Below are 57,671 nucleotides of genomic sequence, written 5' to 3' on the forward strand. Positions count from 1 at the left end.
CTCAATGATGCCGACTTTGTTGGTGGGTGACTTTATCTTGGTAGAAAAATACGCCTATGGCTTGAAAGATCCGGTATGGCGCACGCAGTTAGTTGAAACAGGTAAACCTGAGCGTGGTGATATCGTGGTATTCAAATACCCGCCACAACCAAGTGTGGATTACATTAAGCGTGTTGTTGGTTTGCCTGGTGATATCGTGCGTTATTCAAGTGATAAGCAGCTTTGCGTGCAAAGCCAAGGTGAATCGGCGTGTAAACCAGTTAAACTGAGCAATGTTGAAGAAAGTCAGTTTAGCTCGAACGGTATTCCAATGATCCAACTGGATGAAAAATTGGGTAACGTGGAGCACAATATTTTGGTTAACCCTCTTGTTCGTAACCGTGTGGAGCAATACTTCCCACGTAGCGGCACGACAGAGTGGGTTGTACCACAAGGTCAGTACTTTGTGATGGGTGATAACCGTGACAACAGTGCTGACAGCCGTTACTGGGGCTTCGTTCCTGAAGCAAACTTAGTCGGCAAAGCTGTCGCCATTTGGATCAGCTTCGAGTTTGATCGTGGCGCAGATAGCGTTCTACCTTCATGGATTCCAACTGGTGTGCGTTTTAACCGCATCGGTGGTATTCACTAACCATTTTATATCGAGAGAGTATGAATTCTCCAATTGATAAACTAGAGAGAAAGCTCGGCTACCAGTTTCAAGATGCCGGGCTTATCAACTTGGCGCTGACTCACCGCAGCGCCAACAGTAAGCATAATGAACGTCTTGAGTTTCTGGGCGATTCAATTTTAAGTTTTGTCATCGCTGATGATCTGTACCATCGTTTCCCGAAAGTGAACGAGGGTGACATGAGCCGTATGCGTGCTACTTTGGTTCGCGGACATACATTGGCGGAACTGGGTCGTGAATTCGATCTAGGAGATTATTTAAAATTAGGTCCAGGTGAATTGAAGAGTGGCGGTTTCCGCCGAGACTCTATTTTAGCCGATGCGGTTGAAGCCATTATTGGCGCAATTTACCTAGACAGCGATCTTGAAGTCGTGCGAGGCATTGTATTGAGTTGGTACAACTCACGCCTTGAAGCCATTAAACCTGGCGTCTCACAAAAAGATCCGAAAACTCGCCTACAAGAGTTCCTACAAGGCAGAAGAAAACCGCTGCCTGTGTACACAGTGACTAATATTAAAGGTGAAGCGCACAACCAAGAGTTTACGGTTGAGTGTGAAGTAGCAGGTGTGGACAAGCCTGTAATCGGGAAAGGCACCAGCCGCCGCAAGGCAGAACAAGCGGCTGCTGAAACAGCACTTGAGCAATTAACAAATGGCTGATAACGAATTCGATATCGATGCGTTTTTCGCATCACAAGGTGAGCCAAGCTCGCCAGAAAACCAGCACTGTGGCTTCATTGCTATTGTTGGTCGCCCAAACGTAGGTAAGTCGACACTTCTGAACAAAATCTTGGGTCAGAAGATTTCGATCACCTCACGTAAGCCACAAACAACACGCCACCGCATTATGGGCGTGGACACGGACGGCGATTACCAAGCGATTTACGTTGACACGCCAGGACTTCACATCGAAGAAAAGCGTGCGATTAACCGCTTGATGAACCGTGCGGCTAACTCATCTCTAAGTGATGTAAACCTAGTGTTCTTCTTAGTCGATGGTACGCATTGGACTAAAGACGATGAGATGGTGCTAACTAAGCTTCAAAAATCGAACTTCCCAGTTGTGCTTTGTGTCAATAAAGTCGACAACGTGCAAGATCGTAACGAAGTGATGCTACACATGGCTGAGATGTCTAAGAAGATGGACTTCGTTGACGTTGTGCCAATCTCTGCGAAGCAAGGGAAGAACATTGATGTACTGCGTAAGCATGTGCGTAATCACTTACCTAAAGCAACGCACCACTTCCCAGAAGAATACGTGACTGATCGCTCCCAGCGTTTTATGGCATCTGAAATTGTGCGTGAAAAGTTAATGCGTTTCACGGGTGAAGAATTGCCATACTCGGTAACGGTCGAGATTGAACGTTTTGATTACAACCCAGAAACCGACGGTTTCCATATCAATGCCTTGATTCTTGTTGAGCGTAATGGCCAGAAGAAAATGGTGATTGGTAAAGGTGGCGAGAAGATCAAGACCATTGGTCGTGAAGCGCGTTTAGATATGGAAGAGTTGTTCGGTCGTAAGGTTTACCTAGAAACCTGGGTAAAAGTGAAATCTGGCTGGGCAGACGACGAACGAGCACTGCGCTCGTTGGGTTATATCGACGACTTATAATCTTGGCTGCGAAGATGCTTCGCTCCAACATCGATGAAAAATTAGTATCGATTAAAATAAGGAGCCGCTCGGCTCCTTATTTTTTATTTCACACTTTTTAGGCACAATGACTTAGATGAGTAATCTGTCTTCCGAAGGTTTACAGCGCTGTTTTGTTTTACATCGCCGCCCTTACAGTGAATCGAGCTTAATCCTTGATGTATTTAGTGAGGAATATGGCCGAATGACTTTAATGGCCAAAGGCGCGCGCAGTAAGCGTTCGAACTTAAAAGGCGCATTGCAACCTTTTACTCCGCTGTTACTTAAATGGTCGGGAAAAGGTTCAATGAAGACTTTGCGTCAAGCTGAGCCGATAAGCCTAGGTTTACCGTTAACGGGCATTAATCTCTACTCTGCCATGTACGTCAATGAACTGATTGGCCGTATCTTGATGGCTGAAGTGCCGATGCCAGCGCTATTTCATGATTATTTGCATGCGCTAACAGAGTTGGCACACAACGAGAACCCTGAGCCAGCACTGCGTCGTTTTGAGTTAGCATTGCTATCTGCGATGGGGTATGGCGTAGATTTCTTGCACTGTGCAGGTACTGGCGAGCCCGTCGACCCAGAGATGACGTATCGTTACCGGGAACAAAAAGGCTTCATAGCTTCGGTTAGGCGCGATAACCTCACGTTTTTAGGGAATGAACTGATTGCTATCAGTGAGCGGCGGTTCGTCACTAAAGAGCAGCTAAAAGCGGCAAAACGCTTTACACGTATAGCCTTAAAGCCGTATCTTGGCGGCAAACCTTTAAAAAGTCGTGAATTTTTCATTCAGACCCCCAGAGCACGGAGTAACGGAAAATGAGCTCAATTTATTTAGGCGTCAATATCGACCATATTGCCACTCTACGCAATGCACGTGGTACAAAATACCCGGATCCTGTTCACGCTGCAGAAATTGCTGAGCGTGCAGGCGCGGATGGTATCACAATTCACTTACGTGAAGACCGTCGCCATATTTTGGATCGTGATGTACGTATTCTGCGTGAAACCATTCAAACGCGTATGAATCTAGAGATGGCAGTGACAGACGAAATGGTTGAGATTGCGCTGCAAACTCAACCAGAGTTTGTGTGCTTAGTGCCTGAAAAACGTGAAGAACTGACGACGGAAGGTGGCTTGGACGTTGTGGGGCAGCTTGAAAAAATTAAAGCTGCGACGAAAAAGCTGACAGATGCAGGCATTAAAGTTTCACTCTTTATTGATGCTGACCGTCAACAGATTGAAGCTGCGAAAAAGTGTGGTGCTCCGTTTATTGAGCTACACACGGGTCATTATGCTGATGCGACGACAGAAGACGAACAACAAGCTGAACTGAAGAAGATTGCCGCTGGTGCGAGTTATGCTCATGACCTAGGTATTATTGTTAATGCCGGGCATGGCCTGACTTATCACAATGTCGCGCCAATTGCTGCATTACCAGAAATTTACGAACTCAACATTGGTCACTCAATCATTGGTCGCGCGGTATTTGATGGTTTGAATAAAGCGGTTGCGGACATGAAAGCACTGATGATTGAGGCACGCCAGTAATAGGGCTATCTAGATGGCGATTATAGGGTTAGGGACCGACATTGCAGAAATTGAGCGTATTGAAAAAGCGTTAGCTCGTAGTGGTGAGCCTTTTGCTCAGCGTATTCTTTCAGAAGAAGAAATGGCTAAATTTTCACAGCTTAAGCTGCAAGGCCGTTATCTTGCTAAGCGCTTTGCGGTCAAAGAAGCGGCCTCAAAAGCATTGGGGACAGGGATCGCAAAAGGGGTCACGTTTCACGATTTTTCCATCTCGAACGATGCGCTTGGAAAACCAGTGCTCGCATTGACGGGCACAGCAAAGCAAATAGCGGATGCGATGGGCGTTAACCACATTCACCTGTCCATTTCCGATGAGCGTCATTACGCTGTGGCGACGGTCATTTTTGAATCCTAGCTTGTAAGTCTTAAACAAAATACTAAAAAGCCAGAGCAGATGCTCTGGCTTTCTTGTCTCTCGAGCAGATTACTGTTCAAGGTATAATTTTGCAGTCGTTGTGACTTTAATCATTTCATCTTGCAGCTCGAACATTTCAGGCTCAACCTCCTCAAGACTGATCCCTGAGCGCAGTGCTTGCTCAAGCGTCGCACAGAGTGATTTCAGCCTAGGCACTCCGCAATATGAGCTACTGCCGTGCAGCTTATGGATGACATGAATTAGGTCATCACGGGAGATATCTTCTTGCTCCAGAGCTTGGTCAACGACTGCTTCTACTTCAGGGATGAACTCAATCAACATGCGCAGCATGTCTTTGGCGAGATCCTCTTTATTCGCGCTCTGTTTTAAGGCAGCTTGCCAATCAATAATCACATCCTGTTGAGGCGAAGAAACGGATTGTGGCGCGCTCCCTTCAGGCTCATCAACGTATGAAGGGGCGACTTTGCCAATGCTCTCTATACAAGCATTTGGGTTCCAGTGAACCAAAACCTGTTGTAGCACATGCTCTTCAATAGGTTTGGTCAAGTAGTCATCCATTCCTGCCGAGAGCAAGCGATCTCTTTCACCCGCCATGGCATGCGCAGTTACCGCAATCACTGGCGTGTCTTTATTTAACTCCAACTCTTTAATGTGCTGACAAGCGGTCACACCATCCATTTGTGGCATTTGGATATCCATGAAGATTAAGTCGTACTTTTTCTCTGTCGCTAGGTTCACCGCTTGCTGGCCATTGCTACAGGCGGTGACGGTTTCTACTCGTTCGCGGAGCAGAGCGGAAATCAGCTTCAAGTTCGCTGGGTTATCATCCACCGCTAACACCGTCAGAGGTAAACGCTCCCCTTCGCTTGGCGTAATTGGAGCACTCAATGTTGGTGGTGATTCGACATGTTCGCTAATCAGGCTTTGTAGCAGTTTACGACGAGACAACGGCTTCGTCAGGCATTGGACGTGATGCTCAGTCATAATTTGGTCGGCAAGCGCCAGTTCGGTACTCGGTGTTCCTAGGATCACACTCGGAGCCATGCGTTTCGCTTGTTCTATCCAAGGTGTAATGACGTCTGCATCATGCGTTTGATTCGCCGCTAAATTCAGTAATACATAGTCATATTGTTCTTCATTTTTTGGTAGTGAAGAACGGTAGGTCACTAAGATACCTTCTTGACTTAGAATCTGCTGGGTAACGGATGCGGCTTGCATGTTTGGTTCAATCAACAGCAACTGCTTGCCCGTTAGAAGTTCCACTTCAATCAGTTCGCTCATTGGCATCTCGGTTGAGTGCAAGCGCACCGTAAACCAGAAGGTTGAACCTTGGTGTAGGCGGCTGGTTAAGCTGATCTCGCCACCCATCTGGCTTACCAATTTCTGCGTGATAACCAAACCTAACCCAGTGCCGCCGTAGCGACGTGAAATGCTGGCATCCGCTTGGCTAAATGCTTGGAATAATTGCGCTTGCTGACGTTCAGAAATACCAATGCCGGTATCACGCACCATGAATTGCAGTTCGACGGAGTCCCCAGATTGAGAGCGCATTTCAACGCTAACATCAATGTTGCCTCGCTCGGTAAACTTGATGGAGTTACCGACTAAGTTCGTCAAAATTTGCTGGATACGTAGTGGGTCCCCAACTAAACCCGGTGGAATTTTAGGGTCCACTTTTAGGGTGATTTCTAACCCTTTCTCATGTGCACTTGTGGCTTGTAGGTTAATCACTTCTTCTAAACTTTCTCGGAAATCAAACGGAATGTTTTCCAGCGCCAGCTTACCCGCCTCAAGTTTCGAGAAGTCGAGAATGTCATTGATGATGTTCAGTAGATTGTTCGCCGACTTCTCAATCGTCTGTAGGTAATCAGTTTGGCTGTTAGAAAGCTGTGTTTTAAGCATTTGACGAGTAAAGCCAATAACCCCATTGAGCGGAGTACGCAGTTCGTGCGACATGTTCGCCAAGAACTCAGATTTAACCCTGGCCGCTTCTTGCGCGCGTTTCTTCGCGATATCTAACTCAACGTTCTGAATCTCTAGCTGCTCAAGCGTTTCACGCAAGTCTGATGTGGCTTGGTCTATACTGTGCTGCATCTCCACGTGATATTCCGATAGCGATACCGCCATGGCGTTAATACCGTTTTTCAGTTGGTCTAACTCACCGTGCATTTTACCTTCGATACGCACGTCTAGGTGACCACGGCGAATGCGGTCAACGACATTCTTCATGTGGGTGATAGGCTGGGTAACATCGTGCATCAGACGTGAAGCAAACACACTTGCCAAGCCAAGACCGAGTATAAGAACTAAAAAAGCAGAGAACACTTCTTGATACTGTTGCAGCCTTAAAGAGGAGAGATCTAACTCAACGGCAATATAACCAATTGCTTTAGTTCCTTGGCTTTCGTTCGACAGCTCAGCTAAATAGTGACCCTCGGACAAAATAGGTACGCGCAATATCAGTGAGTTTTCGTAGATTTCCGAATTGCCCAGTTGCGGGATCGGTTTATCTTTAGGGAACATCAAGGCTTCGAAATTAGGGTGAAAGTTAGATGTCACGAAGAGCTCATGATGTTCATCAAACACCGCGATACTACGAACCAGTTTAGAGTTTTTGCGATGGGCGTAGCTTATCAAGCGACGTACCGCCTCTCGGCTTTCTGATAGTAGATGAGTTTCACTGGCAATTGCTAACGGCTCAATGATGCTGTTACCAGTGGTGATAACTTGTTTCTCAAGATCTTGGTAGCGGTTGAAAGAGAAAAAACCGCTCAGTAATAAACCAATGATGAGAGTGGGAGCGAGAGTCAGTGTAATTACACGTGCTCGTAAGCCATATCTGGTCATGTTATCTAATTACATCGGAGTCTGGATATGGGAAAATAACGCATTATTTCTCAAGCGCACGATAAGGCGTTGAGCAAAGAAGTGACGTCACCTAATAAACGGTAAGCATAATCAAGTCACTCGAATCACACAACGGCTGCAATCAAGAATAGTGAAGCCGAAGAGCAATTAGACATAAATCAGGCATAGAGCATGGCACGCATCTTTCAACCGAAAAAGAAAACCCAACTCAATACTCGTCATCAAGCGGTGCAAGTGGAGCGTTTAGATCACCACGGCGCAGGTATTGCTTACCTAAAGAAAAAACCGCTGTTTATTGATGGCGCAGTGCCGGGAGAAGAAGTCGTCACACAATTAGTGGAAGAAAAAAGTAAATTTGCTCGCGGTAAACTGATTAAGATTCTCAAGCCGAGTGACACTCGCGTGGAGCCATTTTGTCCGCATTACCACGAGTGTGGTGGCTGTGATTTGCAACATCTAGATTATGACCAACAATTGACGTACAAACAGCAAACACTGCGTCAGCTGATGCGAAAATTTTCAGGCAATGATATCGAGCTTGATGCGCCATTATTAGGGGATTCACTGGCCTATCGTCGTCGTGCGCGAGTGAGCTTATTTGTCGATAAAAAAACACGTCAGCTACATTTTGGTTTCCGTAAAAAGCAGAGTAAGCAAATCGCGCAAGTGACCGACTGCCCAGTGCTGGCGCCGGAACTGAACGTTCTGCTTCCAGAGATTTATTCAGCACTAAAAGCGTTTAAAAAGCCGGAGCAATTGGGCCATGTAGAGCTGGTTCTTGGTGATAATGGGCCGTGTATTACGTTGCGTCACTTGAGTGCTCTGACAGCGAGTGAAACTCAATCTCTAACGGAGCTGGCAAAACGTCGTAATGCATCGCTGTACTTAATGCCAGCAACAGATCAGCTAAACCTTGTTGAAGGCGATATGCCTTTTTATCAAGAAGTTGGCGTGAAAATTCCTTTTGCGCCAAATAATTTCATTCAAGTGAACCAAGCCGTAAACCAAAAAATGGTCAAGCAAGCGGTTGAGTGGTTAGACCCGCAAAAGAGTGACCGAGTGTTAGATTTGTTCTGCGGCGTAGGCAACTTCAGTTTACCGATTGCGAAGTTAGCTAAGCACGTGGTTGGGGTTGAAGGTGTTGCAGAGATGGTCGAAAAAGCCACAAATAATGCATCCTTGAACCAAATCAATAATGCGCAATTTTATCACGCTAACCTTGAGCAAGATTTTGAAGGGCAGGTCTGGTCGGCAGAACGGTTTGATAAAGTGCTGTTAGACCCAGCACGCGCGGGGGCAAGTGGGATCATCGATCAAGTTTCTGAGCTTGGCGCACAGCGTGTAGTTTATGTTTCTTGTAATCCTGCTACCCTTGCTAGGGACAGCCAAAGCTTGATGGAGCAAGGCTATAAATTAACTAAATTAGGTATGCTGGACATGTTCCCTCATACCAGTCATCTAGAATCGATGGCATTGTTTGAAAAGTCCTAACTTTAGGACTTTGGCCCCTTATTTGTGGTGGGTGGTCATAAAGCCAGCGTTTACGCGCAGGTAAAAGAACTAACCTGGACGGTGTTAGTCAAACCACACGAATATAATAATTAGGATGATGAGATGGTTGCGGTAAGAAGCGCGCATTTAAACCAAGATGAACAGTTTGAACTCGAAAACTGGGTGGCTAGCCTAGGACAAGAGAAAAACACAGCCTCACGCTTAATCGAAGTATATCGAGATTGCCAGACGGTATTAGCCGATAACGAGCAAGCGGAACTGTTGTTGTGGCGTGGACGAGAAATGATCGAAATTTTGATCACCTTGTCTATGGATCAGGCCACCTTAGTGGCTGCACAACTGTTTCCTTTGGTTTCAAGTGGTGCTTTTAACAGAGAAATTCTGGAAGAGAAATACAGCAAAGAAATCATAAAATTAATTGATGGCGTTGAAGAGATGGCGGCTATTGGCCAACTCAATGTCAACATGGAAGGCAGTGCAGCGTCATCTCAGGTAGATAACGTACGCCGTATGCTGCTTGCCATGGTGGATGACTTCCGCTGCGTGGTTATCAAGCTCGCGGAACGAATTTGTAATCTTATTGAAGTTAAAAAAGCGCCTGATGAGGTTCGACGTGCGGCGGCAAAAGAGTGTGCCAACATCTATGCGCCGCTAGCAAACCGATTAGGCATCGGTCAGCTGAAATGGGAAATTGAAGATTACGCTTTCCGCTACCAACAGCCGGAAACTTACAAACAAATTGCCAAGCAGCTTTCTGAGCGACGCATCGTTCGTGAACAGTACATCAAAGACTTTGTTGAAGACCTCACGCACGAAATGGAAGTGTCAGGTATTAACGCCGAAGTGAGTGGTCGACCTAAGCACATCTACAGCATTTGGCGAAAAATGCAGAAGAAGAGTTTGGCATTCGATGAGCTGTTTGATGTTCGAGCAGTACGTATCATCGCAGACAAACTGCAAGACTGTTACGCGGCTTTGGGTGTAGTTCACACCAAATACAAGCACCTACCGAGCGAGTTTGATGACTACGTTGCTAACCCTAAACCAAACGGTTATCAATCGATCCACACCGTAATTCTAGGGCCAGAAGGCAAAACCATCGAGATCCAGATTCGTACCAAGCAAATGCATGAAGAGTCGGAGCTGGGTGTTGCCGCGCACTGGAAATATAAAGAAGGGGCAAGCAGCCGAAGCGGTTATGATGAGAAGATCACGTGGCTGCGTAAGCTACTGGATTGGCAAGAAGAAATGTCAGATTCTGGCGAAATGCTTGATGAGCTACGTAGCCAAGTCTTTGATGACCGTGTTTATGCCTTTACACCACGTGGTGATGTTGTCGATTTGCCAATGGGGGCAACGCCGCTAGATTTTGCCTATCACATTCACTCCGAAGTGGGACACCGTTGTATTGGCGCCAAAGTCGGAGGCCGCATAGTACCGTTTACTCATAAACTACATATGGGTGATCAGGTTGAGATTATCACTCAGAAAGAGCCTAACCCATCGCGAGACTGGTTAAACCCATCATTAGGCTTCGTTCATTCTGGCCGCGCGCGTGCCAAAATTAACGCCTGGTTCCGAAAGCAAAGCCGTGAGAAGAACCTCGAAGCGGGTCGTGAAATTCTTGAACATGAGTTAGCAAAAATTGGCGCAACGTTAAAAGATGCTGAGCATTACGCTCTCAAACGGTTTAACGTCAAAACACCAGATGAGCTTTACGTTGGTGTTGGTAGCGGTGATTTGCGTATCAACCAAATCATTAACCATATTAATGCGCTCGTTAACAAGCCAACGGCAGAAGAAGAAGACCAGCAAGCACTGGAAAAACTGCAAGAAGCAGAGCACAAATCACCAGCGCAAAGCCGACCGAAAAAAGACGCCGTCGTTGTAGAAGGCGTTGATAACCTAATGACGCACCTAGCGCGTTGCTGTCAGCCGATTCCAGGTGATGATATCTGTGGTTACATAACGCAAGGGCGCGGGATTTCAGTACACCGCAGTGACTGTGAGCAGTTAGAAGAACTGCGCCATCATGCGCCAGAGCGTATCATTGATACTGTCTGGGGCAGCGGCTTCGTCGGGTCATACATCCTCACCGTCCGTGTTGAAGCGATGGAGCGAGGTGGTCTACTCAAAGACATTACGACACTGTTCGCCAACGAAAAGATCAAAGTGACCAGTATGAAGAACCGAGTCGATTACAGACGTCAACTTGCCATCATGGACTTTGACCTAGAAGTCACCAATATTGAGGTGCTTTCTCGTGTTTCGAAGCGTGTTGAGCAGATTAAGGATGTGATGACGGTGAAACGCCTCGGCTAACTTTCACGTCGTACTTGTCACTTTTACTGCGTTAACTGCGTTTTCTTGCTCCATCACATAGGCGAGCTATGCTCAGGAGTCGCGAAAACTTGTTGCCTTGTCAAAGTAACAATTACTTAGTGAAAGCTGCTGAGAAAATATAATGTAGAAGGTGAGTGGTTTTGGCTGCTCACCTTTTTCTTTAGTAGAAAGGTTTAAAGGAACAAAAAATGAGTCATCCAATTGAACAATTAGAACAAATCATGGCGAAGTTGCGTGACCCAGAAAACGGTTGCCCTTGGGACTTAAAACAAACCTTTGACACCATCGTTCCGCATACAATAGAAGAAACCTACGAAGTGGTGGACGCGATTCAAAATCGAGATTGGCCGAATCTAAAAGAAGAGCTAGGGGATTTGTTGTTTCAGGTGATTTTTTACAGCCAGCTAGCGAAAGAGCAAGAGCTGTTCGAATTTTCGGATGTTGTCGAAACTGTGAATGAAAAACTGACTCGCCGTCATCCGCATGTTTTTTCAGATGTTGAGTTTGAATCGGACGAGGAAATCAACGCCAACTGGGAAGCCGAAAAAGCAAAAGAAAAAGCGCAGGTAGGCAAAGCGGAAGAAAGTATCCTAGACTCAATACCAAACTCTTTGCCGGCACTTTCTCGTGCTACAAAGATACAGAAAAAATGTGCGAAATATGGATTTGACTGGGACTCTCTTGGCCCGGTCGTCGATAAGGTGCGAGAAGAAATTGATGAAGTCATGGAAGAAGCGCTACAAGTCCAGCCTGATGAAGAAAAAGTGGAGTTGGAACTTGGTGATTTGCTATTTGCGACCGTCAATTTGGCACGCCATCTTGATAAAAATCCAGAAGTCGCACTAGGTAAAGCAAACTTAAAGTTTGCGAGACGTTTTAAGCAAGTTGAAGTAAAGGTCCAGCAGTCAGGCAAAGCGCTTACAGATTGTTCTTTATCAGAGCTCGACGATTTCTGGGATGAAGTAAAGCGAGAAGAGTCGAGATAGGGGGGAAATAAGCGGAATATACAATATGAGGCCAGTTTGCCTCTTAACACGAAAACGGACTTTGGTTTGTCTTTGCTCACTTTGATTTGAAGCAAAAAATAAAAAATTACGGTGTGATAGATTTCACGTTGTGGCGGTAAGGAGCTTCTGGTATATTTATCTCCCGTCCAGAAGCACTCCATTTCCCTCATTCAACCAATTTCAGGTTAAACATGACGACAAATTACATTTTTGTTACTGGCGGGGTTGTATCCTCTCTAGGTAAAGGTATTGCAGCAGCATCTCTTGCGGCTATTCTAGAAGCTCGTGGTCTTAAAGTGACTATGATGAAGCTTGACCCTTACATCAACGTTGACCCGGGCACAATGAGCCCTACTCAGCACGGTGAAGTGTTCGTTACAGAAGATGGCGCAGAGACTGACCTTGACCTTGGTCACTACGAGCGTTTCATCCGTACCAAGATGACCAAGCGTAACAACTTCACTGCAGGTCGTGTTTATGCCGACGTACTTCGTAAAGAACGTCGTGGTGACTACCTAGGCGCAACTATTCAAGTTATCCCTCACATCACTAACGCGATCAAAGACCGTGTAATTGCTGGCTCTGAAGGCCATGATGTGGCTATCGTTGAAGTTGGCGGTACCGTTGGTGATATCGAATCACTACCATTTATGGAAGCGATTCGTCAGCTAGCCGTTGAACTAGGCCGTGAGCGCGCAATGTTCATGCACCTAACACTTGTTCCTTACCTAGCGGCAGCGGGCGAAGTGAAAACTAAGCCAACTCAACACTCTGTAAAAGAACTTCTATCTATCGGTATTCAGCCAGATATCCTGGTTTGCCGTAGCGACCGCGTTATTCCAGCGAATGAACGTAAGAAAATCGCACTATTCTGTAATGTTCCAGAAAAAGCAGTAATTTCAATGAAGGACGTAGATTCTATCTACAAGATTCCTCAATTGATCAAGTCTCAAGGTCTAGATGATCTTGTGTGTGCTCGCTTTGGCATCACAGCTCCTGAAGCTGATCTTTCTGAGTGGGAACAGGTTATTTACGAAGAAGCAAATCCTACTGGTGAAGTAACCATCGGTATGGTTGGTAAATACACTGAATTGCCAGATGCATACAAGTCTGTGAACGAAGCGCTTAAACACGCTGGCTTGAAAAACCGTCTAAGTGTCACAATTAAGTATGTAGACTCACAAGATATCGAAACAAAAGGCGTTGAGCTGCTAGAAGGCTTAGACGCGATCCTAGTTCCAGGTGGCTTCGGCGATCGTGGTATTGAAGGCAAGATCCGTGCGGCTCAATATGCACGTGAAAACAATGTGCCTTACCTAGGTATTTGTTTGGGTATGCAAGTTGCACTAATTGAATACGCGCGTAACGTTGCGGGTATGGAAGGTGCACATTCAACAGAATTTAACAAAGAGACTAAGTACCCTGTGGTAGGTTTGATCACAGAGTGGGTAGACGAGTCAGGTAACGTAGAAGAGCGTACTGAAAAGTCTGACCTAGGTGGTACGATGCGTCTTGGTTCACAGCTATGTCACCTAGAGAAAGGGACGAAAGCTCGTGAACTTTACGGTAGCGCGACGATCCATGAACGTCACCGTCACCGTTACGAAGTGAATAATGTGCTTCGTCCGCAAATCGAAAAAGCAGGTCTGAAAGTTTCTGGCCTATCAGCGGACAAGAAGTTAGTGGAAATGATTGAGAACCCAGCTCACCCATGGTTTGTAGCGGCTCAGTTCCACCCAGAATTCACATCGACTCCTCGCGATGGCCACCCATTGTTTGCAGGTTTCGTTAAGGCTGCGGGCCAAAACGCACGCGGCGAATTCGAGAAGTAAAAGGATACGGGCGGCGGCGAAGGTTGTGCTGCTGCCCTTTAAAATTGACATTTATATTTGAAACGAGAGGAAACATTAATGTCTAAGATCGTTAAAGTTCTAGGTCGTGAAATCATCGACTCACGTGGTAACCCAACTGTAGAAGCTGAAGTACACCTAGAAGGCGGTTTCGTAGGTATGGCGGCAGCTCCATCTGGCGCATCTACTGGTTCTCGCGAAGCTCTTGAGCTACGTGACGGTGACAAAGCACGTTTCCTAGGTAAAGGTGTTCTTAAAGCAGTTGAAGCTGTAAACGGCCCAATCGCTGAAGCTCTAGTTGGCAAAGACGCTAAAGACCAAGCTGCAATCGACGCAGTAATGATCGAACTAGACGGCACTGAAAACAAATCTAAATTCGGTGCTAACGCTATCCTAGCTGTTTCTCTAGCAAACGCTAAAGCTGCTGCTGCAGCTAAAGGCATGCCTCTATACGAGCACATCGCTGAACTAAACGGTACAGCTGGTCAGTTCTCTATGCCTCTACCAATGATGAACATCATCAACGGTGGTGAGCACGCAGACAACAACGTTGACATCCAAGAGTTCATGATCCAACCAGTTGGCGCTAAGACTCTTAAAGAAGGTCTACGTATCGGTGCTGAAGTATTCCACAACCTAGCTAAAGTTCTTAAGTCTAAAGGCTACAGCACTGCAGTTGGTGACGAAGGTGGTTTCGCTCCTAACCTTAAATCTAACGCTGAAGCTCTAGAAGTTATCGCAGAAGCTGTTGCAGCTGCTGGTTACGAACTAGGTAAAGACGTTACTCTAGCTATGGACTGTGCAGCATCTGAGTTCTTCGACAAAGAAGCTGGCATCTACAACATGAAAGGCGAAGGTAAAACTTTCACTTCTGAAGAGTTCAACCACTACCTAGCTGAGCTAGCTAACCAATTCCCAATCGTTTCTATCGAAGACGGTCTAGACGAGTCTGACTGGGATGGCTTCAAGCACCAAACTGAACTACTAGGTGACAAACTTCAACTAGTAGGTGACGACCTATTCGTTACTAACACTAAGATCCTTGCTGAAGGTATCGAGAAAGGCGTAGCTAACTCTATCCTTATCAAGTTCAACCAAATCGGTTCTCTAACTGAGACTCTAGCTGCAATCAAGATGGCTAAAGACGCAGGTTACACAGCAGTAATCTCTCACCGTTCTGGCGAAACTGAAGATGCAACTATCGCTGACCTAGCGGTAGGTACTGCTGCAGGTCAAATCAAAACTGGTTCTATGAGCCGTTCTGACCGTGTTGCTAAGTACAACCAACTAATCCGTATCGAGGAAGCTCTAGGTGAGCGCGCTCCTTTCAACGGTCTTAAAGAAGTTAAAGGTCAAGCTTAATTCTTAATTGAATAAGTTTAGCTAAATAGCTTTCTAGAAACGCTCCACTTCGGTGGGGCGTTTTTTATTTAAGAGCGATGAGCCGTTCTGGCCGTGTTGCTTGTCATACCTAAAGAAAGCAACCCATTTATCTGCATCGAGGAAGCTCTAGATGAGCACGCTCCTCCATGTTTCAAAGAAGCGGTCTTAAAGAAGTTCAAGCTTAGTTCTTCATTGGATTAACCGCTTAGATTGAAGCTTTGAAATACCCTGATTTTGCGGGGTGTTTTTGTATCTATAGGCTTGTATTTCTTGGTTTTACTTTGGTGAGTGCTAAGAATAGCTTCATATGTCTTTGTTTCATTTTGCTGCTTATTTCTTGTAAGGAGCGTGTGAGTCTCCCTTTCTCCCCTAGAGGCAACCTCGCATTTATGCTATATATGTCACCTTATCTAATTCCTTCCGGTACAGAATGTTAGCAGCGATATGCGAATCTTTGTTATAGCCCTTACGCTACTGTTTGGCTTGCTTCAATACACTCTATGGTTTGGTAAAAACGGAGTGTCTGACTACTACACAGTAAAAGATGAAATTGAAGTTCAGCAACAAGTGAACAGCAAGCTACAAGCTCGCAATAATGAAATGTTTGCTGAGATTGATGACTTAAGGCAAGGTCTTGATGCGATTGAAGAACGTGCGCGTCATGAGCTTGGTTTAGTTAAAGATGGCGAGACTTTCTACCGCATTATAGGTGAGGAAAATCATTAAAATGTTGGATGTGAACTCATCGCATGTCGCAATTGTTCCTGCTGCCGGTGTCGGTAGTCGAATGAAGGCTGACCGCCCTAAGCAATATTTATTGATCGACGGAAAAGCGGTGCTGGAACACACTGTAGAAAAGTTGCTGTCGCACCCACGAATTTCGAAAGTGGTTGTCGCCATTACCGAAGGTGACCCTTATTTTCCTGAGTTAACCATCGCGAACCATCCCGATGTAATTCAAGTCGCGGGTGGCAAAGAGCGCGCTGATTCCGTACTTTCAGGGCTAAACTATGTCAATGAACATCTGGAAAGCGAGTGGGTATTGGTCCACGACGCTGCAAGGCCATGTGTATTAACATCCGACATTGACCGTTTGATTGATGTTTGCTGCGCTCACCCAACGGGTGGCATCCTCGCATCTCCAGTGAGAGACACAATGAAGCGAGCAAATGCAGCACAAGATATCGGTCATACGGTAGAGAGAGAAGCATTGTGGCATGCATTAACTCCACAAATGTTTAAAACTCAACAACTAACTCGAGCACTGGCTGACGCATTAGAACAAGGCGTAGCCATCACGGATGAAGCATCGGCTTTAGAGTGGTTGGGCGAAACGCCTGCTTTAGTCCAGGGTAATGCGAACAACATAAAAATTACTCAGCCAGAAGATCTCGCGTTAGCCGAGTTTTATCTGAGCCGTGAGCGCGGCTAAAAAAGAAAGGATAAAAAATGATTCGAATTGGTCACGGTTTTGACGTGCATAAATTTGGTGGTGAAGGCCCGGTCATTATCGGTGGTGTTGCTATCCCTTACGAGCAGGGCTTAGTAGCCCACTCAGATGGTGATGTTGCTCTTCATGCTTTGACTGATGCGCTGCTTGGCGCGATTGCTGCGGGTGATATTGGTCGTCACTTCCCAGACACGGATGACAAATGGAAAGGCGCAGATAGCCGCGAATTGTTGAAAGACGTTTATCGTCGTGTCAAAGAGCAAGGCTACCGCCTTGGTAATGCCGATGTCACCATCATGGCACAAGCACCTAAGATGGCACCTCATATTGACGCGATGTGTGTGGCGATTGCGGAAGACCTAGAAACCGATATTAGTAACATTAACGTAAAAGCGACGACGACAGAGCGTCTCGGTTTTACTGGACGCAAAGAAGGCATTGCAACGGAAGCCGTGGTGCTTCTGTTCAAGCAATAATTAACCAACTTGCTCCTTAATGCTGTGTAAACAGCGGAAAAACATCATGTCAGATATTTTATCTTCATTGGCTTATCTAACGGGTAAGCCTGTTGCATCGGCAAAAATCAAAGCGCAACCAGAACATTTTCAGGTTCGTGAGGATTTAGGTTTTGCCTTTACGGGCGAAGGCGAGCACCTAATGGTGCGTATTCGAAAAACTGGAGAAAATACCAGTTTTGTTGCGAATGAGTTGGCGAAAGCTTGTGGAGTAAAGTCGAAAGACGTTAGCTGGGCAGGCCTTAAAGACCGCCATGCCGTGACGGAACAGTGGCTGAGTGTCCATTTACCGAAAGGGGAAACGCCGGACTTCTCGGCATTCCTAGCTCAATATCCGAGTATTGAAATCGTAGCGACTGATCGACACAACAAAAAACTGCGTCCTGGAGACTTAATAGGGAACGAGTTTGTTGTCACTTTGTCTGAAGTGACTGACGTTGAAGATGTAGAGCAACGCCTTGAAAAAGTGAAACAAGTTGGTGTGCCAAACTACTTTGGTAGTCAGCGTTTTGGCAATGATGGCAACAACCTTGAAGAAGCACGTCGATGGGGACGCGAAAACGTTCGTACCCGTAATCAAAATAAGCGCAGCATGTATTTATCAGCGGCGCGTTCGTGGATCTTCAACCGTATCGTTTCTGCTCGTCTAGAAAGTGGTGTGTTTGATAAATTTATCGATGGTGATATTGCACAGACAAGTTCTGGCACTCAGTTGATTGATGCAAGCAATATCGCAGATCTACAAGCACAATTTGCTGCTGGTGAAGTGGCAATTACCGCTGCGCTTGCTGGCGATAATGCGCTTCCAACTCAAGCGGATGCGCTTACTTTAGAACAACCGTTCTTAGATGAAGAGCCTGATCTCATGGCGCTGATTCGTGGTAATCGCATGCGCCACGACCGTCGCGATATTGCGCTGAAGCCAAAAGATTTAGCTTGGACGGTTGAAGGTAACAACATTACGCTGACTTTCTCATTGGATGCGGGATCTTTTGCAACCTCTATCGTTCGTGAGTTAGTTAATGAGGTTGAAGTAGAAAGAGAATACTAATGGAACAGGATTCACTAAACGCGAAGCCCCTAAGAGTCTTAATCAGCAACGACGATGGCGTACATGCGCAAGGGATTCATGCACTTGCTGATGAGTTGCGAGATATCGCTGAAGTGACCATTGTCGCACCCGACCGAAATCGTTCAGGTGCTTCGAATTCACTGACACTAGAGCAACCATTGCGTGTAACTGAAATTGCCCCAAGTATCTATTCAGTGCAAGGCACGCCTACAGATTGTGTACATTTCGCGCTGAATGAGCTGATGAAAGATGATTTGCCCGATCTTGTTTTATCAGGCATCAACCATGGTGCAAATTTGGGTGATGATGTTCTTTACTCAGGAACGGTAGCAGCAGCAATGGAAGGGCATTTCCTTGGTGTTCAGTCAGTTGCTTTTTCGCTGGTGGGTAAGCGTCATTTCGAATCTGCCGCAAAAATTGCACGTCAAATTGTGCAACAGCATTTAGCGTCTCCGATTCCAACGAATCGGTTATTGAACGTAAACGTGCCTGACTTACCAGCAGAAAACCTGGGCGAAATCGAAGTCACGCGTTTAGGTGCGCGTCATCACGCAGAGAATATGATTAAGCAGAAAGATCCGAGAGGTCATGATATTTATTGGCTAGGGCCTCCAGGAAAAGAGCAAGATGCGGGGGAGGGCACCGACTTTTATGCGATTGAACATGGTCGAGTTTCAATGACGCCTCTACAAGTTGATCTCACTGCTCATGAGTCGCTGCGTGCAATGGATAGTTGGTTAAAGGAAGAGAAGTAATGAGTAACCCACATGCTGACAGGTTGATAGCGTTTCTTATCTCCAGTGGCATCAAAGACCAAAGAGTTCTGGATGCTATCCAACGCTTACCACGAGAAAGCTTTGTCTCTCAAGCGATGATGCACCAAGCCTACGATAACAATGCGTTACCGATTGGTCAGGGACAAACTATTTCTCAACCTTATATTGTTGCTCGTATGACCGAGTTACTCGAACTAGAGCCAACGAGTCACGTACTGGAAATCGGAACGGGTTCCGGTTATCAAACCGCAGTACTGGCGAAAATTGTTGACCATGTATACTCCGTTGAGCGAATTAAATCGTTGCAATGGGAAGCAAAACGCCGTCTGAAACAATTGGATATCTACAATGTTTCAACCAAGCATGCTGATGGGTGGCAAGGCTGGGAAGCTCGTGGTCCTTTCGATGCCATCATTGTTACCGCAGCTGCAGAAGTGATCCCCCAAGCACTTCTCGCACAATTAAAAGATGGCGGTAAGATGGTGATTCCTGTTGGAGACACGGAGCAACAGTTACTAAAAATTGAACGTAAGGGAGATGAATATCTCTCTACTGTTGTGGAAATGGTTCGATTTGTACCTCTGGTTGCGGGTGATTTAGCTTAAGGGTTAGGGATAGGTGAGTAAGTTATTACGTCATATTGGTATTAGCTTTGTGTTTGCTGCAGGACTAGTTGGTTGTGCAGCGCATTCTCCTGCACCTGTCTCTAGCTTAAAGAAAGACTATTCAAGCCTTGAAAGAGGAAGTTACAGAGGGAGTTATTATGAGGTAAAAAAAGGCGATACACTTTACTTCATAGCTTATGTCACAGATAAAGATGTAAATGATCTTGTCCGTTACAATGAGTTAACTCAGCCTTACACCATCTACCCTGGACAGAGGCTAAAACTTTGGGCTCCGAAATATGTCGCCCCTAAATATGGCCAAAAAGTTGAACCCGTTGTGGTTCCTGTTGTTACGACGCCACCAGCCCCAGTGACGAAAACATCAACAGCCTCTAAACCGAAAAATTCAAGTAAAAACTCTAGTCAAAAACCTACAGAGACTAAGCCTAAAGTCGTACAAAAACAGCCTCCAAAGAAGGTTGAACAATCGAAAACAAAGGAGTATGTTGGTTCAAAAGATAACCAAAAAGTGAAGCAAAAAGCGCCAGTTACCACGGCGAAGAGTGATAAAGTTTCTAAGTGGTTGTGGCCAACAAAAGGGAGAGTAATCAAGAACTTTTCGGCGGGAGAACAGGGAAATAAAGGTATCGACATCGCAGGACAGCGTGGTCAACCTATCGTTTCAACCGCAGCCGGCACCGTTGTTTATTCAGGCAATGCGCTACGAGGTTATGGCAACTTAATTATAGTAAAGCATAACGACAATTATTTAAGCGCCTATGCACATAATGACAAACTGCTGGTATCAGAAGGACAAAGTGTAAAAAGCGGACAGAAAATCGCCACCATGGGTAGTTCAGGTGCAAAATCAGTCAAGCTACACTTTGAAATTCGCTATCAAGGTAAATCGGTGAATCCAAAACGCTATTTGCCTTAAAACTTTGAAAAACAACTTGCGACATCATTTAGCGACATATTGAGTTGTCATGTCTTGCTAACTCGCCAGGGGGAGGCGTTATGAGTATCAGCAACACAGTAACCAAAGTTGAAGAGTTTGCATTTGACAATGCGTCAGTGAAGACCATTGATAACGAACTCGAAAAATCATCATCCACAGAAAGCAAAACGGCTGCGCGTGAAGAATTTGACGCGAGCAGTAAAAGCTTAGACGCAACTCAGTTGTATCTAGGTGAAATTGGCTTCTCACCTCTACTTACTGCCGAAGAAGAAGTGCTTTATGCTCGACGAGCTCTGCGTGGCGACGAAGCGGCACGTAAACGTATGATCGAAAGTAACCTACGTTTGGTGGTCAAGATCTCTCGTCGATATAGTAATCGCGGCCTAGCACTACTCGATCTGATTGAAGAAGGTAACCTTGGTTTGATCCGTGCGGTCGAGAAGTTCGATCCAGAGCGTGGTTTCCGCTTCTCTACTTATGCGACCTGGTGGATCCGACAAACGATCGAACGTGCGTTGATGAACCAAACTCGTACGATCCGTCTACCTATTCATGTCGTGAAAGAGCTAAACATTTATCTGCGTACTGCGCGTGAACTTTCTCAGAAGCTCGATCACGAACCTACCGCAGAAGAAATTGCTGCTCAGTTAGATATTCCAGTCGAAGATGTAAGCAAAATGCTACGTCTCAATGAGCGTATCAGTTCTGTCGACACGCCAATCGGTGGTGACGGTGAAAAAGCGCTGTTGGATATTATTCCCGACGCAAACAACTCCGATCCAGAAGTCTCGACTCAAGATGACGATATCAAATCATCGCTGATTCATTGGTTAGAAGAGTTGAATCCAAAACAAAAAGAAGTACTTGCACGACGTTTTGGTCTTCTAGGCTATGAGCCTTCGACGCTTGAAGAAGTTGGTCGAGAGATTGGTTTGACACGTGAGCGTGTACGTCAAATCCAAGTAGAAGGTTTACGTCGTCTTCGTGAGGTTTTAATCAAGCAAGGTTTGAATATGGAAAACTTATTTAACGTCGAAGATGATTAAATAATCCGTACTTCAGTAGATATGCAAAAGGCTATGGTTATCCATAGCCTTTTTTCTTTTGTGCTCGCTTAAGTGAATCGATTTAAAGCATCTTCTTCAAACGATACAACTCTTCAAGTGCTTGGCGTGGAGTCAAATCATCAGGATCAATACCAGATAAGGCTTGTTCGATCTCGCTAGGTTCTGGAATTAGACTCAATTGGTTAGCCACATCTACTGCACTTGGACGTGGTGCGTCACTGTTTTGCCCTAGTTGCTCTAGCTGAGATAGTTTGTTACGCGCATTTTTGATGACCGTTTTGGGTACGCCGGCTAAGCCCGCAACAGCTAGGCCGTAAGACTTACTTGCCGCACCTTCTTGAACTGCGTGCATAAAGGCAATGCTGTCACCATGTTCTACGGCATCCAAGTGAACGTTCGCTAAGTTTGGCAGTTGGTTTGGCAACTCTGTCAATTCGAAGTAGTGAGTTGCAAATAGTGTCATCGCACCAATTTGTGTTGCGAGCCATTCCGCACTTGCCCAAGCTAAAGATAGGCCATCGTAAGTACTGGTACCGCGACCGATTTCATCCATTAGCACTAAACTGTTTTTAGTTGCATTGTGCAGAATATTAGCGGTTTCCGTCATTTCTACCATGAAGGTCGAACGACCAGATGCAAGATCATCTGACGCTCCAATACGAGTAAATATACGATCTAAAGAACCAATTTGTGCAGATTCTGCAGGTACATAAGAGCCGATATGTGCCATCAATGCAATCAGCGCAGTTTGACGCATGTAAGTGGATTTACCACCCATGTTTGGACCGGTGATGATTAACATTTTACGTGCTGGGTTAAGCTCTATTGGGTTCGCGATGAACGGTTCTGTTGTTACTTGCTCTACGACTGGGTGACGACCCGCTTGAATGTGAATGCCAGCGTCTTTCACAAGCGTTGGTCGGCAGTAATCCAACGAATCTGCACGCTCTGCTAGGTTTTGTAGTACATCGAGTTGAGACAGAGCAGAAGCTAAATTCTGCAGCTTCTCCAGATTTGGCATCAATAGATCAAACAGTTCTTCCCACAGCTGCTTTTCAAGTGCCAGCGCTTTCGATTTCGAGTTAAGTACTTTGTCTTCGTGCTCTTTAAGCTCTGGGATGATATAGCGTTCGGCATTTTTTAGTGTTTGGCGACGTACATAGTGCGGTGGAACCAAATGGCTCTGGCCACGGCTCACTTGAATAAAGAAGCCATGTACGTTGTTGTAGCCGACTTTAAGCGTATCGATGCCGTGTCGTTCACGCTCATCTCGCTCAAGCTGCTCAAGGTATTCTGTTGCACCGTCTGCTAATTTGCGCCATTCATCGAGCTCGGCATTATAGCCTTCAGCGATCACACCACCATCACGAATAACAACTGGCGGATTTTCTTTAATTGCACGCTCTAACAGATCACATACTTCGTCAATCGGAGCTGCGTATTGCGCCAGTTTTGCTAGATATGGATGGGTCAAAGAAGCGGTTACAGATTCTAGCTCTGGTAGCTGCTGCATGGCATTGCGAAGTCTAGCCATATCGCGAGGGCGAGCAGAGCGCAGTGCAAGGCGTGCTAAGATACGTTCAATATCACCAATTTGTTTTAACGTTGGTTGAAGATCGGCAAACAGCGCTTGTTCTTTAATCTCACCAATCGCATCAAGACGATTGTTTAACGTTTCAATGCAACGCATAGGCTGATGTAACCAACGCTTCAGCATTCGGCTGCCCATCGGCGTCGCACAATGGTCGAGTACCGCAGCGAGCGTGTTATCGGTTCCGCCTGCTAGATTTTGAGTAATTTCCAGGTTGCGTCGGGTAGCGGCATCAAGGATGACGGATTGGTCCTGATGATCAAACGTTAAAGAGCGAATATGAGGTAAAGCCGTACGTTGTGTATCTTTCACATACTGGATCAAACAACCAGCAGCACATAACCCTAAGGACGCATGTTCTACGCCAAAACCAACCAGATCTTTGGTGCCAAACTGTTGATTGAGTTGTTGCTTAGCCGTATCAAGCTCAAATTCCCATACTGGGCGACGACGGTTACCGTTGCGGCTTGCCATTAAATGTACAGGTTCAAAATCTTCTGGGAATAGTAGCTCACGTGGTGCGGTACGCTGAAGCTCGGCTGTCATCGCTTCTTCGGTTTCTGGTTCTGTCAGTTGGAAGCGACCAGAAGTGACATCCAGCGTCGCATAACCGAACTTACCGTTGTGATGGTAAATGGCTGCGATTAAGTTATCGACACGCTCAGAAAGCAGTGCTTCATCCGTCACAGTACCTGGTGTCACGATACGTACAACTTTACGTTCTACCGGACCTTTGCTGGTGGCTGGATCGCCAATTTGTTCGCAGATTGCGACTGATTCACCAAGCTGAACAAGTTTTGCTAGATAGCCTTCTACTGCGTGAAATGGCACTCCCGCCATAGGAATAGGCTCTCCAGCTGACGAACCGCGCTTAGTTAGCGAAATATCAAGCAGTTGGGACGCTCGCTTTGCATCATCGTAAAAGAGTTCGTAGAAATCGCCCATGCGGTAGAACAGCAAAATCTCAGGGTTCTCAGCTTTTAGCTTGAGGTATTGCTGCATCATCGGAGTGTGTTTTTGTTCAGCTTTCACAGGTAAGTTCTTTTGTTTATTTCCGTAGCGGCTTAGGATACGTGAATCCCTATCAAGTAAAAAGAGACAAAGGGCATTTTGGCTATGGAAAAAACAACAAAATTGAGCGCAGATTTAGGCGCATTATTGGCAAAGCATGGTCATGTTTTAACGACGGCAGAATCGTGCACGGGTGGCGGTGTTGCGACCGCTATTACTGATATTGCAGGCAGCTCAGGTTGGTTAGATAGAGCTTTTGTCACTTACAGCAACGAAGCCAAAATGGAAATGCTGGGTGTGAGAGTGGAAACCTTAGAGGAACATGGTGCCGTGAGTGAGCCTGTTGTGCTTGAAATGGTGCAAGGTGCGCTTCAACACTCGAATGCCACTATTGGGGTTTCCATCAGTGGTGTTGCTGGACCGGGGGGAGGCACTGATGAAAAGCCGGTTGGAACCGTCTGCTTTGCTTTTGCGGATAAGCACGACTGGCTCTTTGTTGAGACCATGCATTTTTCTGGTGACAGGGCGGAAGTTCGTCAACAAGCGGTGATGCATGCATTGACTCGATTGCATCAACATTTAATTTAGAATTTCTTACACCGTCTTAGCCCAGAATTGATAAGGGCTAGAGCAAATCCTTAGAAGCAGTGAACTAAATTTTTTCTATACAGGTATAGACACTGTATGAATCAACAGTATAATAACTTTCATTGCTGAGCAGGTTAGCTGCTTAAGAAAAATGAATTACTATTCGTCGCCCAAAGAAGATGAATAAATCGGAGAAAGTAATGGACGAGAACAAACAGAAAGCGCTCGCCGCTGCGCTAGGTCAAATTGAAAAGCAATTCGGTAAAGGCTCTATCATGCGCCTTGGTGATAACCGAGCAATGGACGTAGAAACCATCTCAACAGGCTCTCTTTCTCTTGATATCGCTTTGGGTGCAGGTGGTCTGCCAATGGGTCGTATCGTAGAAGTCTACGGTCCAGAATCTTCAGGTAAAACAACACTAACGCTTGAGCTTATCGCTGCTGCGCAACGTGAAGGTAAAACTTGTGCGTTTATCGATGCAGAGCACGCTCTGGATCCTGTCTACGCGAAGAAACTTGGTGTTGATATCGATGCGCTCTTGGTTTCTCAGCCAGACACTGGTGAGCAAGCACTAGAGATTTGTGATGCACTAGCTCGCTCTGGCGCTATCGACGTAATGGTTGTTGACTCAGTTGCGGCGCTAACACCAAAAGCAGAAATTGAAGGCGAAATGGGCGACAGCCACATGGGTCTACAAGCACGTATGCTTTCTCAAGCGATGCGTAAGCTAACAGGTAACCTAAAACAGTCTAACTGTATGTGTATCTTCATCAACCAAATCCGTATGAAGATTGGTGTGATGTTCGGTAACCCAGAAACGACCACGGGTGGTAACGCACTTAAATTCTACGCTTCTGTTCGTCTTGATATTCGTCGTACTGGCGCAATCAAAGAAGGTGACGAAGTCGTTGGTAACGAAACGCGCATCAAAGTGGTTAAGAACAAGATTGCTGCACCGTTTAAAGAAGCCAATACGCAAATCATGTACGGCCAAGGCTTTAACCGCGAAGGTGAACTAGTAGATCTAGGCGTGAAGCACAAACTGGTTGAAAAGGCTGGTGCTTGGTACAGCTACCAAGGCGATAAGATTGGTCAAGGTAAAGCGAACGCGTGCAACTACCTACGTGAGCATCCTGAAGTAGCTAAAACTATCGATACTAAATTACGTGAAATGTTGTTAGCGCCAGCCCTTACGGAAGCTCCTGAAGCAGGCGAAGCGCCTGAGCAAGCTGAAGAGTTTTAATCCCTTCACAGATTAAAAAGTGATAAAGCCCTGCAATGCGGGGCTTTGTTGTATCTATTGACATCAAAAATCGAGTCATCACAAAGGCCATTGAGAGTCTGTACAGCAAAAATACCTTTAGGATCACCATGTACCAAAAGCGCCAGGCACCAACATTATCGAGCAAAGAGGCGGCTATCCAACTGCTTAGCCGTCGCGATCATGGTCAGTATGAGCTGTACCAAAAACTGTCGATGAAAGGCTATGAAGCATCAGACATCGAAATCGCGATTAATTTTTGCTTAGACCACAACTATTTAGATGATTTACGTTATGCGAAGAGCCAAATTAGGCAGCATGTATACAAAGGACATGGCGAGCGTCGAATTCGCCAAGAGTTAAACCAGAAACGTGTTGCGGAATCGGTGATTGAGCAAGCCATGGCTGAAGAACCACAAGACTGGTTTGAACTTGCTAAGCAGGCGGCAGAAAAGAAATTCAAAGGCGTCAAAGCCAAGGACCAAAAAGAATACGCAAAACAAGTCCGTTTTCTACAATACCGAGGCTACAGTTTCGACCAAATTAGCTATGCGCTTGCCTTTGAAGACCAAGATTAGCGTTGATCCAATTGCGCTGATTTTTGTTTTGCTTCAAATTTTTTCTTCTACTCCCTCTTTTCCTCAAGAAAACTAGTCTCAGCTGTTTGCATGATCTACAATACGGCAAAATTCTAACTCGACTATTTTCAGGAAGAGCTGCATGTACATGAGCACTGACGAGGTTCGTAACGCGTTCCTCAAGTTCTTTGAAAGCAAAGGACACCAAATCGTAGAAAGTTCATCGTTAGTTCCACATAACGACCCAACCCTGCTGTTCACAAACGCAGGTATGAACCAATTTAAAGATTGTTTCTTAGGCTTAGAAAAACGAGCCTATACTCGAGCGACTACGGCTCAACGTTGTGTACGTGCTGGTGGTAAACACAACGACCTGGAAAATGTTGGCTTTACCGCTCGTCACCACACATTCTTTGAAATGCTAGGCAACTTCAGCTTTGGCGACTATTTCAAAGAAGATGCGATTTCATTTGCTTGGGAATTCCTAACCGAAGTTCTTAAACTGCCTGCGGATCGTCTATTGGTAACCGTTTACGAAACCGATGACGAAGCATTCGACATCTGGAACAAAAAAGTTGGCGTGCCTGCTGATCGTATCGTGCGCATTGGTGACAAAGATGGTGGCAAGCCTTACGAGTCTGATAACTTCTGGCAAATGGGCGACACTGGTCCTTGTGGTCCATGTACTGAAATCTTCTACGATCACGGTGAACATATCTGGGGTGGTCGTCCTGGCACGCCTGAAGAAGACGGTGACCGTTTCATCGAGATCTGGAACAACGTATTCATGCAGTTCAACCGTCACGCAGACGGTACTATGGAACCGCTACCAAAACCATCGGTAGATACTGGTATGGGTATCGAGCGTATCTCTGCAATCATGCAAGGCGTTCACTCAAACTACGAAATCGATGTATTCCAAACTCTTATCAAAGCAGCGGCTGAAGTCATTGGTTATGAAGATCTATCGAACCAATCGCTACGCGTTATTGCTGACCACATCCGTTCATGTTCATTCTTGATTGTTGATGGTGTGATGCCTTCAAATGAAGGTCGTGGTTACGTACTACGTCGTATCATTCGTCGTGCCGTACGTCATGGTAACAAGCTAGGTGCACAAGGTGCATTCTTCTATAAGCTTGTTGGCGTATTAGCAGAAGTGATGGGTACAGCTGGCGAAGAGCTGAAGCGTCAACAAGCAGTGGTTGAAAAAGTGCTGCGTATCGAAGAAGAAAACTTCGGTCGTACACTTGAGCGCGGTATGGTAATTCTTAACGAAGCATTAGATAACCTAGATGGCAAAGTGCTAGACGGCGAAACGGTATTCAAGCTTTACGATACTTACGGCTTCCCAGCAGACCTCACTAACGACGTTGCACGTGAGCGTGAGTTCGCGATCGACGAAGAGGGTTTCGAAAAAGCGATGGAAGAGCAGCGTCAACGTGCGCGTGAAGCTGGTCAATTCGGTACAGATTATAACGCAGCAATCAAAGTTGATACGCAAACAGAATTCTGTGGTTACACAGGTACTAAAGGTTCTAGTTCAGTCGCTGCGATGTTTGTTGAAGGCAACGAAGTAGACTCACTATCTGCAGGCGACAAAGCCATCATCGTGCTTGGTGAAACGCCATTCTACGCAGAGTCAGGCGGTCAGTGTGGTGACGCGGGTGAAATCCGTACTGAATCTGGTGTATTCCGCGTTGAGGACACTCAAAAACTAGGTAACGCAATTGCACACCACGGTGTAATGGCAGAAGGCGTTCTAGCGAAAGGCGACGAAGTAGCAACTATCGTTGACGCAGAGCGTCGCGCAGCTATCTCTCTAAACCACTCAGCAACGCACTTGCTACACGCAGCACTACGCCAAGTTTTAGGTGAGCACGTAACGCAGAAAGGCTCATTGGTGAAGGCAGACAACCTACGTTTCGACTTCTCGCATCTAGAAGCCGTAACCGCAGCAGAGTTGAAAGAAGTTGAGCGCCTAGTTAACGCGCAAATCCGTCGTAACCACACGATTGAAACCAACGTGATGGATATTGAGTCTGCTAAGAAGAAAGGCGCAATGGCACTGTTTGGTGAGAAGTACGATGACGAAGTTCGCGTGCTATCTATGGGCGATTTCTCTACTGAGCTTTGTGGTGGTATTCACGCATCAAGCACGGGTGATATTGGTCTATTCAAAATCACATCAGAAAGCGGTATTGCAGCCGGTATTCGTCGTATTGAAGCGGTAACAGGCGAGGCGGCATTAGACGCTATTGAAGCTCAAAACGCGAAGTACGAAGAAAAACTGGCGGAATCGGCTCAAAAAGCCAAAGCACTAGAAAAAGAAGTGCAGAAGCTAAAAGATAAGATGGCGGCCGCAGAAAGCGCTAACATCATGGGCAAAGCGGTTGAAGTAAATGGCACAAAAGTTCTAGTTGCGGCTCTTGAAGGTGCTGATAGCAAGAACCTACGTACCATGGTTGATGACATCAAGAATCAAATGGGTTCTGGTGTTGTACTGCTTGCAAACGTAACGGGTGACAAGGTTGGCTTGATTGCTGGTGTGACTAAAGATCTCACTGGTAAAGTAAAAGCAGGTGATCTGGTTAAAATGGTTGCAGAGCAAGTCGGTGGTAAGGGCGGTGGTCGTCCAGACATGGCTCAAGCCGGTGGTACTGATGTTTCAGCACTACCAGAGGCAATCAAAACAGTTCAGCCTTGGCTAGAAGAGCGTTTATAAGCTCTTAACTAATAAAATTACGCTCAATCAAGTTTCTTTGATTGAGCGTAATTTTTTTAGCAACCAAGTGGTTTAATTGACCAAAAGTTAACCGAGTCATTTAAGCTGCTTGGTTTTTGTTGTAACTACTGCTTATATAATTTTTCTCAAAGGAAATATTTAAGATGTAAGCAGTTCTAAAGAGACTTCGGTCTTGGGAAGGTGAAGACTGGTGAAAAAGCCCCTTATCGTGCAAAAGTTTGGCGGAACCTCTGTGGGTTCAATTGAAAGAATCCACCAAGTCGCTGAACACATCATTAAGGCGAAAAATGATGGCAATCAAGTTGTTGTTGTCGTGTCTGCAATGTCAGGCGAAACAAACAGACTGATGGATCTCGCTAAACAGATAGATAGCGTACCTACAGCTCGAGAACTTGATGTTTTGCTCTCTGCTGGTGAGCAAGTGTCAATGGCACTGTTAGCCATGACTTTGAATAAAATGGGTCATGCTGCGCGCTCGCTTACCGGAGCACAGGCGAATATTGTGACGGATAATCAACACAATGACGCAACGATTAAACACATTGATACCACGACAATTATGGGATTGCTTGAGCAAGACCAAATCGTGATTGTTGCGGGCTTTCAAGGTGTGAATGAGAATGGGGATATCACCACATTAGGTCGAGGTGGCTCAGATACGAGCGCTGTGGCACTGGCGGGCGCATTGCGCGCTGACGAGTGTCAAATCTTTACCGACGTTGATGGTATTTATACTTGTGACCCACGTGTAGTGAAAAATGCGCGCAAATTGGCGGTTATCGATTTTCCTTCAATGGAAGCGATGGCAAGCCGAGGCGCAAAAGTATTACATTTACCTTCAGTGCAATTTGCATGGAAGAATAATGTGCCACTACGCGTGCTTTCGACATTTGATGTTAATGAAGGCAGTTTGGTAAAGGGGGAGTCAGGCAATCAAGCCGTCTCTGGTATAGCCATTCAACGTGACCTTGCCATTATCGAAGTCGATAAAGAACATTTATCTAGTGCTACAAAACAATGTCAGATGCTGGGTATAGACATTTGGAATGTGATCGAGGAAGCAGAACGGGCAGGTATCATGATAAAACAAGATGCATGTGCCAAGTTCGATCTGGTGTTCAGCGACAAAATCCGTAATAGTGAAGTGGTAAGCCTGTTGACCGCAGTGGGGCTTGAGGCCAATGGAATGGTAGAGCACGCATGCGATTTGTTGGCAAAGCGAGATATTGAGATCAATTTCAGCGCAACGAATGCACTCACTATGATGCTAGTTTTAGCACCCGAATGTGTGGATACAGCAGCAAACATTCTGCATGATGCTTACATTACGTCTAGTGAAGCATTAAACATTCAACAAAAACATGCCTTTTTAGGCTGATTTTCGCTAACAAGGTAGTTTACGAAAATATAACTTTTGTTGGATAATAGCTTTGTAGCAAGAAAATTTAGAGATTACTCAAGGAGCAAAGAATGCTAATTTTGACTCGCCGCGTAGGCGAAACACTGATGATTGGTGATGAAGTGACTGTAACTGTACTAGGTGTGAAAGGTAACCAAGTACGTATCGGCGTTAACGCTCCGAAAGAGGTTTCAGTTCACCGTGAAGAAATCTACATGCGCATTCAAGCTGAAAAAGGCAATGGCAACGTTGCTTCAGGTAACTACTAAGTCGCTCCTGTTTACAGAGCTTAGTTTGAATGAAAAAGGCTAACCGAAGGGTTGGCCTTTTTAGTCTTTAATGTTTTTGAAGATTTGCGGAAACCATTGTGTTGAGTGTGGCTGTGAATCCGTCAATATTGTTGAATCGAACACCAGGAAGTTGTTTGAAAATAAATGTCTTTTTTTCAGAGAAGACTCTCTTTTTTTCATCATAATAGAGTGGTAAAGTTCGTTTAATAGTCACTTTGATTAAATCAGCAACGGTTAAGTCAGTTTCGTGGATTTTTTCAAAGAAAGTGTTTGACATATTTTCGGTAAAACGTAATATGTGCCTCCGCAAGACGGTGAGGTGGCCGAGAGGCTGAAGGCGCTCCCCTGCTAAGGGAGTATACGGTTTATCCCGTATCGAGGGTTCGAATCCCTCCCTCACCGCCATTCTTGCAACGTTGATAAATCAACAAAAAAGTGCGTCCTTAGCTCAGCTGGATAGAGTACCTGGCTACGAACCAGGCGGTCGGAGGTTCGAATCCTCCAGGACGCGCCATATCTCTTCTGAGATATAACAATGAAAACGGTGAGGTGGCCGAGAGGCTGAAGGCGCTCCCCTGCTAAGGGAGTATACGGTTTATCCCGTATCGAGGGTTCGAATCCCTCCTTCACCGCCATTCATTGACTGGCCCGATGGCCTTTTTTTTGTTTCGTAAGAAATGAATGTGATTTGCTTCACAACTTCCTAGCAAGAAGATCTGCGCGTCCTTAGCTCAGCTGGATAGAGTACCTGGCTACGAACCAGGCGGTCGGAGGTTCGAATCCTCCAGGACGCGCCACTATTTAATAATTCGTTTGATAAACGGGTTATACAAAGTAAAATAAGATTATTGCGCGTCCTTAGCTCAGCTGGATAGAGTACCTGGCTACGAACCAGGCGGTCGGAGGTTCGAATCCTCCAGGACGCGCCACTTATTTAAGGGTATTGCCCTGATATTGATGAAAGTCGATATCAAAAACTGCGCGTCCTTAGCTCAGCTGGATAGAGTACCTGGCTACGAACCAGGCGGTCGGAGGTTCGAATCCTCCAGGACGCGCCACTTATTGAAGGGTATTGCCCTGATATTGATGAAAGTCGATATCGAAAACTGCGCGTCCTTAGCTCAGCTGGATAGAGTACCTGGCTACGAACCAGGCGGTCGGAGGTTCGAATCCTCCAGGACGCGCCACTTATTAAAGGGTATTGCCCTTATATTGATGACAGTCGATATCGAAAACTTGCGCGTCCTTAGCTCAGCTGGATAGAGTACCTGGCTACGAACCAGGCGGTCGGAGGTTCGAATCCTCCAGGACGCGCCACTTATTAAAGGGTATTGCCCTGATATTGATGAAAGTTGATATCGAAAACTGCGCGTCCTTAGCTCAGCTGGATAGAGTACCTGGCTACGAACCAGGCGGTCGGAGGTTCGAATCCTCCAGGACGCGCCATTTACTGAAAAAGCCTCGCAATTGCGAGGCTTTTTTGTATCTGGACATCTAGAACTATAACCTGAGTCGTTAGAGGCGATGCCCTTCTTTTCCAAAAGCGAATATGTGCTTATCTAAGCAATTTGGAATAAAGTTTCTGCTGTAGTTTGTGAATCCATCCTTACTATCTCTCCTGTATATTGATTTCCGTTTCTTTCACTTCAATTGTTTAAATGTAACTTCTTTGTTTTTTATTTGTTTATTAATTGTTATTAAATGACATCCTTTTGTTTTTATTGGCTTTTATGTGTAAATCTCGATTTGGTTTTGAAATCCAAATCGCAGTTTTTATTTATGTCCTCCTTTACTCTGTTCGTAAGGAGATAGCAGATTCGCAGTAATTATTTTGTCATGAACTGTGATCTGGGTAGTGAATAAATAATCATTTATCAGGATTATTACAAACCTTCCTTAAACAAAATTGACAAAATTTAACCAATCGAGATAATCCATTGGTCGGGATTTGACGCTATTAAAGTCCTGCACGTTGTCAGGATGACAAAGAAAGGAAGCAACATGACTAATATAGGAAGCCTGCTAGTAGATGCGGCCACCCTGATGCTAACGGGGATGGCGGTCGTATTTATTTTCCTCACTATTCTTGTTTATCTCGTTCGGCTAATGTCGAAATTGGTACCAGAAGAAGTACCAGAGCCGATCGCAGCACCAAAAACAAATACTAATATTCAATCAACCTCTTCAGCTGTTAGTCCACAAGTAGTGGCGGCGATCTCGGCTGCGATTCATAAACATCGCGCCTCATTCGCGAAGTAGCCGAACCAGGATTAAAAAGGAGTTTAAGAGCATGTCTAAACCACTAGCTATTACAGATGTGGTCCTTCGTGATGCCCATCAATCACTATTTGCTACGCGTATGCGTATTGAGGATATGCTGCCTATCGCAGCTGAGTTGGATAAGGTTGGTTACTGGTCTCTAGAGACTTGGGGTGGCGCAACGTTTGATTCTTGTATTCGATTCTTAGGGGAAGACCCTTGGGAGCGTTTACGTGAGCTGAAAAAAGCGATGCCTAATACGCCAATGCAAATGCTACTGCGTGGTCAAAACCTTTTAGGATACCGCCATTATGCCGACGACGTAGTAGAGAAGTTCGTTGAACGCGCACATGCTAACGGTATGGACGTATTCCGTATCTTTGATGCAATGAATGACGTGCGAAACTTCCAGAAGGCTGTTAAAGCAACGGTCGATGTTGGCGCACATGCTCAAGGTACGCTGTCTTACACAACAAGCCCTGTGCATAACGCAGACACTTGGGTTGACTTGGCAAAACGCCTAGAGGATTTAGGTTGTCATTCACTGTGTATTAAAGATATGTCTGGCTTACTCAAGCCTTATGAAGCGGAAGAGCTTATCACGCGTATCAAAGCGTCTTGTGATGTGCCATTAGCACTTCATTGTCACGCGACGACAGGCTTGTCTACTGCGACAGCGGTAAAAGCAGTTGAAGCTGGTATTGATATTCTCGATACAGCGATTTCTTCAATGAGTTGTACCTATGGCCACACGCCGACGGAAACGGTAGTCGCGATGCTAGAAGGAACCGAGCGAGATACGAATTTGAAGCTCGAGCAACTAGAACCTATCGCCGCGTATTTCCGTGAAGTACGTAAGAAGTACGCGAAGTGGGAAGGTCAGTTGAAAGGTGTAGACTCTCGCATCCTGATTGCTCAAGTGCCTGGCGGCATGCTGACCAACATGGAAGGCCAGCTGAAAGAACAGGGCGCGGCGGATCGCATTGATGAAGTCTTAGAAGAGATCCCTCGTGTACGCGAAGATCTTGGTTTCATTCCATTGGTGACTCCAACTTCGCAGATCGTCGGAACGCAAGCGGTGATTAACGTGCTTACTGGCGAACGCTATAAGAGCATCACTAAGGAAACCGCTGGTCTATTGAAAGGCGAATACGGTCAAGCGCCAGCCGAGTTAAATACAGAGCTGCAAGCTAAAGTACTTGATGGCAAAGAGCCTATTACTTGTCGTCCTGCCGATTTGCTTGAGCCTGAAATGGAGACGCTTACTGTTGATCTGATGGAGAAAGCGAAATCAGAGGGTATTAAGCTAGCAAGTGAGCGTGTTGATGATGTACTTACTTATGCGCTTTTCCCTCAAGTTGGTCTCAAGTTCCTTAAGAATCGTGAAAACCCAGAAGCATTTGAACCTGCACCAACGCTAGAAGCCGAGAAGCCTGCCGTACCTGCGGCGCAACCAGCAACTGGCGGCGTAGAAACTTATAGCGTACGTGTTGACGGACAGGTGTATGAGGTGGAAGTTGGTCCTCAAGGCGAGCTAACCTCTGTCGCTCCTTCTGCGGCGCCTGCAAAATCGACGGCACCTAGCGCTCCTTCTAGCGCTTCTGCTGAAGCGGTGCCTGCTCCTCTTGCCGGTAACATCTTTAAAGTGAATGTTCAGCCTGGTGCTGAAGTGGCTGAAGGCGATGTACTACTCATCCTTGAAGCAATGAAGATGGAAACAGAAGTGCGTGCGGCGCGTGGTGGTGTTGTCCAAGAGTTGAACGTTAAAGAAGGCGATGCTGTCACAGTAGGTGCGCCTCTGCTGAGCCTGGCGTAAGGGAGTATCATGGACGGATTGTTAACCCTTTGGGCAGAAACTGGGATCGCTAACTTCGAGTTCGGCCAAATCTGTATGATGCTGGTTGGTTGTACCTTGCTGTTTTTGGCAATCAAAAAAGGCTTTGAGCCTTTACTGTTATTGCCGATTGGTTTTGGTGCTATCTTGGCGAATATTCCAAATGCTGGCTTTACTGAGCCTGGCGGCTTGCTCTACTACGTTTACTACATTGGGATTGAATCGGGTGTGTTCCCGTTGTTGATCTTCATGGGTGTGGGTGCGATGACCGACTTTGGTGCTTTGATCGCAAACCCAAAAACGTTGTGGCTAGGTGCGGCAGCTCAGTTTGGTATTTTTGCGACACTGTTTGGCGCTATTTTGCTCAACTATGTACCTGGTATGGAGTTCTCCATGGCGGATGCATCGTCTATCGCCATCATCGGTGGTGCGGATGGCCCAACGGCGATTTTCTTAGCAAGTAAGTTATCACCAGACCTGCTTGGTGCGATTGCTGTAGCCGCGTACAGCTACATGGCTTTAGTGCCAATCATTCAGCCGCCAATCATGAAGGCGCTAACCACTAAGGAAGAACGTGAGATTCAAATGGCGCAACTGCGTCACGTGGGTAAATGGGAAAAGGTATTGTTCCCGATGGCAGTATTACTCATGACGATTCTTTTCCTACCTTCAGCAACGCCTCTTGTCGGTATGTTCTGTCTTGGTAACTTAATGCGTGAAGCGGGTGTGGTCGATCGTTTATCGAAAACCGCACAAAATGAGCTGATCAACATCGTGACGATCTTCTTGGGCTTAGGGGTTGGCTCGAAGCTGCAAGCGGATCAATTCCTGAACTTAGAAACATTAGGCATTCTAGGGCTTGGTGCGGTTGCGTTTAGTATTGGCACGGGGGCTGGTGTGCTAATGGCTAAGTTGCTGAACAAGTTTTCAAAAGAAGACATCAACCCACTTATCGGTGCGGCTGGCGTTTCTGCGGTACCAATGGCCGCGCGTGTGGTGAACAAGGTCGGCTTACAAGCTAACCCACAAAACTTCTTGTTGATGCATGCGATGGGACCAAACGTTGCAGGTGTATTGGGATCAGCGGTTGCCGCTGGTATCTTGCTAGCACTTGTCGGCTAGTCATTACCGAAAATGGAATGATCAACCAATTTACAAAATCACGATTAACTTCGGTTAACAAAATGGTTTATAGTCAAAGGGATGCTTTCGCATCCCTTTTTGTTTTCTTGCAGGGAATGGTTTATGGAACACAAACAGATCGTTATCACTGAATTTGGTGATGCCAACGTACTCGCGATTCAACATGCTTCTACACCATCACCACAGCCTGGTGAAGTCTTAGTAAAAGTCGCTTTTTCAGGCGTAAATCCTATTGATGTTAAAACTCGAGCCGGACTCGGTTGGGCAGCTGCGCAGAACAAGGATAATTTACCTTGGGTACCAGGTTACGACATCTCAGGAAAAGTCGTGTCCTGTGGAGACGGGGCGTCGCGTTTTAATGATGGTGATGAGGTGGCTGGATTTATCGGTTTCCCAGTCCGAGGCGGTGGGTACAGTCAGTACATATGTGTTCCAGAAGCTGAGTTAAGTCATGTTCCCAGTTCAGTTACTTTAGAGGCTGCAGCAGCATTACCGTTGGCTGGCCAAACTGCGGCACAAGCACTCAGCAAAGCCAATGTGACAGAAAACGATCGCGTACTTATCCTCGCTGGAGCCGGTGGCGTTGGACACCTAGCGGTACAAATCGCGGTCGCGACTAAAGCGGAAGTCTTTACAACCTGCAGTGAACGAAATTTAGACTACCTGGCTACCCTTGGCGCTCACGCAGTGAACTATCAATTTGCACCAGTGTCAGAACGTGTTGAAGACGTTGATGTTTTGATTGATTTAGTAGGTGGAGATGCCGCGTTAGATGCGCTTAAATGCCTGAAAGACGGTGCGAGAGTCATAACCGTTCCAACCATCACGGCTGAGCTGATTTGTGAAAAAGCCAAACTCCTAGGCTTTGAGGCTAACGGCATGTTGGTTGAGCCAGATCCAGCGCAATTAGATACCTTGTTGTACATGGTTGGCGTTGGTTTACTGAAGACTGAAATTCAACAGGTTTATCCGATGAGTGATGTGATTGCTGCTCACCAGCAAGTTGAATCAGGAAGAACCAGAGGCAAGGTGTTGCTTGATATGACATGCTAGAAGCATTTAATACGAGCTTTGAAAGTTTAGCGCTTTGGTTTTCAGATTCAGCATTATGGGTGCTTTTCATGACCGGTTTTCTCAGTGCCACTTTGTTACCTGGTGGTTCTGAGGCGGGCTTAGTTGCCACTCTCTCATTAAATCAATATTCCGTTTCGTCAATTATTATGGTCGCCACTATCGGCAATACGCTTGGTGGCTTAACAAATTATTGGCTTGGCTTGTGGATTCCCAACAAAGCGCAAGAAGAAAAGCACGGTCATACCGCATTAAACTGGCTGTCTAAGTATGGCTATTGGGGATTGTTTTTTAGCTGGTTACCCATAATTGGAGACCCGCTGTGTTTAGCCGCAGGGTGGCTGAGAATGAAGTTTCTGCCTTGCGTGATTTTAATATTTTTAGGAAAGGCTGCCAGGTATAGCTTACTTGTGGCTATCTATCTCGGATTATTTTAAGGAAAGTACATGAAGATGTTTTGGGTTGGCGCGTGCTCACTGTTAGTGATCACGGGCTGTGCATCAAATACGCCAGTTTCATCACTGCCGGAAGGGGTAACTTTCGTCGAGTCGTCGAAAGCGGAAGAAGGCAAAGTTAAGATTCCATACCAAAAGTATAAACTTGATAATGGCTTAACGGTGATCTTAGCTCCTGAAGATTCCGACCCATTGGTCCATGTGGATGTGACTTACCATGTTGGTTCGGCTCGTGAAGAAGTGGGTAAGTCTGGTTTTGCGCATTTCTTTGAGCACATGATGTTCCAAGGTTCAGAGAACGTTGGTGACCAAGAGCACTTCAGAATCATCACAGAGGCTGGCGGCACGTTAAATGGTACGACAAACCGCGATCGTACTAACTACTTTGAAACTGTCCCGGCTAACCAGCTAGAGAAAATGCTGTGGTTAGAGTCTGACCGTATGGGCTTTTTGCTGGATGCGGTTTCTCAACGCAAATTTGAAATTCAGCGTTCAACTGTAAAAAATGAGCGAGCTCAGCGTTACGATAATAGACCTTATGGCTTAATTTGGGAGCGCATGTCTGAAGCGCTATATCCTGAAGGTCATCCGTATTCGTGGCAAACCATTGGTTATGTTGAAGATCTTGACCGTGTTGATGTGAACGATCTCAAAGCGTTTTTCTTGCGTTGGTATGGCCCAAACAATGCGACTATCACGATCGGTGGTGACTTAGACGTTGAACAAACTCTTGAGTGGGTAAATAAGTACTTCGGTTCGATTCCTCGTGGGCCAGAGGTTGAAAATGCGCCGAAACAACCTGCAAAACTGCAAGAAGACAAATACATCACGCTAGAAGATCGCATTCAACAACCGATGGTGATGATCGCGTGGCCAACAACTTACAACGGCGAAGAAAGCCAAGCGTCTCTCGATACGCTATCTGAAGTGCTAGGTGGTGGTACAAACAGCGTGCTCTACCAAGACTTAGTCAAGACTCAAAAAGCCGTCGATGCGGGCTCATTCCATGACTGTGCAGAACTGGCGTGTAACTTTTACGTTTATGCAATGGGTGACTCTGGGGACAAAGGCGACCTATCAAAACTGTACGACGAGCTTTTACAGTCACTTAATCAGTTTGCTGAAAAAGGCGTGACAGAAGATCGCCTTGAACAATTGAAGGGTAAGGCGGAAGCGGATGCTATCTTTGCATTAGAAAGCGTTAAAGGCAAAGTAACGCAGTTGGCATCCAACGAGACATTCTTCGGCGATCCAGACCGTCTTGAGCAACAACTTGAGCAGATCCGCGCAGTGACACCTGTATCGGTAGAAAAAGCGTATACGGATTTTATCCAAGGTAAGAACAAAGTGACCCTAAGCGTGGTACCAAAAGGAAAAACTGACCTTGTCGTAAAACCAGCGACCTTTGTGACGCCAAAGCGCACGCTACCAGAATACGAGAAGATCACTGATGATCAATTGGCGTATCGTCGTGCGACCGATAACTTCGATCGCTCTGTGCAACCGCCTGTAGGGGAGCCAGTGAAAGCGACGATGCCTGAGTTGTACGAGCTTCATTTTAATAATGGCTCGGAGTTGCTTGGCGCGGTTAGCGATGAAACACCAACGGTCATGATGCAGTTTAGTTTACCTGCGGGAACACGTTTTGTTGAAAAGGGCAAAGAAGGTCTTGCCCAATTGACCGCCGCAATGTTGCAAGAAGGCACAACGAAACGTAGTGTCGAAGAGATTCAAGCTGAGCTCGATAAACTAGGTAGTGTCATCTCCGTGAATGCAACGGGCTACACAACAAACATCAGCGTTTCTGCTTTAGAAAAGAACTTAGAGCCGACGTTGAAAATTGTCGAAGAGATGTTGCTGTCTCCTGCATTTAAGCAAGCAGACTTTGAGCGTGTGAAGATGCAAGCTCTAGAAGGTCTTGTGTATGAGCATCAAAACCCAAGTTGGATGGCATCACAAGCGACTCGCCAAGTGCTCTATGGGGATTCGGTCTTTGCTCGACCAAAAGACGGCACGCAAGCAGGTGTCAGTGCACTAACGTTGGATGATGTCCGTGAATTCTACTCGAAGCATTACACGCCACAAAGTGCGCAAATCGTCGTTGTTGGTGACATTGAACAACAGGAAATTGAACAGCAACTGACGTTCTGGAAAAACTGGCAGGATGAAGCTGCGCCATTGTATGCACCGCAAAGCATCGCTGCATTAGGTGAGCAAAAGATCCATCTTGTTGATAAACCAGGTGCACCACAAAGTGTGGTCATGATGGTTCGTCAGGGTATGCCTTACGATGCAACGGGCGATTTTTACCTAAGCCAACTGGCAAACTTCAACTTAGCTGGAAACTTCAATAGCCGCATTAACCAAAACCTACGTGAAGACAAGGGTTACACATACGGCGCTTACGGCTACTTCTCTGGAAATCCAGAAACTGGCTCGGTTGTTTTCACCGCGCAAGTACGAGCGGATGCAACGGTTGCTTCTATCATTGAGATGGAAAATGAGCTAAATGAATACTCGCAGTCAGGAATTACTGATGAAGAGATGAAATTTATGCGTCAAGCGGTCGGTCAAAAAGATGCACTGAAGTATGAAACGCCAACACAAAAAGCGGAACTCATCAGTGATATTCTTAAGTACAACCTCGATCAAGATTACTTGCAGCAAAGAAACGCTATCGTAGAAAAAGTCGATAAGCAGACTTTAAATGCACTGGCTCAAAAGTGGTTTGATCCAAATGACTATCAAATTATCGTCGTTGGTGATGCTAAATCACTGCGTCCTCAATTAGAAAAGTTGGGGAAAGACGTAGAAGAGCTTGAAATCATTCGATAGAGTACACATTTAATAGCGGAGAAACGTTTCTCCGCTATTCATCTAGATAAGCGACTTTTCGTGGGTCATTTATCTAGATGCATTAAATATCAATAACTTAGCTTACGCTTGTCCTTTGTGACAAGTGTCCTGCTCCCAATATAAGCGAACCTCATTTTGACTGATTTTGCTGCGCGACTAAAAAAAGTTGCATCAAACCCCGAAGTATTTAAGCAGTTTGGACGCGGTGTTGAGCGAGAAACTTTGCGCTATCGTCAGGATGGACATCTAGCAACAACACCTCATCCAGAGGGGTTAGGCTCTGCGTTCACAAACCAATGGATCACGACAGATTTTTCTGAATCATTGCTAGAATTCATTACGCCTGTGTCACATGAAATTCCAGAACTGATGGCACAACTGAAAGATATCCATCACTTCACGCAGACAAAAATGGCTGAAGAAAAGATGTGGCCTCTTTCTATGCCATGTTATGTTGGCTCGGAAGAGGATATTCAGCTTGCTCAGTACGGCTCTTCGAATGCAGCAAAAATGAAAACCCTGTACCGAGAAGGCCTAAAACGCCGCTATGGCAGCCTGATGCAAATCATCTCAGGTGTGCATTTTAACTTCTCGTTCCCTGAGACATTTTGGGATGCGCTATTCGGCGAGCAAGATGAACAAGCCCGCCAAGATGCTAAGTCTGATGCCTACTTTGCGCTGATCCGTAACTACTACCGTTTTGGTTGGATGATTCCGTATTTCTTCGGTGCATCGCCAGCGTTATGCGGCTCTTTTATTCAAGGTCGTGAAACCGATCTGCCATTCGAGAAAATTGGCGGCACTTTGTATTTGCCGAAATCGACGTCTTTGCGTTTGAGCGATCTGGGCTACACCAATAGTGCGCAAAGTGTACTGAAAATTGGCTTTAACAGCATTGATCAGTATCTGGAAGGTTTGAGCGATGCGATTCGTCACCCATCAGAAGAGTTTGCGAAAATAGGCGTCAAAGTGGACGGTGAATACCGCCAGCTTAATTCCAATATTTTACAAATTGAGAACGAGCTATACGCTCCAATTCGCCCGAAACGCGTGTCGAAAAGTGGTGAGAAGCCTTCAGATGCGTTACGACGCGGTGGGGTTGAGTACATTGAAGTTCGCTCTCTAGACGTTAACCCATTCAGCGCAGTGGGGTTGGATGAAGAGCAAGTACGATTCCTTGATCTCTTCCTGACTTGGGCGGCCTTGTCAGACTCGGATCCAATGGACAACTGTGAATTAGAGTGTTGGCGCGACAACTGGAACAAAGTCATTGTTTCTGGTCGTGAAAAAGGGCTAATGCTTCAAATTGGTTGCCAAGGTGAACGTCTATCTCTGCAAGATTGGGCGCATCGAGTGTTTGTCGAGTTGCGTCAGATAGCACAGCAAATGGATATGGCTGCTGGTGGCAGTGCATACCAAGATGTGTGTAATAAACTCGAGACATGGATTGATAACCCAGAACTAACGATTTCAGGTCAACTTTTAGAGCTGACGAAAGAGCTTGGTGGGTTAGGTAAAGTCGGCTGTGCGCTTGGCATGAAGTACCGCGAGGAAAATCTAGCTCACGGTTATCAGTACTACTCGCAAGATACGATGGAAACGGAAGTGGCGTCGTCAGTAGAAAAGCAAAAGCAAGCGGAACAAAGTGACACGCTATCTTTTGATGATTTTTTGGAAGATTACTTTGCTTATCTGAAGCAGTAGTGAATAGGTAAAGGTTGGGTGGGATTGAACATTAAACCGTTAGTAGTATCGGTACTCGGAAGCATGTTACTTGCAGGTTGTGCCACGGCACCGCCAAAGCAGCAGAATAATTTATGTGAGATATTTCGAGAGAAATCCGGCTGGTATGATGATGCCAAAGATATGGAAGAAAAGTGGGGAACCCCCATTCATGTCGCTATGGCTATCATTAAACAAGAAAGCAGCTTTCGGCACGATGCGAAACCACCCAAAGACTATTTATTGGGATTTATCCCTTGGGGACGAGTCAGCAGTGCGTATGGTTACGCTCAAGCTCAAGATCCTGCTTGGGAAGATTTCCAAGATGCGACGGGTCAGGGCGGTTCTCGTACCAACTTTGATGATTCAATGATGTTTGTCGGTTGGTATACTCACGAAACGAGGCGCCAACTAGGGATTTCGTTATGGGACCCATACAGTCAATATCTGGCTTATCATGAAGGTCGAGGTGGGTACAAGCGAGGTACTTATAAGCGAAAGCCCAGCTTGCTCAAAGTCGCTCGACGTGTTGAACAAACTGCAAAAACTTATGGCTGGCAGCTGAAGCAATGTCGTCAGGAATTGGAAGACAACAGCAGCTGGTTCTTTTAACCTACAGCCTGTTTATGTGCTGTAGGGATGAATGACATTTATCCAGTACCGAGAGGTATTGGAGTTACAATCAGGAGAGATGTAATGCCTTTACTCGATAGTTTTACCGTGGACCACACTCGCATGAATGCACCGGCAGTGCGAGTGGCGAAGACCATGCAGACCCCAAAAGGGGACACGATTACTGTCTTCGATTTACGCTTTACCGCGCCAAACAAAGACATCCTTTCTGAAAAAGGTATTCATACGCTAGAGCACCTTTATGCCGGCTTTATGCGCAATCATCTTAACAGCGATTCTGTTGAGATCATCGATATTTCGCCTATGGGTTGCCGCACGGGCTTTTACATGAGTCTGATTGGCACTCCATCAGAGCAGCAAGTAGCGGATGCTTGGATTGCGGCCATGGAAGACGTACTAAAGGTAGAAAGCCAGAACAAGATCCCTGAACTCAACGAATACCAATGTGGCACGGCAGCGATGCACTCTTTAGAAGAAGCACAACAGATCGCCAAGAGCATTTTGGATGCTGGTGTATCGGTGAACAAAAATGATGAACTTGCTTTGCCTGAATCGATGCTAAAAGAGCTGCGCATCGACTAGTTGCTAAAAACTTATCAAGAAGCATATTTATCCAGAAACAAAAAGAGCCTGATCATGTCAGGCTCTTTTCTTACCTGTACAAAAAATAGGACCGCATGGTCCTATTTTTTTGTTTTTATTTCTTATCGTGAGTTGTAGATAGGGGCTATTTTTTCTTTTTAGGATAAACACGAACGAGCTTGATGCGGTTTTCTTCAATCTCAACAAGCTCCATTGGATGACCCGCCACTCTCACGCTTAAATGGCTCTCTGGAATATCTTCCAGGTGCTCCAAAATAAGACCGTTTAACGTTCTTGGGCCATCCGTTGGTAAATCCCATTTCAGGCCTTTATTGATATCTCGGATATTGGTGCTGCCTTCAATGAGGAAGCTTCCGTCACCTTGAGGACTGATTTCATCAGAAAGGCTTGGAGAAATCGAGGTCGTGAACTCGCCAATGATCTCTTCCAGAATATCTTCCAATGTCACCAAGCCAATAATGTCGCCATATTCATCAACAATTAGACCAATGCGCTGTTTATTGCGTTGAAACTTTAACATTTGCACGTTCAGTGGCGTACCTTCCGGGATGTAATAGACTTCATCCGCGGCACGTAATAGCGTCTCTTTATTGAACTCGTTTTTTTCTAGCATCAGGCGGTAAGCTTCACGCAGGCGCAGCATGCCAACCACTTCATCAATTTGGTCACGATAAAAAACAATGCGTCCATGTGGTGAGTGGGTAAGCTGACGAACGATGGATTTCCAGTCATCATTAATATCGATACCGGTAATCTCATTACGTGGCACCATGATATCGTTCACAGTGACGTGCTCAAGATCCAAAATAGATACCAACATGTCTTGGTGTCGGCGAGGGATCAAGCCGCCAGCTTCGTTTACTACGGTACGCAGCTCATCGGAACTAAGATGGTCTTCTACTGAGTGATCGGCTTTTACGCCAAGTAAACGAATAAAGCCATTCGTAATAAAGTTAACGAGCATCACCAAAGGCGATAGTAACTTCATCAATATGGTCAGTAGGATACTGCTTGCGTAAGACACGCGTTCAGGGTACAGCGCTGCAATTGTTTTTGGGGTAACTTCAGCAAAAACCAATACAACCATAGTCAGTGCACCGGTTGCGATGGCGACACCTAAATCACCATACAAACGCATACCAATAATGGTCGCGATAGCGGACGCGAGAATATTAACGAGGTTGTTGCCGATAAGAATAAGACCAATCAAACGATCTGGACGGTCTAATAGTTTTTCGACTCGCTTAGCGCCTTTATGCCCATTTTTGGCTAAGTGCTTTAAGCGATAACGGTTCAGAGACATCATCCCTGTTTCTGAGCCGGAAAAGTAACCTGATATGACGATAAGACACGCGAGTAGCGCAAACAAGATACCCGTAGAGATGTCGTCCAAAACGTTGCTGTTCCTTGTAAGTATTGGGTTATATAACGGTTGAGTAAGTCCGTTAAGTCAAAGGGTTGAGGCGTACTGTATTTTATCTAGCCTAAAATATAAAGGATAGGAGCCCTAGAGCTCCTTAATTCAAGATGATTTCTTTCACAAAGCGACTGCCAAAATACGCCAGAGTTAACAGCGTTGCCCCTGCGACAGCGAACCAAGTAACTTTTCTACCACGCCAACCTTTTTGATAATGACCCCAAAGCAGTATTGAGTACACAATCCAAGCGATGAAAGAAAGAATGCCTTTATGCGCTTTACCTTGAGCAAACATATCCTGCACAAAGACAAAGCCAGTAATGAGCGTGCCAGTTAACAATAAGTTACCGATCAAAATGATTTTGAATAGCTGACGCTCTACCATTAATAAAGGCGGCAGGTTTGGGTTAATCGCCAAAGATTTTTTTGTTTTCAGTTTGTGATCCAACCAAGCCAGCTGAAGTGCGTAGAGTGCACCGATAGTTAAAGTTGCGTATGAGAACAGCGCAAAAGAAATGTGAATGAGTAGCTTAGGGTCATTCTCTAGGTGCTTGATAAACGTGCTTGGCAAAAATGTGGCAGCAGATAAATTGATGGCAGCAAAGCTATAAACGACAGGCAATAAAAACCACAACCGATTTTTCAACATAGCAAGGCTCATGACCAGAGAAATAATAAAACTGATCAAAGAGGCTACGTTTAGAATACTAAGGTTTTGACCTGAACCATCAAAAATCAGATCACTCAAAATCCACGCATGAAAAACAAGCGCACAGGCAGCACTAGCAAACACTGTTTTTGCTTTGATTCCTGACTGCTGTGAGAGTCCGGGTATGATGGTCGCAATCGCCAAAACATAAAGTATGGCGGCCGCGATGGCTATTAAGCTATCCATGAATCCTAAATATTATTGTGCACAATGAGGAAATTATACCTTGCATTACACTTTGGGGCTACGTTATATCCGACATCAATCGTGAGAGATGAGATATTGAAATTAATAAGTTACCGCACCATATAGAAATAGAGACAAGAATAGAGCAGCGGTACGGGTATGACTCAGACCTTGGCTAATGTATACTCACACTAATTAATCGCCATTTTAGCGAAGAGACAAAGATGTTTGAGAATTTAACGGATCGATTATCCAAAACGCTGAAAAATATCAGTGGCAAAGGTCGTCTGACCGAAGACAACATTAAAGAGACCCTACGTGAAGTACGAATGGCCTTACTTGAAGCTGACGTTGCGCTTCCGGTTGTTCGTGAATTTGTTAACCGCGTTAAAGAAAAAGCGGTAGGTGTAGAAGTTTCTAAATCTCTGACTCCAGGTCAGGAATTTATCAAGATCGTTCAAACAGAACTTGAAGCCGTAATGGGTGAGTCGAATGAGGCGCTAAACCTTGCCGCTCAACCACCTGCTGTGCTTCTTATGGCGGGTCTACAAGGTGCGGGTAAAACCACATCGGTAGGTAAGCTATCTAAGCTTTTAAAAGAACGTGACAAGAAGAAAGTCTTGGTTGTGTCTGCCGACGTTTACCGCCCTGCTGCAATCAAGCAGCTTGAAACGCTGGCATCAGACATCGGTGTTGACTTCTTCCCATCATCACCAGACCAGAAGCCTATTGATATCGCCAATGCAGCGATTGACCATGCGAAGAAAAAATTCTACGACGTATTGATTGTCGATACCGCAGGTCGCTTGGCGATTGATGAAGAGATGATGGGGGAGATCAAAGATCTTCACGCAGCTATCAACCCAGTAGAAACGCTATTTGTTGTTGACGCTATGACGGGTCAAGACGCAGCAAATACAGCAAAAGCCTTTGGCGATGCGCTACCTCTTACCGGTGTAGTTCTAACTAAAGTTGATGGTGATGCTCGTGGTGGTGCGGCACTGTCAGTACGCCATGTAACGGGCAAACCAATCAAATTCTTGGGTGTCGGTGAAAAAACTGACGCGCTAGAACCGTTCCATCCAGATCGTGTTGCTTCACGTATTCTTGGTATGGGTGACGTTCTGTCTTTAATTGAAGACCTACAACGCAACGTTGACCAAGAAAAAGCAGAAAAGCTGGCGAAGAAGTTCAAAGAGAAGAAAGGTTTCGACCTTGAAGATTTCCGTGAACAGCTAGGCCAGATGCAAAACATGGGCGGCATGATGGGCATGATGGATAAGCTTCCTGGCATGTCTCAGCTACCAGACAATGTGAAAGACAAAGTCGATGACAAAATGTTCAAGCAGATGGAAGCGATCATCAGCTCCATGACAATGAAAGAACGTCAACGCCCAGAGATTATCAAAGGCTCACGCAAGAAACGTATTGCGGCTGGTTCTGGTGTGCAGGTTCAAGACGTAAACCGCTTACTAAAACAGTTCACCCAAATGCAGAAGATGATGAAAAAGATGCAAAAAGGTGGCATGAAAGGCATGATGCGCAACATGCAAGGCATGATGGGCGGCATGGGTGGAGGCGGTGGCTTCAACCCATTTGGTCGTTAATTAATCGATCACGCATAGATTCAGGGTGTTAGGTACGTCACAAACTTTAAATTCAATTTATGTTGGTGAAAAAGTAACTAAACTCCTTGCATTGCTCCGGGAGAAGAGTAAAATTCCGGAGCTTTATTTTGGCACGAGACCCCAAACTATTTAATTTCTTGAATGGTTTTTGGGGTTAATTTTATTTTTGAGAAAGCAAAGAGGACGACATGGTAACCATTCGTTTGGCACGTCACGGCGCTAAAAAGCGTCCATTTTATCAAATCGTAGTAGCGGACAGCCGCAACGCTGCAACTGGCCGTTTCATCGAGAAAGTTGGTTTCTTTAACCCAACTGCTAAAGGTCAAGAAGAAGGTCTACGTCTAGACCTAGACCGCGTTAACCACTGGGTTGGTCAAGGCGCGTCTGTATCTGACCGCGTTGCTAAGCTAGTTAAAGACGCTCAAAAAGCGGCTTAATTTTTTACTTGAAAAGTAGAAACTAGTTTATGTCGATGAAAGGTAAAGAAACAATGAGCAACGAAAAGATTGTTGTAGGCAAGTTTGGTGCTACTTACGGCATTCGAGGTTGGCTTAAGGTTTTTTCCTACACAGACAATGCTGAAAGCATTTTCGATTACAGCCCTTGGTACATTAACCAAAAGGGTAAGTGGGTTGAGTACAAAGTAGAAAGCTGGAAGCGCCATAACAAAGGTATGGTGGCTAAGCTGGAAGGCATGGATGTTCGTGAAGACGCGCATCTAATGACGAACTTTGAAATTGCTATTGACCCTGCGGTACTTCCTGAATTGTCAGAAGATGAGTTCTACTGGCGCGAATTGTTTGGGATGCAAGTTGTAACCACTAAAGGTTACGATCTAGGTGTCGTTACTGACATGCTAGAAACTGGCTCAAACGATGTTCTGGTTGTTAAAGCAAATCTTAAAGATGCTTTCGGGCAGAAGGAACGATTAATTCCGTTCCTTGAAGAGCAAGTGATCATTAATGTTGATCGCGAAGCTCAACGGATCGAAGTTGACTGGGATCCTGGATTCTAATCTCCAAAATTACAGAGCGAGATAAACATGTGGGTTGGCGTTATTAGCCTTTTTCCAGAAATGTTCCGTTCTGTTACTGATTTTGGAGTAACAGGTCAAGCGGTTAAAAAAGGTCTTTTGTCGATTGAGACTTGGAATCCTAGAGATTTCACTCACGACAAACATCGCACAGTCGATGACCGACCTTACGGTGGTGGCCCTGGTATGTTAATGATGGTTCAGCCTTTGCGCGATGCCATTCATACCGCGAAAGCAGCCTCACCGGGCAAGACGAAAGTCATCTACCTTTCTCCTCAAGGTCGCAAGCTCGACCAGAAAGGAGTAGAAGAACTGGCAACAAATGAGAACTTGCTTCTGATTTGTGGTCGTTACGAAGGGATAGATGAGCGCATCATTCAATCTGAAGTCGACGAAGAATGGTCGATTGGTGATTTTGTGATGACGGGTGGTGAGATACCAGCCATGACGTTAATCGATTCTGTCTCTCGGTTTGTTCCGGGTGTACTAGGGGATTTCGCGTCAGCAGAAGAAGACTCTTTTGCAAATGGCTTGTTAGATTGCCCTCACTATACGCGTCCAGAAGTGTTGGATGACAAAGAGGTACCAGCGGTACTGATGTCAGGCAATCACAAGGACATTCGTCAATGGCGACTAAAACAGTCGCTGGGCCGAACTTGGCTTAGAAGACCAGAGCTCCTGGAAAACCTAGCTCTGACTGACGAACAGGAACAATTACTTGCTGAGTTCATTAGTGAACATAACGCAAAGTAACCTAATTTATTTAGTATCAGTTTATTCTAGGAATTTAAAAAATGAGTAACATCATCAAAGCTCTTGAAGAAGAGCAAATGAAATCAGACCTACCTAAATTTGCACCAGGTGACACTGTTGTAGTTCAAGTTAAGGTAAAAGAAGGTGACCGTGAGCGTCTACAGGCTTTCGAAGGCGTTGTAATCGCAATCCGTAACCGTGGTCTACACTCTGCTTTCACTGTACGTAAAATCTCTAACGGTGAAGGTGTTGAGCGTACGTTCCAAACACACTCTCCAATCGTTGATAGCATCGAAGTTAAACGCCGTGGTGCAGTACGTCGTGCCAAGTTGTACTACCTACGTGAGCGTTCTGGTAAGTCTGCTCGTATCAAAGAGAAACTTGCTAAGAAGTAATGCTATAACTAGCGTTCTCATCTTAAACGGAGTCCTTTTAGGGCTCCGTTTTTTTATTTGTGTAATTAGCTTGCTCGTTTTCCTTTCATCCGACCTGTACTGCCGATGCTCATGCACTGGCATATACTCCGCGCCTCTGCCTTGCTCGAATAAAAATAGCTTTGCTAGATCATCAAAATAGTCAGAGTTGAAAAGGGGTGAATGAATACCGATTGCAGACCGCAATGGTTAAAATTCATCATTCTGAACAGCGACGAAGGAGCGTGATTCAGAATCTACTAGCCGAAAGCGCTAGTGTTTAAGTCGTTACTTCAGAAGTGTCCTTGCTGTGAGTGGATTCCTGATGTCGTTATGGTTCCTCGGAATGATGGCAAATGATGACCAAAGATTACAGGGCTCCGCGGTTAAAATTCGTCACTCTGGACAGCGACGAAAGAGCGTGATTCAGACTCCCCAAGAAGGAGCCTAGGATATTCCTTTACCCTAGGCCTCAATTTAATACTGGTCTTCAGACCAGCCATCACTGTCGGACATATCGGGGGCGCCTGGGATGGTGTTTTCTTCATCTGCCCATTCACCAAAATCAATCATTTGGCATTGTTTACTGCAGAAAGGGCGATGAGGACTTTGTTCTCCCCATTCTACGTCGGCGCCACATTGTGGGCATTGAACGATGGTAATTTTAGACATAGTTGAGCGTCCCATTACTAATTGGTGTTAAAGGGTAGTATACCTAAATGAATTCAAGATGGCTTATTCAACGCGCTATTGCTGCTACGAAATTTTATCCAATATACGCACAATAAAGCGTTGAATTTTAGATTGTGGGGGTGAGGCTTAGTGTCGTCTTAGCTGCACACAGCAAGTTCAAACTCAATATCTTGTGTGCACGCTTGACCGTTTTCAAACGACATAAACTTTATCGCAAAGCGGTTTTTATGGCCAGAAATCATAGGATAAACGCCATATTCCATTGGGATGTGGAGCCTTAGAATATTGGCTTCATCAGCGTCACTTTGGAAGAAACCCGCACGACCGATTTGAGCTTTGAAATGTCCGGTCTCTCTGGTGAGTTTCAACCATAGCGAAAGCGCATCAGATAAGGGCTTTAAGCTTACTTGCCACTGCTGTGCATCATGCTTTTTACGTTCAATGGGTAGGTGAAGCCAGTAATGTAACGCTGGCAAATCAAAACAGCATGAACCACCCGGTAGATTAAAGCGTTGGCGGATAGAGCTTAAGAAGCGATCTTCTTTTAGTGCTTGACCAAAACGCTCTGCACCCATCAGTTGGCTATGAACGACATCTATCTCTTGTAGTAGGGTATTTAATGCGTCTTGATCGACGCCATCAACATTTAGCCAATGGCGGTACGACAGTCGTTGTTTCTCTAAATCTTTGGCCAGTTCACTTTTTAGCTGGATCTGTTCGAAGATTTCAACCATATCGAATAACGCACGGAAAAACAGTTGGTACTGGTGATTTTCGCTAAACCCAGAGGCCAAGTGAGCCTGACGCAGCAGAGACTCCACTCTTAGATAAATACGAGTTTTCTCATTTAACGGATGTTCAAATTTGTGCGTGGTCATCGACATAAGCCTTTGTGAGTTTCGTTCCTATTTTCGCAGATTTTTCTTACACATGGCTAGGTACTTTTCGTGCAAATCTGTGATTTGAAGCAAAAGATCTGGGTCACTTGGATTATTCTTAACCACATCGTCTGCAAGCGCGAGTCTTTGCTCTCTTGATGCTTGAGAGGCAAGGATAGCGCGAGCTTGTTCTTCACTCACATTGTCTCGTTTCATCGTGCGAGATATCTGTGTATTCGGTTCTACATCAACGACAAGAACTCGATCACACAAACTGTCTAGCTTGTTTTCTACGAGCAACGGCACCACAAGTAACGCATACTCTGAGGTGACTTGCTGCAAATCTTCGATCATCTTTTCACGAATTATCGGGTGCAACAGTGCGTTGAGCCATGCTTTTTCATCTGAGTTTGAAAAGATTTTCTCTCTCAGCTTTGCGCGATCTAAAGTTTGGTCTTCACGAACGATATCGTGACCAAAATGTTCAATAATCGCGTTTAGGCCGGGAGTGCCTGGCTCGACAACTTCTCTTGCTACAATGTCTGCATCGACGATATCGATTTTAAATTGTTGTTTGAACAGATTCGCGACGGTTGTTTTACCGCTAGCGATACCACCTGTTAAACCAATAACCAAAGCCATTTACACTCCTAGAACTGAAGTAAAGTACCAGTTTAAAATCTGGTCGCCCCAAATTAAGCTTATCCAACCAGCAATTGCTAAGTAAGGACCGAAAGGAAAAGCTTTTTCAATTCCCTGTTTTTGCAAGCGTAGTTGAATGATGCCAAATACGATGCCAACCACAGAAGAAAGTAGAATGATCATCGGCAGTGACTGCCAGCCCAGCCAAGCCCCTAGTGCTGCGAGTAGTTTAAAATCACCATATCCCATTCCTTCTTTACCGGTAAGTAACTTAAAGCCCCAGTAAACGGACCAGAGACATAGGTAACCAGCAATAGCACCAATGACAGAATCTTGTAGAGTAACAGGACTTATTTCGACTAATGCTAAGGCAATGCCAGCCCAAGTTAATGGTAATGTTAATTGGTCAGGTAACAACATAGTATCGAGATCGATAAATGTTGCGGCGATTAAGATAAAAGTGAAAAAGAGTAGGGCAACGGTAAAGTAACTAAAACCAAAGTGGTAAGCGACAAAGCCTGAGCAGAATGCAGTGAGCAGTTCAATCAGTGGATAGCGTGCGCTAATGGCTGTCTGACAGTTGTGGCATTTGCCTTTTAAAAGCAGCCAGCTAATCACAGGGATGTTGTCTCGAATACGTATCGGCGTTGCGCACTTCTGACAGGAGGAGCGTGGGACGCTCAAGGTCAGCACTTCTTTAGGAGGTTCTATTTTGTATTCAGGAAATGATTCGGCACATTCGCGTCGCCATTCTAGTTCCATGATTTTAGGTAGTCGATAAATAACCACATTGAGGAAGCTACCCACGATCAGACCGAAGATGGTGGCAAACACAACGAATAGCCAAGGGTAGTACTGGAATACTTCCATATTTGTCTCTTGAGCGATGAGTGAAATCAGCAAGATGCTGTTTTAAAGGAGTTAACAGCTCATTCTAGCCCAATACACTCATTAAGTTAAAGATTGGCAAGTACATTGCTGTCACTAATCCGCCAACAACGATGCCTAAAAAAACGATAATTAGCGGCTCTAGAATTTTACTAAGGTTGTCGACGGTGTTATCGACTTCAAACTCGTAGATAGTTGCAACTTTATTGAGCATATCGTCAAGTCGACCAGACTCTTCACCGATCATGACCATTTGTAACACTAATTCAGGGAACACATTACAGTTACGCATGGCAACATACATTGGCATACCTGCGGCGGTATCACGGTAAACTTCTTCTATGGCGAGTTGATAGTGTAAGTTTCCTGAGGTTTTTGATGTGGTTTTTAAACTGGTTAGAATTGGAATACCCGCTGTAAAGCTTGTGGCGAGTGTTCGACTAAATTTGGCGATAGCGGCTTTTGATAATACAGGGCCCAGAACAGGAAATTTAAGCACAGAGCGGTTGAGCATTAAGCGAAAAGAATCTGAACGCTTAGAGAGGATTCTCGCCGAGATGAATAGACTGATAGAGCCTAGTGCTATAAAGGGGCTCCAGTTTTGTGTCCAGGCGGAAAGATCCAACACTTGCCTGGTAAACCAAGGTAAGTCAGCACCAAAACCAACAAACATTTTTTCGAACTCGGGAATGACTTTGGTGAGCATGATAAACGACACGCCTAACGCTACTAGCACTACCATGGCTGGGTAAATCAGTGCTTTGATCACTTTCGCACGAAGCTGCTCATTTTTTTCTCGGTAGGTGGCTAAGCGCTCGAACACTTCCGCTAAGTTGCCGGATTGCTCACCTGTTGCGATAAGGTCGGTATAGAGTGGGTCAAAGTGTTCACTTGCAGTGCGCATGGCTTTTGACATGGGCGTACCGGCTTCAACGGCGCGTGTCACGCTCATCAAAATGGATTTCATCTCTGCTTTTTTATGGTTTTCTGAGACCAATTTTAAAGCCTGAACTAAGGGCACACCAGTTATCAACATCGTCGAAATCTGACGGGTGAACACCGTGATGTCTCTGCCTTTCACGCGATGGCTGAGTTTAGTGAGAAACGAGATACTGCTTTTCTTTAACTTCTTGATCTTGATGTGCTGTGCGTCTAGACGCTCGCGTACTTCAATTTCTGTCATCGCGAGGGTTTGTCCAGACGTCTTTTTGCCTGAACTGTTGATGCCTTTCCAGCGGAAGTTTTTAAGTTGTGGTGTAGTGCTTTTCATAGAGGTGACTGCTGATTAAAGGATTAAAAATAAAGTACGCGCTGTAGTTCACTAAAACTTGTGATCCCTTGTTTGAGTTTTTCTATGCCCGACATTTGTAACGTGCTCATACCATTTGCGATGGCGAGTTTTTCTAGTTCATGTACCGAGGCACCTTTAATAAGCGCTTCGGAAAGAAATTCATCAAAGCGCATCACTTCATAAATCCCCGTTCGGCCGGAATAACCATGGGTACACTCATTGCATCCATCGGGATTGGCTTTAAAAATGTTGTCGCTTGTTTGAATTCCGAGATGTTGTAGCTGAACGGTAAGCTCTTGCGACTGTTTGCAGTGCGAGCACAGTTTTCGGGCCAAGCGCTGGGCAATAATCAAACTAAGAGATGAGGCCAAGTTAAAGCTTTCTACGCCCATGTTTGATAAACGAATCACCGTTTCAGCCGCAGAATTGGTATGCAAGGTTGAAAGTACTAAGTGACCGGTTTGCGATGCTTTTATAGCGATTTCGGCGGTATCTAAATCACGAATCTCACCGACCATTACTACATCGGGGTCTTGACGTAAGAAAGAGCGCAGGGCTTCGGCAAAACCAAAACCAATCTTAGGCTGAACTTGAACTTGGTTAATGCCCGATAAGTTAATTTCTACTGGGTCTTCTGCCGTGGAAATGTTGATCTCTGGCTTATTGAGAATACTCAGCCCAGTGTACAGAGAAACGGTTTTTCCGCTCCCGGTTGGGCCTGTCATCAGAATCATGCCTTGTGGGCGACGCAGCGCATCCAAGTACAATTGTTTTTGTTGTTCGCTATAACCAAGCTTGTCGATATCCAGTGACGCAGAGCTGCTGTCGAGCAGTCGTAATACAATTTTCTCTCCGAATAGAGTAGGTAGCGTGGATACACGCATATCAATTGCGGTGTCTTGATTCAACTTGAGCTTAATACGCCCGTCTTGTGGTAAACGTCGCTCTGCAATATCAAGTTTAGAGAGGATTTTGATACGAGCAGATAAGCGACGACTTAAGTGGCTTGGCGGCTGCTGTGTTTCGATTAAGATGCCATCGCAACGTAGGCGAACGCGGTACATCTTTTCATAAGGTTCAAAGTGGATATCGGATGCGCCTTTGCGCACAGCGTCCAACAGAATTTGGTTTATGTAACGGCTAACAGGAGACTCATCTTGGCTCAAGTCTTCAATGTTGTCGATTTCATCTGCGCCCACGTCAACCAGATTGGCTAACTCTTCTTGGTTGATCTCTTTTAACCCGGACTTCTCATGACTCAATGAACGACCATATAAGCGTCGAATTGCCGCGCTGAGTTGACGAAAATCCGCCAACACCAATTCAATCTGTAAACCAGTGGCAAAGCGGAAATCGTCTTCTGCTTGTTGGTTCGTGGGGTCGGCAACGGCGAGTAATAACGTTGAAGTCGTACGCTGGAGTGGGAGTGCGTTATGCCGTGTGATTAATTCCCTAAGGCCAAGTTGCTGACAAAGCGAGGCGTACTCGTACTGAGATAACTCGGGCTGATTTAAACCAAAGAGAGAACTTAAGTGCTCAGCGAGTTCGCTTGATGTAAATAATCCAGAACTGAGTAAAGCCTCTGGCATCGAGATGCCAGAGGCTTTGACTTGCTCAAGTAACAGTTCTTCTTGGGCAAAAGTCAGTATTCCAGCTTGACGAAGAACTGTTGATAGGTTGCTTAGCACTTATGAGCAACCTTTAGGTTTAGTTGGTGCTGGCGAGATAGCTGTTACATCTAAACTGCATGTCCAACCGGAACTAGTGTCTCTACTATAAGTGAAAGCTGCACCAGATACAGCACCATTGTTGTGAGTAAATACAACTGTGTTGCCACTTATAGATAGAGTTCCCAGACTGTTAGCACCAGCAGATACTCCTAGGTCACTAGGGCTTGCACCAGATATAGCGCCATTTTCTTGTATATATAATTCGGCAGGAGTGATTACTGATTTTATGGTAGCAAAGCCAGATGCTAGCTCACTCTTCGACACATAATCTTTATATGCTGGGACTGCAATTGCCGACAGTACACCGATAATCGCTACCACAATCATTAACTCAATAAGAGTAAAACCCTGTTGTTTTTTCTGTTTACTGTTTTTCATTTTTAACCCTTTCCTAAAAATTAATAATGCTCTTGCATTGGCGAAAGATTATGGAGAGTTAAGGTTGGTTGAAAATGGGGAAGGGATGGGCTCTCGAGTGAGATAAAACTCTTTGGTGAAAAGTTGCATATCGCATGCAGAGTTTTGCGAGTAGTGCTATTTTTTTAGTGGATAAAAAGAAAGGGCCAATTGGCCCTTTTAAATGATGAATTACTCACAAATCACTGAGTTAGTTGAAGTAATTTGAGATTTGTTGCTTTTATTATTTGAAGCGCATCGAAAGATCCATCGCTTTTAGATGCTTAGTCAACGCGCCTACCGAAATGTAATCGACACCGGTTTCTGCGTATTCTGCGATGGTCTCTAGCGTAATGTTGCCGGAGTTTTCTAAAGCGGCACGACCTGCGTTAATCGCGACGGCTTCACGCATCATTTCTTTTGTGAAGTTATCGAGCATGATGATGTCGGCACCAGCCTCTATCGCTTGTTTCAACTCTTCTAAGCTTTCCGTTTCTACTTCTACCGGTTTGCCTGGGTTAAGCTCTTTCGCTTTTTGGATGGCTTGAGTGATGCCACCACAAGCAATAATGTGGTTTTCTTTAATGAGGTAAGCGTCGAACACGCCGATGCGATGGTTAAAGCCACCACCACACGTCACGGCGTATTTTAGTGCGCTACGCAGACCAGGAATTGTTTTGCGTGTGTCTAGTAGACGACACTCAGTATGCGCGATTTTTTCAGCGTACTCTGCGGTAACTGTTGCGCAGCCAGACAACGTTTGGATGAAGTTCATTGCGTTACGCTCACCAGTCAACAAGTCACGAGCAGGACCTGTCAGCGTGCAAAAGGTTTGGTTAGGCTCGACTTTATCGCCGTCCTTTACGTGCCATTCAATGCTGACCTTACCACCGAGCTGCTTAAAAACTTCATCAGCCCATGCTTGACCACAGAACACACCATGCTCTCGAGTAATAATCGTTGCGGTATTAACCGCATCGGCAGGGATCAAAGATGCAGTAATGTCGTTATCTGCGTCGACACTGCCACCTAGATCTTCTTTTAAGGTATCAGCGACAGAGCGAGTGATCTCTAAAGGGAGTTGTTGTTTAAGGTATTCTAGGCGTTCTTGAATGTTGTGTGTGTTCTTCATCGCAAATCTTGTCTTGAAAGGGAGATGGCAACGAATGATACTCTCCGGTGTCAATAATTTCAGCAGTTAATTTGCAAAGTAGAGAGGTTGATATGCGCCCAATTATAGAGAATGGCTGGCTGACACAGGCAAAGCATGTTCCGTCACCATTTTTTGATGCC

The 57,671-nt window shown here is 45.5% G+C and carries 52 protein-coding genes and 9 tRNA genes (2 of these 61 running past the window's edge); 49 read left to right on the forward strand and 12 right to left on the reverse strand.

The features are described from left to right. The 6 genes from lepB to acpS form a co-directional block, all read left to right on the forward strand. Positions 1 to 631, forward strand: partial view of a signal peptidase I gene (gene lepB / locus NL644_RS08615; protein WP_005380933.1) — the 3' portion only. Its footprint begins 269 nt before the window's first position; only the last 631 of its 900 coding nucleotides appear in the window; its start codon lies beyond the left edge, outside the window; its stop codon occupies positions 629 to 631. Between the two features lie 20 nt (positions 632 to 651). After that, positions 652 to 1,329 carry a ribonuclease III gene (rnc, locus tag NL644_RS08620; RefSeq protein WP_005393907.1) on the forward strand — a complete coding sequence of 226 codons (678 nt, stop codon included), beginning with the start codon at positions 652 to 654 and terminating at the stop codon, positions 1,327 to 1,329. Continuing rightward, entirely contained in the window at positions 1,322 to 2,284 is a 963-nt protein-coding gene (era, locus tag NL644_RS08625; RefSeq protein WP_006743309.1) for a GTPase Era, read from the forward strand. The genes rnc and era overlap by 8 nt, the downstream gene beginning before the upstream one ends. Before the next feature lie 115 nt (positions 2,285 to 2,399). Then, positions 2,400 to 3,131, forward strand: coding sequence for a DNA repair protein RecO (gene recO, locus NL644_RS08630; RefSeq protein ID WP_005384578.1), 732 nt, complete (start codon positions 2,400 to 2,402; stop codon positions 3,129 to 3,131). Next, complete coding sequence (gene pdxJ, locus NL644_RS08635) at positions 3,128 to 3,859, forward strand: pyridoxine 5'-phosphate synthase (RefSeq protein WP_006743311.1); 732 nt, start codon at positions 3,128 to 3,130, stop codon at positions 3,857 to 3,859. Before recO ends, pdxJ begins: the two co-directional genes overlap by 4 nt. A 13-nt stretch (positions 3,860 to 3,872) precedes the next feature. Further along, positions 3,873 to 4,253 (forward strand): holo-ACP synthase, encoded by a 381-nt coding sequence (gene acpS, locus NL644_RS08640; RefSeq protein ID WP_012841407.1) that lies wholly within the window; start codon positions 3,873 to 3,875, stop codon positions 4,251 to 4,253. Positions 4,254 to 4,322: 69 nt separating this feature from the next. Here acpS and barA read toward each other — a convergent pair whose 3' ends face one another. Next, positions 4,323 to 7,121, reverse strand: coding sequence for a two-component sensor histidine kinase BarA (barA, locus tag NL644_RS08645; RefSeq protein ID WP_253658316.1), 2,799 nt, complete (start codon positions 7,119 to 7,121; stop codon positions 4,323 to 4,325). 192 nt (positions 7,122 to 7,313) lie between these two features. On the opposite strand from barA, the gene rlmD reads away from it, so the two are divergent. The 13 genes from rlmD to rpoS all read left to right on the forward strand — a co-directional run bounded on the left by rlmD (position 7,314) and on the right by rpoS (position 21,659). Further along, entirely contained in the window at positions 7,314 to 8,633 is a 1,320-nt protein-coding gene (gene rlmD / locus NL644_RS08650; protein WP_253658317.1) for a 23S rRNA (uracil(1939)-C(5))-methyltransferase RlmD, read from the forward strand. Between the two features lie 123 nt (positions 8,634 to 8,756). Further along, entirely contained in the window at positions 8,757 to 10,976 is a 2,220-nt protein-coding gene (gene relA, locus NL644_RS08655; RefSeq protein ID WP_005393896.1) for a GTP diphosphokinase, read from the forward strand. Positions 10,977 to 11,185: 209 nt separating this feature from the next. Next, entirely contained in the window at positions 11,186 to 11,983 is a 798-nt protein-coding gene (mazG, locus tag NL644_RS08660) for a nucleoside triphosphate pyrophosphohydrolase (RefSeq protein WP_114323636.1), read from the forward strand. A gap of 212 nt (positions 11,984 to 12,195) precedes the next feature. Further along, positions 12,196 to 13,836, forward strand: a complete 1,641-nt coding sequence (locus NL644_RS08665; protein WP_005393892.1) for a CTP synthase — start codon at positions 12,196 to 12,198, stop codon at positions 13,834 to 13,836. A gap of 78 nt (positions 13,837 to 13,914) precedes the next feature. Beyond that, positions 13,915 to 15,216, forward strand: coding sequence for a phosphopyruvate hydratase (gene eno, locus NL644_RS08670; protein WP_005383785.1), 1,302 nt, complete (start codon positions 13,915 to 13,917; stop codon positions 15,214 to 15,216). Between the two features lie 465 nt (positions 15,217 to 15,681). Further along, entirely contained in the window at positions 15,682 to 15,963 is a 282-nt protein-coding gene (gene ftsB, locus NL644_RS08675; protein ID WP_005380907.1) for a cell division protein FtsB, read from the forward strand. 1 nt (position 15,964) lies between these two features. Beyond that, the gene (ispD, locus tag NL644_RS08680) at positions 15,965 to 16,669 is read left to right on the forward strand and encodes a 2-C-methyl-D-erythritol 4-phosphate cytidylyltransferase (protein WP_065646112.1); all 705 of its coding nucleotides are present in this window, start codon (positions 15,965 to 15,967) and stop codon (positions 16,667 to 16,669) included. 17 nt (positions 16,670 to 16,686) lie between these two features. Then, positions 16,687 to 17,163 (forward strand): 2-C-methyl-D-erythritol 2,4-cyclodiphosphate synthase, encoded by a 477-nt coding sequence (gene ispF, locus NL644_RS08685; protein ID WP_114323635.1) that lies wholly within the window; start codon positions 16,687 to 16,689, stop codon positions 17,161 to 17,163. A gap of 46 nt (positions 17,164 to 17,209) precedes the next feature. Beyond that, positions 17,210 to 18,253 (forward strand): tRNA pseudouridine(13) synthase TruD, encoded by a 1,044-nt coding sequence (truD, locus tag NL644_RS08690; RefSeq protein ID WP_253658318.1) that lies wholly within the window; start codon positions 17,210 to 17,212, stop codon positions 18,251 to 18,253. Then, the gene (gene surE / locus NL644_RS08695) at positions 18,253 to 19,029 is read left to right on the forward strand and encodes a 5'/3'-nucleotidase SurE (RefSeq protein WP_114323633.1); all 777 of its coding nucleotides are present in this window, start codon (positions 18,253 to 18,255) and stop codon (positions 19,027 to 19,029) included. The genes truD and surE overlap by 1 nt, the downstream gene beginning before the upstream one ends. Beyond that, entirely contained in the window at positions 19,029 to 19,655 is a 627-nt protein-coding gene (locus NL644_RS08700) for a protein-L-isoaspartate(D-aspartate) O-methyltransferase (RefSeq protein WP_074191789.1), read from the forward strand. The genes surE and NL644_RS08700 overlap by 1 nt, the downstream gene beginning before the upstream one ends. 13 nt (positions 19,656 to 19,668) lie before the next feature. Beyond that, the gene (locus NL644_RS08705) at positions 19,669 to 20,592 is read left to right on the forward strand and encodes a peptidoglycan DD-metalloendopeptidase family protein (protein ID WP_114323632.1); all 924 of its coding nucleotides are present in this window, start codon (positions 19,669 to 19,671) and stop codon (positions 20,590 to 20,592) included. Positions 20,593 to 20,672: 80 nt separating this feature from the next. Beyond that, the gene (gene rpoS, locus NL644_RS08710; RefSeq protein WP_005393877.1) at positions 20,673 to 21,659 is read left to right on the forward strand and encodes an RNA polymerase sigma factor RpoS; all 987 of its coding nucleotides are present in this window, start codon (positions 20,673 to 20,675) and stop codon (positions 21,657 to 21,659) included. Positions 21,660 to 21,741: 82 nt separating this feature from the next. Here rpoS and mutS read toward each other — a convergent pair whose 3' ends face one another. Beyond that, positions 21,742 to 24,303: a DNA mismatch repair protein MutS gene (gene mutS / locus NL644_RS08715; protein WP_006743294.1), complete on the reverse strand. Its 2,562-nt coding sequence runs from the start codon at positions 24,301 to 24,303 to the stop codon at positions 21,742 to 21,744. A gap of 84 nt (positions 24,304 to 24,387) precedes the next feature. On the opposite strand from mutS, the gene pncC reads away from it, so the two are divergent. The 24 genes from pncC (at position 24,388) to luxS (ending at position 43,700) form a co-directional block, all read left to right on the forward strand. After that, the gene (pncC, locus tag NL644_RS08720) at positions 24,388 to 24,870 is read left to right on the forward strand and encodes a nicotinamide-nucleotide amidase (protein ID WP_046875089.1); all 483 of its coding nucleotides are present in this window, start codon (positions 24,388 to 24,390) and stop codon (positions 24,868 to 24,870) included. 200 nt (positions 24,871 to 25,070) lie between these two features. Then, positions 25,071 to 26,114 carry a recombinase RecA gene (gene recA / locus NL644_RS08725; protein ID WP_114323629.1) on the forward strand — a complete coding sequence of 348 codons (1,044 nt, stop codon included), beginning with the start codon at positions 25,071 to 25,073 and terminating at the stop codon, positions 26,112 to 26,114. Between the two features lie 128 nt (positions 26,115 to 26,242). Next, the gene (gene recX / locus NL644_RS08730) at positions 26,243 to 26,710 is read left to right on the forward strand and encodes a recombination regulator RecX (protein WP_048625980.1); all 468 of its coding nucleotides are present in this window, start codon (positions 26,243 to 26,245) and stop codon (positions 26,708 to 26,710) included. A 142-nt stretch (positions 26,711 to 26,852) separates the two neighbouring features. After that, complete coding sequence (alaS, locus tag NL644_RS08735) at positions 26,853 to 29,435, forward strand: alanine--tRNA ligase (RefSeq protein ID WP_253658319.1); 2,583 nt, start codon at positions 26,853 to 26,855, stop codon at positions 29,433 to 29,435. Between the two features lie 211 nt (positions 29,436 to 29,646). Then, positions 29,647 to 30,834 carry an aspartate kinase gene (locus tag NL644_RS08740; RefSeq protein WP_005393869.1) on the forward strand — a complete coding sequence of 396 codons (1,188 nt, stop codon included), beginning with the start codon at positions 29,647 to 29,649 and terminating at the stop codon, positions 30,832 to 30,834. 92 nt (positions 30,835 to 30,926) lie between these two features. Continuing rightward, entirely contained in the window at positions 30,927 to 31,124 is a 198-nt protein-coding gene (gene csrA / locus NL644_RS08745) for a carbon storage regulator CsrA (protein WP_004415691.1), read from the forward strand. Positions 31,125 to 31,458: 334 nt separating this feature from the next. Next, positions 31,459 to 31,550 (forward strand) — tRNA-Ser (locus NL644_RS08750). Positions 31,551 to 31,582: 32 nt separating this feature from the next. Further along, positions 31,583 to 31,659 (forward strand) — tRNA-Arg (locus NL644_RS08755). Positions 31,660 to 31,688: 29 nt separating this feature from the next. Next, positions 31,689 to 31,780: transfer RNA gene (locus NL644_RS08760), tRNA-Ser, on the forward strand. An 85-nt stretch (positions 31,781 to 31,865) separates the two neighbouring features. Next, positions 31,866 to 31,942 (forward strand) — tRNA-Arg (locus NL644_RS08765). 55 nt (positions 31,943 to 31,997) lie between these two features. After that, positions 31,998 to 32,074, forward strand: a tRNA-Arg gene (locus NL644_RS08770). 52 nt (positions 32,075 to 32,126) lie between these two features. Further along, positions 32,127 to 32,203 (forward strand) — tRNA-Arg (locus tag NL644_RS08775). A gap of 52 nt (positions 32,204 to 32,255) precedes the next feature. Then, a tRNA-Arg gene (locus NL644_RS08780) sits at positions 32,256 to 32,332 on the forward strand. A gap of 53 nt (positions 32,333 to 32,385) precedes the next feature. Continuing rightward, a tRNA-Arg gene (locus NL644_RS08785) sits at positions 32,386 to 32,462 on the forward strand. Positions 32,463 to 32,514: 52 nt separating this feature from the next. Next, a tRNA-Arg gene (locus tag NL644_RS08790) sits at positions 32,515 to 32,591 on the forward strand. A gap of 555 nt (positions 32,592 to 33,146) precedes the next feature. Further along, complete coding sequence (locus NL644_RS08795; RefSeq protein WP_005379932.1) at positions 33,147 to 33,404, forward strand: oxaloacetate decarboxylase subunit gamma; 258 nt, start codon at positions 33,147 to 33,149, stop codon at positions 33,402 to 33,404. A 31-nt stretch (positions 33,405 to 33,435) separates the two neighbouring features. Continuing rightward, complete coding sequence (oadA, locus tag NL644_RS08800; RefSeq protein WP_253658320.1) at positions 33,436 to 35,220, forward strand: sodium-extruding oxaloacetate decarboxylase subunit alpha; 1,785 nt, start codon at positions 33,436 to 33,438, stop codon at positions 35,218 to 35,220. Positions 35,221 to 35,229: 9 nt separating this feature from the next. Continuing rightward, positions 35,230 to 36,360: a sodium ion-translocating decarboxylase subunit beta gene (locus NL644_RS08805; RefSeq protein WP_005396706.1), complete on the forward strand. Its 1,131-nt coding sequence runs from the start codon at positions 35,230 to 35,232 to the stop codon at positions 36,358 to 36,360. Positions 36,361 to 36,483: 123 nt separating this feature from the next. Continuing rightward, positions 36,484 to 37,434, forward strand: a complete 951-nt coding sequence (locus NL644_RS08810) for an NADP-dependent oxidoreductase (RefSeq protein WP_012841414.1) — start codon at positions 36,484 to 36,486, stop codon at positions 37,432 to 37,434. Beyond that, on the forward strand, positions 37,428 to 37,889 hold the full coding sequence (locus NL644_RS08815) for a YqaA family protein (RefSeq protein ID WP_253658321.1): 462 nt from the start codon (positions 37,428 to 37,430) through the stop codon (positions 37,887 to 37,889). The genes NL644_RS08810 and NL644_RS08815 overlap by 7 nt, the downstream gene beginning before the upstream one ends. A gap of 9 nt (positions 37,890 to 37,898) precedes the next feature. After that, the gene (locus tag NL644_RS08820) at positions 37,899 to 40,742 is read left to right on the forward strand and encodes a pitrilysin family protein (protein WP_253658322.1); all 2,844 of its coding nucleotides are present in this window, start codon (positions 37,899 to 37,901) and stop codon (positions 40,740 to 40,742) included. A gap of 156 nt (positions 40,743 to 40,898) precedes the next feature. After that, positions 40,899 to 42,467 carry a glutamate--cysteine ligase gene (gene gshA / locus NL644_RS08825; protein WP_225462023.1) on the forward strand — a complete coding sequence of 523 codons (1,569 nt, stop codon included), beginning with the start codon at positions 40,899 to 40,901 and terminating at the stop codon, positions 42,465 to 42,467. A gap of 24 nt (positions 42,468 to 42,491) precedes the next feature. Beyond that, positions 42,492 to 43,097, forward strand: a complete 606-nt coding sequence (locus NL644_RS08830; RefSeq protein WP_170891673.1) for a hypothetical protein — start codon at positions 42,492 to 42,494, stop codon at positions 43,095 to 43,097. An 84-nt stretch (positions 43,098 to 43,181) separates the two neighbouring features. Beyond that, positions 43,182 to 43,700 carry an S-ribosylhomocysteine lyase gene (gene luxS / locus NL644_RS08835; protein WP_005396698.1) on the forward strand — a complete coding sequence of 173 codons (519 nt, stop codon included), beginning with the start codon at positions 43,182 to 43,184 and terminating at the stop codon, positions 43,698 to 43,700. 145 nt (positions 43,701 to 43,845) lie between these two features. Here the strand turns inward: luxS and NL644_RS08840 are convergent, their stop codons facing one another. Both NL644_RS08840 and NL644_RS08845 read right to left on the reverse strand, forming a co-directional pair. Continuing rightward, the gene (locus tag NL644_RS08840; RefSeq protein WP_047008981.1) at positions 43,846 to 45,114 is read right to left on the reverse strand and encodes an HlyC/CorC family transporter; all 1,269 of its coding nucleotides are present in this window, start codon (positions 45,112 to 45,114) and stop codon (positions 43,846 to 43,848) included. A 124-nt stretch (positions 45,115 to 45,238) separates the two neighbouring features. Beyond that, positions 45,239 to 46,033: an inner membrane protein YpjD gene (locus NL644_RS08845; protein ID WP_005396694.1), complete on the reverse strand. Its 795-nt coding sequence runs from the start codon at positions 46,031 to 46,033 to the stop codon at positions 45,239 to 45,241. Between the two features lie 224 nt (positions 46,034 to 46,257). On the opposite strand from NL644_RS08845, the gene ffh reads away from it, so the two are divergent. The 5 genes from ffh to rplS all read left to right on the forward strand — a co-directional run bounded on the left by ffh (position 46,258) and on the right by rplS (position 49,842). Continuing rightward, the gene (gene ffh, locus NL644_RS08850) at positions 46,258 to 47,640 is read left to right on the forward strand and encodes a signal recognition particle protein (protein WP_005385423.1); all 1,383 of its coding nucleotides are present in this window, start codon (positions 46,258 to 46,260) and stop codon (positions 47,638 to 47,640) included. A 209-nt stretch (positions 47,641 to 47,849) separates the two neighbouring features. Continuing rightward, entirely contained in the window at positions 47,850 to 48,098 is a 249-nt protein-coding gene (rpsP, locus tag NL644_RS08855) for a 30S ribosomal protein S16 (protein WP_005379962.1), read from the forward strand. Between the two features lie 29 nt (positions 48,099 to 48,127). Then, a complete protein-coding gene (gene rimM / locus NL644_RS08860; protein WP_005379964.1) occupies positions 48,128 to 48,676 on the forward strand; it encodes a ribosome maturation factor RimM in 549 nt (182 codons plus the stop codon). Between the two features lie 27 nt (positions 48,677 to 48,703). After that, positions 48,704 to 49,447, forward strand: a complete 744-nt coding sequence (trmD, locus tag NL644_RS08865) for a tRNA (guanosine(37)-N1)-methyltransferase TrmD (protein WP_085342646.1) — start codon at positions 48,704 to 48,706, stop codon at positions 49,445 to 49,447. Positions 49,448 to 49,488: 41 nt separating this feature from the next. Next, positions 49,489 to 49,842 carry a 50S ribosomal protein L19 gene (rplS, locus tag NL644_RS08870; protein WP_005379971.1) on the forward strand — a complete coding sequence of 118 codons (354 nt, stop codon included), beginning with the start codon at positions 49,489 to 49,491 and terminating at the stop codon, positions 49,840 to 49,842. Positions 49,843 to 50,337: 495 nt separating this feature from the next. Here rplS and yacG read toward each other — a convergent pair whose 3' ends face one another. The 8 genes from yacG to nadC all read right to left on the reverse strand — a co-directional run bounded on the left by yacG (position 50,338) and on the right by nadC (position 57,510). Next, positions 50,338 to 50,532 carry a DNA gyrase inhibitor YacG gene (gene yacG / locus NL644_RS08875; protein WP_005396692.1) on the reverse strand — a complete coding sequence of 65 codons (195 nt, stop codon included), beginning with the start codon at positions 50,530 to 50,532 and terminating at the stop codon, positions 50,338 to 50,340. Positions 50,533 to 50,690: 158 nt separating this feature from the next. Next, a complete protein-coding gene (zapD, locus tag NL644_RS08880) occupies positions 50,691 to 51,431 on the reverse strand; it encodes a cell division protein ZapD (protein WP_012841416.1) in 741 nt (246 codons plus the stop codon). Between the two features lie 27 nt (positions 51,432 to 51,458). After that, positions 51,459 to 52,073 carry a dephospho-CoA kinase gene (gene coaE / locus NL644_RS08885; RefSeq protein WP_047008979.1) on the reverse strand — a complete coding sequence of 205 codons (615 nt, stop codon included), beginning with the start codon at positions 52,071 to 52,073 and terminating at the stop codon, positions 51,459 to 51,461. Continuing rightward, a complete protein-coding gene (locus NL644_RS08890; protein ID WP_012841418.1) occupies positions 52,074 to 52,943 on the reverse strand; it encodes an A24 family peptidase in 870 nt (289 codons plus the stop codon). It lies immediately after the preceding gene. Positions 52,944 to 53,007: 64 nt separating this feature from the next. Next, positions 53,008 to 54,231 carry a type II secretion system F family protein gene (locus NL644_RS08895; RefSeq protein ID WP_017635918.1) on the reverse strand — a complete coding sequence of 408 codons (1,224 nt, stop codon included), beginning with the start codon at positions 54,229 to 54,231 and terminating at the stop codon, positions 53,008 to 53,010. Positions 54,232 to 54,254: 23 nt separating this feature from the next. Then, positions 54,255 to 55,940: a type IV-A pilus assembly ATPase PilB gene (gene pilB / locus NL644_RS08900; protein WP_253658323.1), complete on the reverse strand. Its 1,686-nt coding sequence runs from the start codon at positions 55,938 to 55,940 to the stop codon at positions 54,255 to 54,257. Further along, the gene (locus NL644_RS08905; RefSeq protein ID WP_114323620.1) at positions 55,941 to 56,360 is read right to left on the reverse strand and encodes a prepilin-type N-terminal cleavage/methylation domain-containing protein; all 420 of its coding nucleotides are present in this window, start codon (positions 56,358 to 56,360) and stop codon (positions 55,941 to 55,943) included. It lies immediately after the preceding gene. Positions 56,361 to 56,622: 262 nt separating this feature from the next. Further along, entirely contained in the window at positions 56,623 to 57,510 is an 888-nt protein-coding gene (nadC, locus tag NL644_RS08910; RefSeq protein WP_253658324.1) for a carboxylating nicotinate-nucleotide diphosphorylase, read from the reverse strand. A 92-nt stretch (positions 57,511 to 57,602) separates the two neighbouring features. On the opposite strand from nadC, the gene ampD reads away from it, so the two are divergent. Further along, positions 57,603 to 57,671 carry the beginning of a 1,6-anhydro-N-acetylmuramyl-L-alanine amidase AmpD gene (ampD, locus tag NL644_RS08915; protein WP_005396682.1) on the forward strand. The gene runs 483 nt beyond the window's last position, so 69 of the gene's 552 nt are visible here — the first part of the coding sequence; the start codon lies at positions 57,603 to 57,605; the stop codon falls past the right edge of the window.

This window comes from Vibrio sp. Y10_XG_PY6 (genome assembly GCF_024181795.1).
GTDB lineage: Bacteria > Pseudomonadota > Gammaproteobacteria > Enterobacterales > Vibrionaceae > Vibrio > Vibrio diabolicus.

What these genes read in the sequence shown, in the direction of transcription:
- rnc (WP_005393907.1), top strand. Translation starts at nt 652, where the DNA reads ATGAATTCTCCAATTGATAAACTAGAGAGAAAGCTCGGCTACCAGTTT.
- era (WP_006743309.1), top strand. Translation starts at nt 1,322, where the DNA reads ATGGCTGATAACGAATTCGATATCGATGCGTTTTTCGCATCACAAGGT.
- recO (WP_005384578.1), top strand. Translation starts at nt 2,400, where the DNA reads ATGAGTAATCTGTCTTCCGAAGGTTTACAGCGCTGTTTTGTTTTACAT.
- pdxJ (WP_006743311.1), top strand. Translation starts at nt 3,128, where the DNA reads ATGAGCTCAATTTATTTAGGCGTCAATATCGACCATATTGCCACTCTA.
- acpS (WP_012841407.1), top strand. Translation starts at nt 3,873, where the DNA reads ATGGCGATTATAGGGTTAGGGACCGACATTGCAGAAATTGAGCGTATT.
- barA (WP_253658316.1), bottom strand. Translation starts at nt 7,121, where the DNA reads ATGACCAGATATGGCTTACGAGCACGTGTAATTACACTGACTCTCGCT.
- rlmD (WP_253658317.1), top strand. Translation starts at nt 7,314, where the DNA reads ATGGCACGCATCTTTCAACCGAAAAAGAAAACCCAACTCAATACTCGT.
- relA (WP_005393896.1), top strand. Translation starts at nt 8,757, where the DNA reads ATGGTTGCGGTAAGAAGCGCGCATTTAAACCAAGATGAACAGTTTGAA.
- mazG (WP_114323636.1), top strand. Translation starts at nt 11,186, where the DNA reads ATGAGTCATCCAATTGAACAATTAGAACAAATCATGGCGAAGTTGCGT.
- NL644_RS08665 (WP_005393892.1), top strand. Translation starts at nt 12,196, where the DNA reads ATGACGACAAATTACATTTTTGTTACTGGCGGGGTTGTATCCTCTCTA.
- eno (WP_005383785.1), top strand. Translation starts at nt 13,915, where the DNA reads ATGTCTAAGATCGTTAAAGTTCTAGGTCGTGAAATCATCGACTCACGT.
- ftsB (WP_005380907.1), top strand. Translation starts at nt 15,682, where the DNA reads ATGCGAATCTTTGTTATAGCCCTTACGCTACTGTTTGGCTTGCTTCAA.
- ispD (WP_065646112.1), top strand. Translation starts at nt 15,965, where the DNA reads ATGTTGGATGTGAACTCATCGCATGTCGCAATTGTTCCTGCTGCCGGT.
- ispF (WP_114323635.1), top strand. Translation starts at nt 16,687, where the DNA reads ATGATTCGAATTGGTCACGGTTTTGACGTGCATAAATTTGGTGGTGAA.
- truD (WP_253658318.1), top strand. Translation starts at nt 17,210, where the DNA reads ATGTCAGATATTTTATCTTCATTGGCTTATCTAACGGGTAAGCCTGTT.
- surE (WP_114323633.1), top strand. Translation starts at nt 18,253, where the DNA reads ATGGAACAGGATTCACTAAACGCGAAGCCCCTAAGAGTCTTAATCAGC.
- NL644_RS08700 (WP_074191789.1), top strand. Translation starts at nt 19,029, where the DNA reads ATGAGTAACCCACATGCTGACAGGTTGATAGCGTTTCTTATCTCCAGT.
- rpoS (WP_005393877.1), top strand. Translation starts at nt 20,673, where the DNA reads ATGAGTATCAGCAACACAGTAACCAAAGTTGAAGAGTTTGCATTTGAC.
- pncC (WP_046875089.1), top strand. Translation starts at nt 24,388, where the DNA reads ATGGAAAAAACAACAAAATTGAGCGCAGATTTAGGCGCATTATTGGCA.
- recA (WP_114323629.1), top strand. Translation starts at nt 25,071, where the DNA reads ATGGACGAGAACAAACAGAAAGCGCTCGCCGCTGCGCTAGGTCAAATT.
- recX (WP_048625980.1), top strand. Translation starts at nt 26,243, where the DNA reads ATGTACCAAAAGCGCCAGGCACCAACATTATCGAGCAAAGAGGCGGCT.
- alaS (WP_253658319.1), top strand. Translation starts at nt 26,853, where the DNA reads ATGTACATGAGCACTGACGAGGTTCGTAACGCGTTCCTCAAGTTCTTT.
- csrA (WP_004415691.1), top strand. Translation starts at nt 30,927, where the DNA reads ATGCTAATTTTGACTCGCCGCGTAGGCGAAACACTGATGATTGGTGAT.
- NL644_RS08795 (WP_005379932.1), top strand. Translation starts at nt 33,147, where the DNA reads ATGACTAATATAGGAAGCCTGCTAGTAGATGCGGCCACCCTGATGCTA.
- oadA (WP_253658320.1), top strand. Translation starts at nt 33,436, where the DNA reads ATGTCTAAACCACTAGCTATTACAGATGTGGTCCTTCGTGATGCCCAT.
- NL644_RS08805 (WP_005396706.1), top strand. Translation starts at nt 35,230, where the DNA reads ATGGACGGATTGTTAACCCTTTGGGCAGAAACTGGGATCGCTAACTTC.
- NL644_RS08810 (WP_012841414.1), top strand. Translation starts at nt 36,484, where the DNA reads ATGGAACACAAACAGATCGTTATCACTGAATTTGGTGATGCCAACGTA.
- NL644_RS08815 (WP_253658321.1), top strand. Translation starts at nt 37,428, where the DNA reads ATGCTAGAAGCATTTAATACGAGCTTTGAAAGTTTAGCGCTTTGGTTT.
- NL644_RS08820 (WP_253658322.1), top strand. Translation starts at nt 37,899, where the DNA reads ATGAAGATGTTTTGGGTTGGCGCGTGCTCACTGTTAGTGATCACGGGC.
- luxS (WP_005396698.1), top strand. Translation starts at nt 43,182, where the DNA reads ATGCCTTTACTCGATAGTTTTACCGTGGACCACACTCGCATGAATGCA.
- NL644_RS08845 (WP_005396694.1), bottom strand. Translation starts at nt 46,033, where the DNA reads ATGGATAGCTTAATAGCCATCGCGGCCGCCATACTTTATGTTTTGGCG.
- ffh (WP_005385423.1), top strand. Translation starts at nt 46,258, where the DNA reads ATGTTTGAGAATTTAACGGATCGATTATCCAAAACGCTGAAAAATATC.
- rpsP (WP_005379962.1), top strand. Translation starts at nt 47,850, where the DNA reads ATGGTAACCATTCGTTTGGCACGTCACGGCGCTAAAAAGCGTCCATTT.
- rimM (WP_005379964.1), top strand. Translation starts at nt 48,128, where the DNA reads ATGTCGATGAAAGGTAAAGAAACAATGAGCAACGAAAAGATTGTTGTA.
- trmD (WP_085342646.1), top strand. Translation starts at nt 48,704, where the DNA reads ATGTGGGTTGGCGTTATTAGCCTTTTTCCAGAAATGTTCCGTTCTGTT.
- rplS (WP_005379971.1), top strand. Translation starts at nt 49,489, where the DNA reads ATGAGTAACATCATCAAAGCTCTTGAAGAAGAGCAAATGAAATCAGAC.
- yacG (WP_005396692.1), bottom strand. Translation starts at nt 50,532, where the DNA reads ATGTCTAAAATTACCATCGTTCAATGCCCACAATGTGGCGCCGACGTA.
- zapD (WP_012841416.1), bottom strand. Translation starts at nt 51,431, where the DNA reads ATGACCACGCACAAATTTGAACATCCGTTAAATGAGAAAACTCGTATT.
- coaE (WP_047008979.1), bottom strand. Translation starts at nt 52,073, where the DNA reads ATGGCTTTGGTTATTGGTTTAACAGGTGGTATCGCTAGCGGTAAAACA.
- NL644_RS08890 (WP_012841418.1), bottom strand. Translation starts at nt 52,943, where the DNA reads ATGGAAGTATTCCAGTACTACCCTTGGCTATTCGTTGTGTTTGCCACC.
- NL644_RS08895 (WP_017635918.1), bottom strand. Translation starts at nt 54,231, where the DNA reads ATGAAAAGCACTACACCACAACTTAAAAACTTCCGCTGGAAAGGCATC.
- NL644_RS08905 (WP_114323620.1), bottom strand. Translation starts at nt 56,360, where the DNA reads ATGAAAAACAGTAAACAGAAAAAACAACAGGGTTTTACTCTTATTGAG.
- nadC (WP_253658324.1), bottom strand. Translation starts at nt 57,510, where the DNA reads ATGAAGAACACACACAACATTCAAGAACGCCTAGAATACCTTAAACAA.